At 46.6% G+C, this 57,671-nt stretch carries 60 protein-coding genes and 1 tRNA gene (2 of these 61 only partly in view); 43 read left to right on the plus strand and 18 right to left on the minus strand.

The window, feature by feature from the left end:
* Both L4D05_RS03475 and L4D05_RS03480 read right to left on the minus strand, forming a co-directional pair.
* A protein-coding gene (locus L4D05_RS03475) for an ion transporter (RefSeq protein WP_428752301.1) crosses the window boundary here: on the minus strand, window positions 1-835 show its 5' portion. 8 nt of this gene lie to the left of the window's left edge; only the first 835 of its 843 coding nucleotides appear in the window; it begins with the start codon at window positions 833-835; the stop codon falls past the left edge of the window.
* 102 nt (window positions 836-937) lie between these two features.
* Window positions 938-1,576, minus strand: a complete 639-nt coding sequence (locus tag L4D05_RS03480) for a YchE family NAAT transporter (protein WP_265675261.1) — start codon at window positions 1,574-1,576, stop codon at window positions 938-940.
* 664 nt (window positions 1,577-2,240) lie between these two features.
* On the opposite strand from L4D05_RS03480, the gene adhE reads away from it, so the two are divergent.
* Entirely contained in the window at window positions 2,241-4,943 is a 2,703-nt protein-coding gene (gene adhE, locus L4D05_RS03485; RefSeq protein ID WP_428752299.1) for a bifunctional acetaldehyde-CoA/alcohol dehydrogenase, read from the plus strand.
* Window positions 4,944-5,082: 139 nt separating this feature from the next.
* On the opposite strand, the gene L4D05_RS03490 is transcribed toward adhE, so the two are convergent.
* The 3 genes from L4D05_RS03490 to sodB form a co-directional block, all read right to left on the minus strand.
* Window positions 5,083-5,757 carry an SDR family oxidoreductase gene (locus tag L4D05_RS03490; protein WP_428752298.1) on the minus strand — a complete coding sequence of 225 codons (675 nt, stop codon included), beginning with the start codon at window positions 5,755-5,757 and terminating at the stop codon, window positions 5,083-5,085.
* A 204-nt stretch (window positions 5,758-5,961) separates the two neighbouring features.
* Window positions 5,962-6,465: a VC2046/SO_2500 family protein gene (locus L4D05_RS03495; protein WP_428752297.1), complete on the minus strand. Its 504-nt coding sequence runs from the start codon at window positions 6,463-6,465 to the stop codon at window positions 5,962-5,964.
* 141 nt (window positions 6,466-6,606) lie between these two features.
* Entirely contained in the window at window positions 6,607-7,191 is a 585-nt protein-coding gene (gene sodB / locus L4D05_RS03500) for a superoxide dismutase [Fe] (protein ID WP_428752296.1), read from the minus strand.
* Window positions 7,192-7,504: 313 nt separating this feature from the next.
* On the opposite strand from sodB, the gene L4D05_RS03505 reads away from it, so the two are divergent.
* Window positions 7,505-7,840 carry a Grx4 family monothiol glutaredoxin gene (locus L4D05_RS03505; protein ID WP_428752295.1) on the plus strand — a complete coding sequence of 112 codons (336 nt, stop codon included), beginning with the start codon at window positions 7,505-7,507 and terminating at the stop codon, window positions 7,838-7,840.
* A 152-nt stretch (window positions 7,841-7,992) separates the two neighbouring features.
* Window positions 7,993-10,959 (plus strand): polysaccharide lyase family 8 super-sandwich domain-containing protein, encoded by a 2,967-nt coding sequence (locus L4D05_RS03510; protein WP_428793032.1) that lies wholly within the window; start codon window positions 7,993-7,995, stop codon window positions 10,957-10,959.
* Between the two features lie 62 nt (window positions 10,960-11,021).
* Here the strand turns inward: L4D05_RS03510 and L4D05_RS03515 are convergent, their stop codons facing one another.
* Complete coding sequence (locus L4D05_RS03515) at window positions 11,022-12,347, minus strand: Na+/H+ antiporter family protein (protein ID WP_428752293.1); 1,326 nt, start codon at window positions 12,345-12,347, stop codon at window positions 11,022-11,024.
* A 26-nt stretch (window positions 12,348-12,373) separates the two neighbouring features.
* Window positions 12,374-13,027: a ribonuclease T gene (gene rnt, locus L4D05_RS03520; protein WP_428752292.1), complete on the minus strand. Its 654-nt coding sequence runs from the start codon at window positions 13,025-13,027 to the stop codon at window positions 12,374-12,376.
* Between the two features lie 342 nt (window positions 13,028-13,369).
* Between rnt and motY the strand changes: the two genes are divergently transcribed.
* Entirely contained in the window at window positions 13,370-14,254 is an 885-nt protein-coding gene (gene motY, locus L4D05_RS03525; RefSeq protein ID WP_428793033.1) for a flagellar protein MotY, read from the plus strand.
* Window positions 14,255-14,354: 100 nt separating this feature from the next.
* On the opposite strand, the gene proX is transcribed toward motY, so the two are convergent.
* The 11 genes from proX to L4D05_RS03580 all read right to left on the minus strand — a co-directional run bounded on the left by proX (window position 14,355) and on the right by L4D05_RS03580 (window position 24,097).
* Window positions 14,355-15,356 (minus strand): glycine betaine/L-proline ABC transporter substrate-binding protein ProX, encoded by a 1,002-nt coding sequence (proX, locus tag L4D05_RS03530; RefSeq protein WP_428793034.1) that lies wholly within the window; start codon window positions 15,354-15,356, stop codon window positions 14,355-14,357.
* Window positions 15,357-15,449: 93 nt separating this feature from the next.
* Window positions 15,450-15,866, minus strand: coding sequence for a lactoylglutathione lyase (gene gloA / locus L4D05_RS03535; RefSeq protein WP_428752290.1), 417 nt, complete (start codon window positions 15,864-15,866; stop codon window positions 15,450-15,452).
* 74 nt (window positions 15,867-15,940) lie between these two features.
* Entirely contained in the window at window positions 15,941-16,576 is a 636-nt protein-coding gene (gene nth / locus L4D05_RS03540; RefSeq protein ID WP_265675251.1) for an endonuclease III, read from the minus strand.
* A 148-nt stretch (window positions 16,577-16,724) separates the two neighbouring features.
* The gene (locus L4D05_RS03545; RefSeq protein WP_428793035.1) at window positions 16,725-17,414 is read right to left on the minus strand and encodes an electron transport complex subunit E; all 690 of its coding nucleotides are present in this window, start codon (window positions 17,412-17,414) and stop codon (window positions 16,725-16,727) included.
* Window positions 17,411-18,043, minus strand: a complete 633-nt coding sequence (gene rsxG, locus L4D05_RS03550) for an electron transport complex subunit RsxG (protein ID WP_428793124.1) — start codon at window positions 18,041-18,043, stop codon at window positions 17,411-17,413. Before rsxG ends, L4D05_RS03545 begins: the two co-directional genes overlap by 4 nt.
* A gap of 5 nt (window positions 18,044-18,048) precedes the next feature.
* The gene (gene rsxD / locus L4D05_RS03555; protein ID WP_428793036.1) at window positions 18,049-19,095 is read right to left on the minus strand and encodes an electron transport complex subunit RsxD; all 1,047 of its coding nucleotides are present in this window, start codon (window positions 19,093-19,095) and stop codon (window positions 18,049-18,051) included.
* Window positions 19,095-21,578 (minus strand): electron transport complex subunit RsxC, encoded by a 2,484-nt coding sequence (rsxC, locus tag L4D05_RS03560; protein WP_428793037.1) that lies wholly within the window; start codon window positions 21,576-21,578, stop codon window positions 19,095-19,097. The genes rsxD and rsxC overlap by 1 nt, the downstream gene beginning before the upstream one ends.
* Window positions 21,579-21,585: 7 nt before the next feature.
* A complete protein-coding gene (gene rsxB, locus L4D05_RS03565) occupies window positions 21,586-22,167 on the minus strand; it encodes an electron transport complex subunit RsxB (RefSeq protein WP_428752287.1) in 582 nt (193 codons plus the stop codon).
* Entirely contained in the window at window positions 22,167-22,748 is a 582-nt protein-coding gene (gene rsxA / locus L4D05_RS03570; protein ID WP_250616967.1) for an electron transport complex subunit RsxA, read from the minus strand. Before rsxA ends, rsxB begins: the two co-directional genes overlap by 1 nt.
* A 312-nt stretch (window positions 22,749-23,060) precedes the next feature.
* Window positions 23,061-23,136 (minus strand) — tRNA-Asn (locus L4D05_RS03575).
* 247 nt (window positions 23,137-23,383) lie between these two features.
* Window positions 23,384-24,097 carry an XRE family transcriptional regulator gene (locus tag L4D05_RS03580; protein ID WP_428793038.1) on the minus strand — a complete coding sequence of 238 codons (714 nt, stop codon included), beginning with the start codon at window positions 24,095-24,097 and terminating at the stop codon, window positions 23,384-23,386.
* Window positions 24,098-24,536: 439 nt separating this feature from the next.
* Between L4D05_RS03580 and L4D05_RS03585 the strand changes: the two genes are divergently transcribed.
* The 39 genes from L4D05_RS03585 to L4D05_RS03770 all read left to right on the plus strand — a co-directional run.
* Window positions 24,537-26,765, plus strand: coding sequence for a DNA-binding protein (locus L4D05_RS03585; protein ID WP_428793039.1), 2,229 nt, complete (start codon window positions 24,537-24,539; stop codon window positions 26,763-26,765).
* 49 nt (window positions 26,766-26,814) lie between these two features.
* Window positions 26,815-27,522, plus strand: a complete 708-nt coding sequence (locus tag L4D05_RS03590; RefSeq protein ID WP_428793040.1) for an AAA family ATPase — start codon at window positions 26,815-26,817, stop codon at window positions 27,520-27,522.
* 8 nt (window positions 27,523-27,530) lie between these two features.
* The gene (locus L4D05_RS03595; RefSeq protein WP_428793041.1) at window positions 27,531-28,052 is read left to right on the plus strand and encodes a hypothetical protein; all 522 of its coding nucleotides are present in this window, start codon (window positions 27,531-27,533) and stop codon (window positions 28,050-28,052) included.
* On the plus strand, window positions 28,049-28,576 hold the full coding sequence (locus L4D05_RS03600; RefSeq protein WP_428793042.1) for a hypothetical protein: 528 nt from the start codon (window positions 28,049-28,051) through the stop codon (window positions 28,574-28,576). The genes L4D05_RS03595 and L4D05_RS03600 overlap by 4 nt, the downstream gene beginning before the upstream one ends.
* A gap of 63 nt (window positions 28,577-28,639) precedes the next feature.
* Window positions 28,640-28,876: a hypothetical protein gene (locus L4D05_RS03605; protein WP_428793043.1), complete on the plus strand. Its 237-nt coding sequence runs from the start codon at window positions 28,640-28,642 to the stop codon at window positions 28,874-28,876.
* Window positions 28,873-29,487: a DUF3164 family protein gene (locus L4D05_RS03610; protein WP_428793044.1), complete on the plus strand. Its 615-nt coding sequence runs from the start codon at window positions 28,873-28,875 to the stop codon at window positions 29,485-29,487. Before L4D05_RS03605 ends, L4D05_RS03610 begins: the two co-directional genes overlap by 4 nt.
* Window positions 29,488-29,502: 15 nt before the next feature.
* A complete protein-coding gene (locus L4D05_RS03615) occupies window positions 29,503-29,718 on the plus strand; it encodes an ANR family transcriptional regulator (RefSeq protein WP_428793045.1) in 216 nt (71 codons plus the stop codon).
* A gap of 82 nt (window positions 29,719-29,800) precedes the next feature.
* On the plus strand, window positions 29,801-30,274 hold the full coding sequence (locus tag L4D05_RS03620) for a gp16 family protein (protein WP_428793046.1): 474 nt from the start codon (window positions 29,801-29,803) through the stop codon (window positions 30,272-30,274).
* A gap of 108 nt (window positions 30,275-30,382) precedes the next feature.
* The gene (locus L4D05_RS03625) at window positions 30,383-31,303 is read left to right on the plus strand and encodes a chromosome partitioning protein ParA (protein WP_428793047.1); all 921 of its coding nucleotides are present in this window, start codon (window positions 30,383-30,385) and stop codon (window positions 31,301-31,303) included.
* A 149-nt stretch (window positions 31,304-31,452) separates the two neighbouring features.
* The gene (locus L4D05_RS03630) at window positions 31,453-32,709 is read left to right on the plus strand and encodes a hypothetical protein (RefSeq protein ID WP_428793048.1); all 1,257 of its coding nucleotides are present in this window, start codon (window positions 31,453-31,455) and stop codon (window positions 32,707-32,709) included.
* Window positions 32,710-33,068: 359 nt separating this feature from the next.
* The gene (locus tag L4D05_RS03635) at window positions 33,069-33,341 is read left to right on the plus strand and encodes a hypothetical protein (RefSeq protein ID WP_428793049.1); all 273 of its coding nucleotides are present in this window, start codon (window positions 33,069-33,071) and stop codon (window positions 33,339-33,341) included.
* Window positions 33,342-33,512: 171 nt separating this feature from the next.
* Complete coding sequence (locus tag L4D05_RS03640; protein ID WP_428793050.1) at window positions 33,513-33,920, plus strand: Mor transcription activator family protein; 408 nt, start codon at window positions 33,513-33,515, stop codon at window positions 33,918-33,920.
* 114 nt (window positions 33,921-34,034) lie between these two features.
* Window positions 34,035-34,475 (plus strand): DUF5675 family protein, encoded by a 441-nt coding sequence (locus L4D05_RS03645; protein ID WP_428793051.1) that lies wholly within the window; start codon window positions 34,035-34,037, stop codon window positions 34,473-34,475.
* 2 nt (window positions 34,476-34,477) lie between these two features.
* On the plus strand, window positions 34,478-34,741 hold the full coding sequence (locus tag L4D05_RS24075; RefSeq protein ID WP_489686378.1) for a hypothetical protein: 264 nt from the start codon (window positions 34,478-34,480) through the stop codon (window positions 34,739-34,741).
* The gene (locus L4D05_RS03650; protein ID WP_428793052.1) at window positions 34,729-35,265 is read left to right on the plus strand and encodes a 3TM-type holin; all 537 of its coding nucleotides are present in this window, start codon (window positions 34,729-34,731) and stop codon (window positions 35,263-35,265) included. The genes L4D05_RS24075 and L4D05_RS03650 overlap by 13 nt, the downstream gene beginning before the upstream one ends.
* Window positions 35,262-35,498, plus strand: coding sequence for a TraR/DksA C4-type zinc finger protein (locus tag L4D05_RS03655; RefSeq protein ID WP_428793053.1), 237 nt, complete (start codon window positions 35,262-35,264; stop codon window positions 35,496-35,498). Before L4D05_RS03650 ends, L4D05_RS03655 begins: the two co-directional genes overlap by 4 nt.
* Window positions 35,480-35,815, plus strand: coding sequence for a DUF2730 family protein (locus L4D05_RS03660; protein WP_428793054.1), 336 nt, complete (start codon window positions 35,480-35,482; stop codon window positions 35,813-35,815). Before L4D05_RS03655 ends, L4D05_RS03660 begins: the two co-directional genes overlap by 19 nt.
* Complete coding sequence (locus tag L4D05_RS03665) at window positions 35,815-36,108, plus strand: VpaChn25_0724 family phage protein (protein ID WP_428793055.1); 294 nt, start codon at window positions 35,815-35,817, stop codon at window positions 36,106-36,108. The genes L4D05_RS03660 and L4D05_RS03665 overlap by 1 nt, the downstream gene beginning before the upstream one ends.
* Before the next feature lie 264 nt (window positions 36,109-36,372).
* Window positions 36,373-36,951, plus strand: coding sequence for a DUF3486 family protein (locus L4D05_RS03670; RefSeq protein ID WP_428793056.1), 579 nt, complete (start codon window positions 36,373-36,375; stop codon window positions 36,949-36,951).
* Entirely contained in the window at window positions 36,951-38,516 is a 1,566-nt protein-coding gene (locus tag L4D05_RS03675; protein ID WP_428793057.1) for a terminase large subunit domain-containing protein, read from the plus strand. Before L4D05_RS03670 ends, L4D05_RS03675 begins: the two co-directional genes overlap by 1 nt.
* 42 nt (window positions 38,517-38,558) lie before the next feature.
* Complete coding sequence (locus L4D05_RS03680) at window positions 38,559-40,178, plus strand: DUF935 domain-containing protein (protein ID WP_428793058.1); 1,620 nt, start codon at window positions 38,559-38,561, stop codon at window positions 40,176-40,178.
* Window positions 40,178-41,575: a phage minor head protein gene (locus L4D05_RS03685; protein WP_428793059.1), complete on the plus strand. Its 1,398-nt coding sequence runs from the start codon at window positions 40,178-40,180 to the stop codon at window positions 41,573-41,575. The genes L4D05_RS03680 and L4D05_RS03685 overlap by 1 nt, the downstream gene beginning before the upstream one ends.
* 9 nt (window positions 41,576-41,584) lie before the next feature.
* Window positions 41,585-41,788 carry a hypothetical protein gene (locus L4D05_RS03690; protein ID WP_428793060.1) on the plus strand — a complete coding sequence of 68 codons (204 nt, stop codon included), beginning with the start codon at window positions 41,585-41,587 and terminating at the stop codon, window positions 41,786-41,788.
* Window positions 41,788-42,240, plus strand: coding sequence for a phage virion morphogenesis protein (locus tag L4D05_RS03695; RefSeq protein WP_428793061.1), 453 nt, complete (start codon window positions 41,788-41,790; stop codon window positions 42,238-42,240). The genes L4D05_RS03690 and L4D05_RS03695 overlap by 1 nt, the downstream gene beginning before the upstream one ends.
* 714 nt (window positions 42,241-42,954) lie before the next feature.
* Window positions 42,955-44,466 carry an antiviral reverse transcriptase Drt5 gene (gene drt5, locus L4D05_RS03700; protein WP_428793062.1) on the plus strand — a complete coding sequence of 504 codons (1,512 nt, stop codon included), beginning with the start codon at window positions 42,955-42,957 and terminating at the stop codon, window positions 44,464-44,466.
* Between the two features lie 155 nt (window positions 44,467-44,621).
* On the plus strand, window positions 44,622-45,668 hold the full coding sequence (locus L4D05_RS03705; protein WP_428793063.1) for a phage protease: 1,047 nt from the start codon (window positions 44,622-44,624) through the stop codon (window positions 45,666-45,668).
* Window positions 45,669-46,064 (plus strand): hypothetical protein, encoded by a 396-nt coding sequence (locus tag L4D05_RS03710; protein WP_428793064.1) that lies wholly within the window; start codon window positions 45,669-45,671, stop codon window positions 46,062-46,064. It begins immediately after the preceding gene.
* A complete protein-coding gene (locus L4D05_RS03715; RefSeq protein WP_428793065.1) occupies window positions 46,065-46,958 on the plus strand; it encodes a Mu-like prophage major head subunit gpT family protein in 894 nt (297 codons plus the stop codon).
* A gap of 27 nt (window positions 46,959-46,985) precedes the next feature.
* A complete protein-coding gene (locus tag L4D05_RS03720; protein ID WP_428793066.1) occupies window positions 46,986-47,474 on the plus strand; it encodes an HI1506-related protein in 489 nt (162 codons plus the stop codon).
* The gene (locus L4D05_RS03725; RefSeq protein WP_428793067.1) at window positions 47,475-47,903 is read left to right on the plus strand and encodes a gp436 family protein; all 429 of its coding nucleotides are present in this window, start codon (window positions 47,475-47,477) and stop codon (window positions 47,901-47,903) included.
* A gap of 8 nt (window positions 47,904-47,911) precedes the next feature.
* Window positions 47,912-48,355, plus strand: a complete 444-nt coding sequence (locus L4D05_RS03730; RefSeq protein ID WP_428793068.1) for a phage tail terminator protein — start codon at window positions 47,912-47,914, stop codon at window positions 48,353-48,355.
* Window positions 48,345-49,253 carry a phage tail tube protein gene (locus L4D05_RS03735; protein WP_428793069.1) on the plus strand — a complete coding sequence of 303 codons (909 nt, stop codon included), beginning with the start codon at window positions 48,345-48,347 and terminating at the stop codon, window positions 49,251-49,253. The genes L4D05_RS03730 and L4D05_RS03735 overlap by 11 nt, the downstream gene beginning before the upstream one ends.
* A 35-nt stretch (window positions 49,254-49,288) precedes the next feature.
* Window positions 49,289-49,618: a hypothetical protein gene (locus L4D05_RS03740; RefSeq protein ID WP_428793070.1), complete on the plus strand. Its 330-nt coding sequence runs from the start codon at window positions 49,289-49,291 to the stop codon at window positions 49,616-49,618.
* A gap of 5 nt (window positions 49,619-49,623) precedes the next feature.
* A complete protein-coding gene (locus L4D05_RS03745; protein WP_428793071.1) occupies window positions 49,624-49,959 on the plus strand; it encodes a hypothetical protein in 336 nt (111 codons plus the stop codon).
* Window positions 49,956-52,772 carry a tape measure protein gene (locus L4D05_RS03750; RefSeq protein WP_428793072.1) on the plus strand — a complete coding sequence of 939 codons (2,817 nt, stop codon included), beginning with the start codon at window positions 49,956-49,958 and terminating at the stop codon, window positions 52,770-52,772. Before L4D05_RS03745 ends, L4D05_RS03750 begins: the two co-directional genes overlap by 4 nt.
* A complete protein-coding gene (locus tag L4D05_RS03755) occupies window positions 52,772-53,377 on the plus strand; it encodes a hypothetical protein (protein WP_428793073.1) in 606 nt (201 codons plus the stop codon). The genes L4D05_RS03750 and L4D05_RS03755 overlap by 1 nt, the downstream gene beginning before the upstream one ends.
* A gap of 9 nt (window positions 53,378-53,386) precedes the next feature.
* Complete coding sequence (locus tag L4D05_RS03760) at window positions 53,387-53,980, plus strand: hypothetical protein (RefSeq protein WP_428793074.1); 594 nt, start codon at window positions 53,387-53,389, stop codon at window positions 53,978-53,980.
* A complete protein-coding gene (locus tag L4D05_RS03765) occupies window positions 53,980-54,402 on the plus strand; it encodes a DUF6950 family protein (protein WP_428793075.1) in 423 nt (140 codons plus the stop codon). Before L4D05_RS03760 ends, L4D05_RS03765 begins: the two co-directional genes overlap by 1 nt.
* Window positions 54,392-57,671: the 5' portion of a phage tail tip protein J-related protein gene (locus L4D05_RS03770; RefSeq protein ID WP_428793076.1), read on the plus strand. Its footprint extends 185 nt past the window's final position; 3,280 of the gene's 3,465 nt are visible here — the first part of the coding sequence; its start codon is at window positions 54,392-54,394; its stop codon lies beyond the right edge, outside the window. The genes L4D05_RS03765 and L4D05_RS03770 overlap by 11 nt, the downstream gene beginning before the upstream one ends.

Here is a 57,671-nt window from a genome sequence, read left to right on the forward strand (position 1 = left end):
CAGGATTGATTATTCGTTTATCTGGCTCTGCGAGTTCACTGCCACAGTGTTTGCAATACAGCGCGTCGCTTTCATGGCCTGACTGTGAACAGTTAGGACATTTAACCAGATTTCGATGTGCATGCATTTCGTTATTGAGCTCAGCAGTAATAATACCTGTCGGGACAGCAAGGATGGAGTAACCAAGCAGCATAGTGAGCGATGCAATGGCTTTGCCCAATGGGGTTGCGGGTACTAAATCACCATAGCCAACAGTAGTAATGGTCACAATGGCCCAATAAATACTTTGCGGGATACTGGTAAAGCCGTTTTCAGGACCTTCAATAACAAAGATCAAAGAGCCGAAAATAGTTACAAGGATAGCGACACAGCTAAAAAAGACTAAGATCTTTCTTTTCGCCATTAAAAGAGAGCGCAATAAAATATTCGAGTCTTTGAGATAGCGGACCAGTTTCAGGACTCGGAAAATGCGCATCACACGAAGCAAACGCAATACGCCCATAAAGGAAGCACTAGGGAACAGTAGCGCGAGGTAAGTGGGCAAGATCGACAGTAGGTCAACGACACCATAGAAACTTTTGGCGTAGGCTTTAGGTTTCGGAGAGCAGTAGAGCCTTAGTAGGTATTCGATAGTAAAAAGCGCAGTGAAGGCATACTCTAATTTTTCTAGCGTTTCGCCCCATTCAACCGCCACGTTAGGAAGGGAGTGGACGACTAATACGGTAAGAGACATCAAAATCGCAATGATCAGGGCAACATCAAATGCCCAGCCAGCTTTAGTGTGAGTACCAAATATAATGATGTAAAGCTTGTGTTTGAATTTATGGTCGGTCATTAGCTGTGTAACAGGCTGAAAAGATTACTTACTATTATATACCGCTCTGACAGTAAAGGGTATTTGGCTCACTAATCGGGAGTAATTAGCGAGCCATTTTGATTAGGCTAACCCAGGGAAAAGAGCACGTAGTCCATTTGCCATAAACTCGATGCCAAGTGCGCCAAGGATCAAACCCATGATACGAGTGATGACGTTGATACCGGTTTGCCCTAGGAAGCGAACAATTAAAGGCGCTGAACGGAATAGTAGCCATGAGCAGAGAGCAAATAGTGCAATGGTGATAATGATGCCGACAGTTTCTAACATGTTTGGATAGCGAGAGCCGTAAACAATGGTGGAGCTGATTGCACCAGGACCGGCCATCAATGGCATGGCAAGTGGTACAACGCCAATCTGCTCTTTACTGACATACTCAGATTTTTCCTGCTTGTTCTGTTTATCTTCCCCTAATTTCCCCGACATCATCGAAAATGCAATGCTGAGTAATAGTAGGCCGCCAGCGACTCGAAATGAATCGAGTGAAATGCTGAACATATCCAGCAGCACTTGTCCCGCGAGTAGAGAAACAATGAGGATAATCGCCACGGCAATATTTGCTGTAGCCGCGGTTTTATTTTTGTCTTCTGGCGACATATGCCCTGAAAGAGAGACGAAAACAGGCATGATGCCAACAGGGTTAACCGCAGCGACAAGGCCAAGGAAAAACTGTAAGTAGATAGCAAGTTCGATGTTATTCATGTGGATGTTCTTCGACGAAAAGAGATTTAAACCTAGCGCTATATTAAGCGCCAATTCAGCACGCGCTAATGTACGCCAACATGGGCTTTTTGGCGAATGAAAAAAACTAACGGATCGCATAAAAAAAACACCAAGAATCGCTTTCATTTTTCTTGCGTAGAAGTTATGACCAGTTGTGAAGATTTATGTCTATCTATTGGTCTGGAAAGTCTGTCTTTGTATGGAAAGTGTTAACGGTGACTCAGTTTTTAATAAAATATCAATAACTGATGGATGGGTTGGCTTGCCTGTATATACTATCTGTAGCACGGATCGTGCGGTTTACTTGGAAAAATCGTACGAAAATGAAACTTTTTTACATTTTGCGTAAGATTTTTTAAAAAAATAATCTAAGTGTTACTTTTTTAATCACCTGTTACCTTGGGTTTTATATCTTTAAAAACAGTAGGTTATGCGATGTTACCCTTAGTGGTTACTACTAAGTAGGTAAATTACTTTTCAGAACTGATCTGAGTCAATTTTTTTCATGTCGTGAAATATTATACTCAGCCATGAAAGCAATTTACTAAGTAGAGTTGAACTGCCGATGGGTGATTCATTAGTTTAAACAGCTAACTTACTAAAAAGTTTTTAGTTTTTTATTTTTATTTTTAGGAGATTCATTATGCCTGTAACTAATTTGGCTGAACTAGATGCTCTAGTAGCACGTGTTGAAGCAGCACAAAAAGAGTTCGCAACTTACTCTCAAGAGAAAGTTGATGCGATCTTTCGTGCAGCATCATTAGCGGCGAACCAAGCACGTATCCCTCTAGCTCAGCAAGCTGTAGCAGAATCTGGCATGGGTATTGTTGAAGACAAAGTAATTAAAAACCACTTTGCTTCTGAGTTTATCTACAACAAATACAAAGATGAAAAGACGTGTGGCATTCTTGAAGAGAACGAAGAATTCGGCACAATGACTATCGCTGAACCTGTTGGCATCATCTGTGGTATCGTTCCAACAACGAACCCAACGTCAACGGCTATCTTCAAATCTCTTATCTCTTTGAAGACTCGTAACGGCATCATCTTCTCTCCACACCCACGCGCTAAAAACTCAACGAACGATGCTGCAAAACTTGTTCTTGACGCAGCGGTAGCAGCGGGTGCTCCAAAAGACATCATTGGTTGGATCGACCAACCTTCAGTAGAGCTTTCTAACGCGCTAATGAAGCACGATGGCATTGCACTTATCCTTGCAACTGGTGGTCCAGGCATGGTTAAAGCAGCATACTCTTCTGGTAAGCCAGCAATCGGTGTTGGTGCAGGTAACGTTCCTGTTGTTATCGACGAAACGGCTGACATCAAGCGTGCTGTTGCTTCTGTTCTTATGTCTAAGACATTTGATAACGGCGTAGTTTGTGCTTCTGAGCAAGCAGTTATCGTAATGGACGAAGTCTATGACGAAGTGAAAGAGCGTTTTGCTACTCACAAAGCTCACGTACTAAGTAAAGCTGATGCGGACAAAGTTCGTAAAGTATTGCTAATCGACGGCAACCTAAACGCGAAGATTGTAGGTCAACCTGCAACGGCTATTGCTGAAATGGCTGGTGTTAGCGTTCCGGCAGATACTAAGATTCTTGTTGGTGAAGGTATTGGCGAAGTTTCTTACGATGACGAATTCGCTCATGAAAAACTGTCTCCAACGCTAGGTATGTTCCGTGCGTCTTCTTTCGAGAACGCAGTTGAGCAAGCTGTAACAATGGTAGAAATTGGCGGTATCGGTCACACATCTGGTCTTTACACTAACCAAGACACTAACGCAGACCGTATTCGTTACTTCGGTGACAAGATGAAGACTGCACGTATCCTTGTAAACATCCCAACTACTCACGGTGGTATCGGTGACCTTTACAACTTTAACGTAGCACCTTCTCTTACTCTTGGTTGTGGTTCATGGGGTGGTAACTCTATCTCTGAGAACGTAGGTCCTAAGCACCTTATCAACAAGAAAACTGTAGCGAAGCGAGCTGAAAATATGTTGTGGCACAAACTACCTAAGTCAATCTACTTCCGTCGTGGTAGCCTTCCAATCGCAATGAGCGATCTAGAAGGTAAGAAACGTGCATTCCTAGTCACTGACCGTTTCCTATTCAATAACGGTTACGCAGACGAAATCGTTAAGCTACTTAAAGCTCAAGGCATTGAAGTTCAAACTTTCTTTGATGTAGAAGCGGATCCAACACTATCTGTAGTTGAGAAAGGTGCAGAAGCAATGAAGAGCTTCCAACCTGACGTTATCCTAGCACTAGGTGGCGGTTCTCCAATGGATGCTGCGAAGATCATGTGGGTAATGTACGAGCACCCAGAAACTCACTTCGAAGAACTAGCAATGCGCTTTATGGATATCCGTAAACGTATCTACAAGTTCCCTAAAATGGGTGAGAAAGCTGAACTAGTATGTATCACAACAACTTCTGGTACAGGTTCTGAAGTAACGCCATTTGCCGTTGTTACTGACGACAAAACAGGTGCTAAGTACCCACTAGCGGATTACGAGCTAACGCCTAACATGGCTATCGTTGATGCGAACCTAGTGATGAACATGCCTAAGTCTCTAACAGCATTTGGTGGTTACGATGCAGTGACTCACGCTCTAGAAGCTTACGTGTCTGTTCTAGCGAACGAATACTCAGATGGTCAAGCTCTTCAAGCACTTAAGATGCTTAAAGAATACCTACCATCAAGCTACGCAAACGGCGCAGCAGACCCAATCGCTCGCGAGAAAGTACATAACGCAGCAACTATCGCGGGTATCGCGTTTGCGAATGCTTTCCTAGGTGTATGTCACTCTATGGCTCACAAAGTGGGTGCAGAGTTCCACGTACCACACGGTCTTGCTAACGCACTGCTTATCTCTAACGTTGTACGTTACAACGCGAACGATAACCCAACTAAACAAACGGCATTCTCTCAGTACGCTAGCCCACAAGCTCGTCGTCGTTACGCTGAAGTAGCAGACCACCTAGGTCTAAGCCAAGTTGGTGACCGTACTGCTCAGAAGATTGAACGTCTACTAGCATGGTTGGAAGAACTGAAAATTGCTCTAGATATCCCGCTATCTATTCAAGCGGCTGGTGTACCAGAAGCTGATTTCCTAGCGAAACTAGACCAACTATCTGTTGAAGCGTTCGATGACCAATGTACAGGTGCTAACCCACGTTACCCACTAATCAGTGAGTTGAAAGAAGTACTAACGGCTTCTTACTACGGTAAAGCATTTGTTGAAGGTGAAACCTTCGAAGGTACGACTGTTATTAAAAAAACAGAAGACCAAGTTGCAGCTAAACCTGTAGCAAAGGCAAAGAAACAAAAAGCTGAAGCTTAATTTCGAACGTAGTTTTCGCTAGCACGGATACTGCATCAAAATAAGCAACATCGGGAAAAGATAAAGGCCCCTCTTCTTAGAAGAGGGGCCTTTTTTTCGCTTGTGAGGGGGCTGTTATACCGTTGTCGCTGACTAGACCTTAGGCCTCAGTGCTGACGACTCGGCCGCTAAAGTAGTCATTAGTGACAATGTATTCCGTAGTGCGAGTGAGCTCATCTTGTATTTCTGCCCAATGCCCGGAAATATTAAAATTATGGCTTTTCATGGGAATGACGCCACCAACACGTACATTGTGAGGTTCTAGCTCTTTCGCCCAACTCTTAGTAAACCCAGAGACCATCGACATGGTGTTATCTAAATCACTAAGATCTTGGTTAGGATCTTGTGCTACCACATTAACGATCACTCCGGACTGTCCCTGAGACATTCTTTCTGCTGCGACTTGCCCAAACATGAATAGACTAGATGCAAGCAACGAAAACTGAGTAATAAACTGCCGACCTGAAACAATATCGGTTAAAGATTGTCTTGGTAGCGAAAGCCAGTGATTGACGAGTACGTCAGGTGCTTTTCCCGATTTCTTCTCAACAGCATTAAATAGCTGTTCAATATTAGGGATAGAAAGGTCATCAATCAGGATCTTTTCAACGTGATGCGTCATATCTTTGCAGCGGGTATAGGTATTGTGCAGTTTGGATGCATTGGTGTCGCATAGAAAGACATGCGCTTCCAAACGGGCGAAATGAATCGCTAGCATGGCACCTAGCGTGGTACCGGCAGAGGTAATCAGCACTACCGAGTCTTTAATGATCATAGAATCTCCGAAAATTGGTTTCGGTTAGCCTAAATAGGCCACGTCAGTGATTTAATAACTTGGTATATAAACTGTGCATGAGTTGTGAATATCGTCAAGGTTTTGTATATGCGTACGGTTTAATTTGGTTAAATTTGCAGCAAATCACATTGCGCGTAGCATGAATGTTGATTGTTGCAGTAGTTATCCATATTTTTTAAGGGGTTATAAGCGAACGGAAATTTGATCTTTACGGTAAGCGGTGGAGAGTTGGTTGTACAACACATCAACCTGTTGCTGATGAGGAGTGCCATGTGTAAGTTGTCTGCGCGTGTGCCCGGACAGGTTTTGGTATACCTCTTCGGTTAAGCCTTGTGTATGCGTTGGTTGGAAGCTTAGTGGTTCAGGGGAACTATAATGGCGCAGTTTGGCGCTGGCGAGACCACCTTGATGAAATTGATGAGCAATGGCGGCCGAATTGTCGTAGTCATCTAGGCTCCCTTTTAGCTTTTGTGCCGTAGGGACATCAAATCTTTTTTTCAGTAGCGCTTCATCAGTGATGGAAGAGTCAACGTCTTCAATCACGGAAGTTTCTCGGGAGTCATTGCTGAGCATAGAAAGCAGCAAAGCAAAATCGGCACGTCGACCTTGTACAACAGCACGACTAAGTGATGTTCCACATTGTAATTCGTTGATTAAGTGTGCTTGGTCTAACGTATGAATTTGCATAGTATCCTCGATGGTCAATAGAGTTATCGGCGAGTCGAGGGGGCACTTTAGTATTTTCTTATCTAAGTTGATTTTTTCTTACTTAAAGACACAAAAAAGCCTGCGAAAGCAGGCTTAATATCACTAGTTGGAAATACTCGCTTATTGAGCTAGGTTTTTCTCAACGAATGACCAGTTAACAAGTGCCCAGAAACCGTTCATGTAGTCAGGACGAACATTGCGGTAGTCGATGTAGTAAGCGTGTTCCCACAAATCAACCGTCAATAGTGGCGTAACGCCTTCTTCAGTTAGCGGAGTAGCTGCATTTGACGTGTTTACGATGTCTAGCGTGCCATCTGCTTTTTTCACCAACCATGTCCATGAAGAACCGAAGTTGTTGATAGCTGAATCAGTGAACTTCGCTTTGAACTCTTCAAAAGAACCGAATGCAGCGTTGATTGCGTCTGCAACAGCACCCGTTGGTTCACCGCCTGCATTTGGAGCAAGACAGTGCCAGTAGAATGTGTGGTTCCAGATCTGTGCAGCGTTGTTGAAGATACCGCCAGTAGATGTCTTAACAACTTCTTCTAGTGTTTTGCCTTCAAACTCAGTACCAGGAACAAGGCCGTTAAGCTTCACAACATAAGTGTTGTGGTGTTTACCGTGGTGGAAATCCAGTGTCTCTGCTGAGATATGTGGTTCTAGTGCGTCTTTCGCGTACGGAAGTGCTGGTAATTCGAATGCCATTGCTCGCTTCTCCATTGAGTGTAGTAAGGGGCTAACCCTATGATTGCTTCCAATTTATTTTATATATGAGTCAAGGTATTGACTGACTGATTGTTATTTTAGCAAGTTTTTACTTTATTAAAAGAGTTATGTCTGATTTTCTTGCACTGAGTCTTTACTCATCAGTCTTTAAAGGGGCGTTTATAATTGAAATATGTTTAATAACATCGACAATTGTGAACACGACTATAACCTTATAATTATTGTGCTTTTTATTCTGCGCCGATTCGCTAGAATGTGAACACATCCGCAGTACTAGTATTTCGAGGAAGCAATGGAAACTATCGATAAAATCAAACAGCAAATTGAAGAAAACACGATCCTTCTTTATATGAAAGGCTCACCAAAACTACCAAGTTGTGGCTTTTCTTCACAGGCAGCGCAAGCTCTAATGGGTTGTGGTGAGAAGTTTGCTTATGTTGATATTCTGCAAAACCCGGATATCCGCGCAGAATTGCCAAGCTATGCACAATGGCCGACGTTCCCACAACTATGGGTTGAAGGTGAGTTAGTTGGTGGTTGTGACATCATCATGGAAATGTTCCAGAAAGGCGAGCTTCAACCTTTAATTAAAGAAGCAGCCGCGCGCAACGCTGGTGATGCTGAGTAGTTACCGTTTGTGACATTGACGGTAAGCTACATTATGTTAAAGGCCTGTCCATTTATTGGATGGGCCTTTTCTATTTTTGAGACATCATGGATTTACTTAGGATTAATTAGAATCCACTACTAGACTGATGAGTAGTAAAGTAAGGAGGTTCTATGTTGCAACTGACGGTGAGAAACATTGTAGTCGTACTAATCGCTGCATGTATGACTGCGGTGCCCGCACTACAGGCGTCGACACTTGAAACCATTGAAATAGAGGGGGATACCTTTGAAATTCAAGTGGGTAGTGCAGAGAATTCGGTAGTGATAGGGTCGATTGGGTTAAGCAAAAGTGCTGTAGCTAAAGATTACGATTATAAACTGCTTACCGTTGACCCCAATAATGAAGAACGCTACGAACTTAGAACCTATGTTGACTATAGTGGTGTCCCGAGAGGTGAATTCGTTGTTGCTAAGGGGCAAACGGTTAAAAGTGTGGGTGAAACGGAGTTAGCCGTGGGTGTGTTTGATGCCGATGGACAACTTGTTGCAAGCCGAGATGTAACAATAGATGAGGTGACTCAGACCCAATGGCAAACTTACTTTGATCGATTAAAGGAGTTCGTACTCTCTAGTAAGCGAATGTGGGGAGATCGTTATTACAGTCAATCTGAAGTGGACAGTTTGACAAAAATGCTGCGCGAAAATAATGGCTCATTTACCGACTTGAGTATTTATAAAGCGGATTTGTCAGCGAACAAGTCCACGGTAAATGGTAAAGAGTTCGAGGAAGCCGTTAATCGGATTGGTGGCCTAGGGTATGCTTATTACTCTGAATCCGATCGGGACAGAAAGGAATTGATTAGAGTCTCCATTGTTAAAGCGTTCAATCGTTTAGCCGTGATATTTCCTCATAAAGGGTTTGCTTCAAACAAAAATTTCACTCATGCCGATCGCACTCACCAATGGCGGTTTCTCGATGCTCTTTCCTTACCTTTAGTTTATATATTTGAAGAGACTTATCAAAAAAGCCAAGGTAGTGATACTGAAGCGACGACATTTTTAACCAACGTGAATGCGTACTATCAGATTGCGTTTGATATTCCAGAAAGCGACCGTGATCCAGAAAGACTCCGTTATTTTTTAACGGAAGATATGTCTAAATCACCAGGAACATGGGCCGACGCGAATAGGGGGCATCGATTACGTTCTTGGTCGGTGTTGGTCGGTTTGTGGAGAGACTATAATCGCCCGATAACTGATCTAGAGTGGTGGTACGAAGATTACGCACCGTTTAAAAAACTCAACACATCAATTTTTCCCGAATGGACACCGACAGGTAGCTTTAGCGATCTCAAAGTATGGGGAGATACTAATAGTCGGCGCCCGTACAAATATGGTCAATCAGGTTATCTGCCAGACGGGTCGTTATCGCATCATGTTAGTCACCGACAGGACATGGCGATGTTGGCGTATGGGTTTGAATGGTACGCTGAATCAGTGTTCGAGGTTGCTCATCTATTGCAAGGCACTCAATGGGCAATGAGCGCAACGACCTTTGAAGAAACCACGGAAGTCATGCTATATAGCTACGATCGCTTAATATATAAAGATGCCCTCGATTTTCAGGCAGCAGGTCGTACCTTCTTATCAAGCAACGCCAATATATTCGGCTCCAAGAACATCAACAAGGCGATTACGCATATCGAAGATGCGAGTGGTGATATGGAGTTTGGGCGCTCCGCTGAGCTCACGCAACTGCAAGAAGATTTAGTTGAGCAAACCCATAGCAACACTTCAACAACCGCATTTTGGAACTCGGATATGTTGGTACACCGAAACGACGCTGACCCGAAAGCTTCTTGGTACTCTTCATTTAAAATGCAATCTTCAAGAACCAGAGGTGCAGAGAGTTTTCACCAAGCTCCAGGTATGCACAACGGGTCGGGAGTGTTACAAATCAAAGTACTGGGAAACGAATATACCGATGCCCGTTATAACTGGGACTGGCACGCGATACCAGGTATAACCGAAGAGTTGAAGACAGACGTAATACCTATGCAATCTGAGCAAGATGCGTTTAATCCAAGCCCGTTTGCTGGGACACTAAGTGATGGCTTTACTGGATTGGCGAGCTTCCATTATGGCAGTGAGAACACCTATACCAGTGCAACGGCGAAGAAAAGTGTCTTTTACCTAAGCGAAGCGGTTGTTGCTCTAGGGAGCGATGTTGCTCGTGTTGAGCGAGATAATGATTCCAGTACATACCAATCGATTATAACCACGATTGATCAACCACGTTGGTTCGACACTATCACTTATTACACCAAAGAGCAGGGAACTGACACGATTGATTGTTGTATCGTAAAGGATAAAAAAGTTGGTAGTAGCGATCCGGCGTGGTTTCATCAAGGAAGGGTTGGTTATATTACTTTTCCTAACTCAGGGCAGAAGCAGCGCCATCTGTTAGTGACGGGATCGGGTGTTAAAGATACATTGCCGACAATAGGGGATGATCCTGTCTTTTTGCTAGCAGTAAATCATACTGCTGAACCAAAAGATGATGAGCAGTTCTATCATTATGTATTGGTGCCAAACGCTATAGCAACAGAGATGCCCGCTAAAATGGCGTATTTTGAAAAACATTTGACGGTTATAAACACCAGTAATGCGCAAGGCATTCGGTTTAATGATGATGAACAAGATATCTACCAGGTTGTATTTCACCAAGCTGGTACTGTAACGCTGGGGGAGAACACCATAACTGCCGCTCAACCGATGCTGTTGCAAATGACAAAGCTCCCACAAGGTTGGCGTATCACGGCACAAAATCCTACTGCGCATAATAAAGAAGTCGTGCATGATGAGGGGACAAAGCATAAATTTGGTGTGACGTTAAAAGCGGTTAAGAATGAGCTGCGAGTGACGACGTCCATCAACTTACATGAAGGCACCTATCGTTACGATACACAAGGACCTACGCAAAAGTTTGTTGAAGGACAAGAGGTATCTGTGGCGTCTATTTCTGAAGGGAGTGAGCTACTGTTCAACTTACCGGGAAATGAGGATGAGAAAGCTTATGATTACAGGCAGCAACTATATAGTGGTATGCCTGCGATTATTACCGTTGAAAATAGATAAAGCCTAGAAAGTAGAGTGCTGCTAGAGAAAAGCGGGAGATTTGGTTCTCCCGCTTTTTTTGTTTACAACGTCATTGCCGCAATCCAACCAAAGACAATCAATGGTAGGTTGTAGTGAACGAATGTAGGAACAACGGTTTCCCAGATATGCTCATGCTGACCATCGGCGTTTAGACCAGATGTTGGACCCAATGTGGAATCCGAGGCGGGAGAGCCTGCGTCACCAAGTGCTGCTGCGGTTCCAACTAGAGCAACGGTAGCCATTGGGGAAAAACCAAACGCAAGGGCAAGAGGGACATAAATGGTTGCTAGAATTGGAATGGTAGAGAAAGAAGAGCCAATGCCCATTGTAACTAGTAGTCCAACGATAAGCATGAGTAGTGCTGCAAGTGGCTTATTGTTGCCAATGCTGGTGGACAAAGCTTCAACTAATGACTCTACGCCACCAGTTTGCTTCATAACTGCCGCAAAACCTGCTGCCGCAATCATAATAAAGCCAATCATAGCCATCATGTGAACACCTTTGGTAAACACGTCTTGTGTTTCTTTCCACGCAATGACGCCACCAAATGTAAAGACCATGAAACCGGCTAGCGCACCTATGATCATTGACCCAGATGTTAGTTGTACTGCTAAGGCAACCACAATCCCAGTCAACGCAACATAGATGTTTTTCTTATTTATGTGCGTTGGCTCGGTATCGACATGCGTTAATTCTGTTTCTTGGTATTCACGAGGCTTGCGATAACTAAAGAACACAGCAGCGAGCAGTCCGGTAACCATACCAATCGCTGGGAGAATCATGGCCATAGGGACTTGTGCCGCAGTGATGCTCTCTAGGCCGTTATCGTGTAGATTCTTTAACAAGATGTTATTTAAGAAAATACCACCAAAACCAACCGGTAGGATCATATAGGGTGTCACTAGTCCGAATGTTAGAACACAGGCGACAAGGCGACGGTCAAGCTTCATCTTGGCAAAAACGCCCAATAGAGGTGGGATCAAAATTGGAATGAAGGCGATATGCACAGGAATGATATTTTGAGAAGAGACGGTAACGAGAATAAGGGCAATAAGCACGGCATACTTAAGTCCCGTTGCTGAAGCGGCATTCTCTTTGCCGTGAATGCGTTTAATAACATTTTGTGCAAGTAAGTCAGTCACGCCTGATTTCGAGATAGCAACGGCAAAGGTACCAAGCATGGCGTAGCTTAGTGCAATAGTTGCGCCTCCACCTAAGCCACCTTCAAAGGCACTAACAGCGTCAGTGAGTGACATACCAGAAACGACACCGCCAACGATGGCACTAAAAGTCAACGCAACGACAACGTTGACGCGCATTAGTGCTAGCAGCAGCATGATGCAAACGGAAATAACGACAGGGTTCATATTAAGCTCTAAAAGTTGTGTTTGTATTATTGTTGATCATCATCGTTAGTAAGCGGCCAGCCACCTAGTGCTTTCCACTTGTTAACGATTCGGCAAAATAGCTCAGCGGTTTTCTGAGTATCGTAGAGTGCCGAATGGGCTTCTTTATTATCAAATTCCATCCCTGCTGTTTTACAAGCTTTCGCCAAAACGGTTTGACCGAAAGCAAGACCACTTAAGGTAGCGGTATCAAATGTAGCGAAAGGATGGAAAGGGACACGTTTCAATTTTGAACGTTCATTCGCAGCACTGACAAAACTATGATCGAAGTTAGCATTATGCGCGACCATGATGGCGCGACTGCAATCATGCTGCTTCTGTTCTTTACGAATGACTTTGTAGATTTCTTTTAGCGCTTCTTGCTCAGAAACCGCCCCACGAAGTGGACTAAAAGGGTCACGAATACCTATAAACTCTAACGCTTCTTTTTCCAGGTTAGCGCCTTCGAATGGTTCAATGTGGTAGTGTAAAACACTCGCAGGGACAAGATCCCCGGCATCGTCCATTTTTAATGTGATGGCACAAATTTCGAGTAAAGCATCGGTCTTGGCGTTAAATCCAGCCGTCTCTACATCGACAACTACAGGAAAATAGCCACGGAATCGCTTTTTTAAGGTGAGAGCTTCGTTTTCTACAGTCATTTTAGATCTATCAATGGTGACGAAGGTTGCATTATTGCAGATTATTCACCTATAACATACCTGCTACTGCATTTAATTTAGCCAATATTTGTCGCTATTTATTGAATCTATTCGTTAACAGTAAAGCTAAAGCTCATTATGTATATTTAGTTGATGATAATGTGCGCATATCAACCCAGTTAAAATGCGATGGTTGTGCGTAAATTAATCAGCGTTTTTCACTTAAGCGTGGTGTCAGTGAAACTGGCTAGATTTTTGCAACGTAAAAAGGAGTTAGAATTAATAGGCAGCATAGCGGCAATCCAATGCCGCTATGCTGTAAGAGTCGAGTTATATATCTTTATGAAATTAAAAGCCTTATTCACCTTGCCATTGTTATCTTGCTTGCTGGCGCCTCAGGTTGAAGCGGCAATAGAAAAGCGCTATGTGGCCACGCCGACTCAATCTCAATGGGAAATGGTGATGAATACACCGCTGGAGTGTCAATTGGTGCACCCTATTCCTAATTTTGGAGACGCACAGTTTACCGCTAAAGCGGGTAAGAAAATGAATCTCGATTTTGAACTGAAAATGTTACGTTCAATGGGAGAAACCCGAAATGTGAGCTTGGTTTCTTTGCCACCACCCTGGCGCCCAGGAGACAGCGCAGACCGCATTTCTAACCTTCAGTTCTTTAGGCAGTTTAACGGTTATGTTGGTGGGCAAGCCGCATGGAGCTTACTCAGTGAGTTAGAGAAAGGGCGCTACCCGACGTTTAGTTATCAAGATTGGCAGAGCCGCGACGAACGTATCGAAGTATCCTTGTCCTCTGTGCTATTTCAGGCTAAATACAATGTATTTAGCGACTGTATCGCCAACTTATTGCCATATAGTTTTGAAGATATCTCGTTTACGATCCTGCATTATGATGCCAATAGTGAACAGCTAAATAAAACATCCCAACACCGGCTACAACAAATAGCCGAGTACGTTCGCTATAATCAAAATATTGATTTGGTTTTAGTGTCTACTTATACAGACGCATCAGAAACAAAGAGCGAGAGTCAACGGTTGTCCGAAAAACGTGCCACGATACTGCAAGATTATTTTCAATCGCTTGGCCTACCAAAAGATCGAATCCAAGTTCAAGGTTATGGAAAGCGTCGCCCTATTGCAGACAACTCATCTCCAATAGGTAAAGCAAAGAATCAGCGTGTTGTAATTTCATTTGGTCGGACTGAGGTATGATGCTGAGTTAGGCTAACGACAGAGTATCGCTAGACTATGCCGTTACAAACGCAACCTAATCAAGCACAGTCGTAGTGTGTGCTTGATTAGGCTTGGGGCTTTATTTTTTTACTTCTTTCGCGTTTTTTGCTTCCTCTATCCATGCAGAAAATGTTGGTTCGTTTTCCTCCATCCATTTTTTCGTATATTCAGCGGCACTGTAACTGTCAGTATTACTGTTGTTTTGATGCCAGTTCTCTTTACTAATATCGCTGGTTGCTAGGCGCATTACTTCAAATAATCGGTGAATGTCTGCGTTGTGCAACACTAGGGACTTATTTGCGACAATATGTTGTGTATTGACTTCGAATCCGAAGTTACGACCATGAGGTAATGTGGTATCTATCTCTTGTCTAGAGCCTGGAAGTGCAGAAAATGGTACTTCAAGCCATACGGTATCTTCATTGGGAATTAAGGCATTAGCGACCCAGTTTGGTGTCCATGTGTAGTAAAGAATAGGTTTGCCATCTTGATAGCGCTGTATTGTCTCAGCCATAAGGGTGTCATAGTCCCCTTGGTGGTGTGACACGGTTTTAATAATGCCAAAACGCTCGATTTGATGATTGATAACTTCAGCGCAGCCCCAGCCTTCTTTACAACCAACTAAATCTGCTATCCCGTCGTCAGTGTGATCAAATAGTTTGGCTATCTGAGGATCTTTAAGTTGGTCAATATGCGTTATATCGTATTTCAGGGCCGTTTTTTTGTCGATCATATAGCCCTGAGCGGATCGTGGAACATAGTTTCCCCCAAGATAAAGCGATTTACTGGCATTGGCAGCACGGTACTTGTCTTGATGAAGAGGTAGCCATCCTGCAGCGAAAAAAGCTTCTGGGTGTGCGCTGACATATTGATACGCTTCGTCATAACTCATAGTTTTTGTTGGGGCGATGTCATATCCCAACTGTTTTAAGCTTTCGATAACCAGCATGGTTTGAAAACTTTCTTCCGAAATATCTGATTGAATAGGTTGCAGGGTCGGTTGAGGGGCTGCTGGCAGTAGTGCGGAAAAAGTGAGAGTAATAAATAGCTTAGCCAACAGCATGATACGGGTAACTTTCATTCAAGCCATCCTTTACGTTAATGTGTTGACTAAACTATAGGTGCATAATTACGTGGTCGCGAATTTATATCGTAAGACGACCAAAGTGGTCTTTTATCCTTCTAGACCAGCAGTTGCCTGCTTGTTTTGAATAAGCTCAATCATGTAGCCATCAGGATCTTTTACAAATGCGATCTGAGTTGTGCCACCTTTGACAGGTCCCGGCTCACGAGTCACATTGCCACCTGCCGCTTTAATCGCATCACACGTTGAGTAGATATCATCAACACCAATGGCAATGTGTCCATAAGCAGAGCCTAGTTCATACTCCGTCACACCCCAGTTATAGGTGAGCTCAATAACGGAACCTTCAGACTCATCACCAAAACCTAAAAATGCGAGTGTGTATTTATACTCGGTATTTTCATTTTTACGCAGTAGGTTCATTCCAATCACATCGCTATAGAAAGAAATCGATTTATCCAGATCTCCTACGCGTAGCATGGTATGTAAAATACGACCGTTTGACATGCATTGCTCCTTAATTGTCTTTGTATAGCCAATACTTGTTGATGTAAACACGATGATTTGTCGCATCGTTTGGTCTATACGTCGGTTTTGTCTTTAAATTCGCATAAGTCTTCGATGATGCAGCTGCCACAGCGAGGCTTTCGAGCTACACAGGTATAGCGACCGTGTAGAATTAACCAGTGGTGAACATCTAGTTTGAATTCTTTCGGTACGACTTTTAATAGTTTGGTCTCGACGTCATCAACGGTTTTACCCATTGCTAACTTAGTGCGATTTGAAACGCGGTAAATATGGGTATCAACGGCGATAGTGGGCCAGCCGAAAGCGGTGTTGAGTACGACGTTTGCGGTTTTACGCCCTACACCTGGTAGCGCCTCTAAGGCTTCTCGGTTCTCAGGAACCACGCTGCCATGCTGCTCAATCAATATGCGGCAGGTTTTAATGACGTTTTCTGCTTTTGAATTAAATAAGCCAATCGTCTTTATGTACTCTTTTACTCCATCAACACCTAAAGCCAAGATCGCTTCTGGTGTGTTAGCGATAGGGTAGAGCTTATCTGTCGCTTTATTTACACTGACGTCGGTGGCTTGCGCTGACAGCAGTACTGCGATCAATAACTCAAATGGACTACTCCAGTTGAGCTCTGTTTCAGGTTTAGGGTTATTCTCTCGAAGCCTTTCTAGGATTTCTCTTCTTTTTATATTATTCATGACTTGCTAACTTTTTCTTCCGGTGAATAAACGCTCTGTGCCATACATATTTTGAATCATGCATATGTTTTGAATCATACATATACGCTGAATTATATCTATAGTCTTTACAATAATGCCCCAAAAATTGGGGCATTATTAGGCGTGATTAGTTGGTGACTCTTGCTCGCTCAATCGTTGGCTTTTCTTGTGTTGGTTGACGCATTGCTATTTTACGATCGATGACGTTTTTAAGGGCAATAAGAAAACCAACGCCAATGAACGCTCCCGGTGGCAGCAGGGCGAGCAAGAATTGGCTATCAAACTGGAACAGTTGAATTCTAAGCGCTAACGCCCAGTCACCCAGAAGTAAGTCTGCACCATCAAACAAGGTACCGTTACCTATGATTTCGCGCATTGCGCCTAAAACAACCAGAACCGCAGTCATGCCGAGCCCCATCCATAAACCGTCGAGCGCGGCTGGCAGAACTTCATTTTTCGAAGCAAAAGCTTCGGCGCGTCCAATGATGATGCAGTTGGTCACGATCAGCGGGATGAAGATGCCAAGTGACAAGTACAATCCATACGCGTAGGCATTCATGAGTAGCTGTACACAGGTTACGAGCGCCGCAATAATCATGACAAAAACCGGGATTCTAACTTCTTTTGGCACATAATCGCGTATGAGGGAGACGGTGATGTTAGAGCCGACTAATACCGCAAGAGTGGCTAGCCCTAAACCAAGCGCATTGGTTAAGGTCGAAGAGACCGCTAATAAGGGACATAGTCCTAGCAGCTGAACTAAAGCCGGGTTGTTATCCCACAAGCCGTTTTTTGCGAGTTGTTTTGACGTACTCATGATTCATCTCCACAGTTTAGTGGCTGCTTTAATAGATTAGCTTGGTTGGCATTGACAAAACTAACGGTGTTTTTTATCGCTTTGACCACAGCTCGTGGCGTAATCGTCGCACCAGTGAAGGAGTCAAATTGTCCGCCATCTTTACGTACTGCCCACTCGGACTCATTGTCTTGGGTGACTTGCTTTCCAGCGAAGCCCAATATCCAATCGGTGATCCTTAAATCGATTTTATCACCAAGCCCAGGGGTTTCTTGGTGCGCCAAGACTCGAGAACCTAAAATGATCCCGTCAGTATCAATACCAACAATAATACGAATTGCACCATTGTAACCATCCGGCGCGACACTTTCGATTGCCATTGCGGTAGGTATGCCCGCTTTGGTCGCGATATAAAGTGGCTGAGCAGCATCACTACCAAGTAAGGGATCACGGACTAGCGTACAAGAGGCATAGAGTTCGTTATCGTGTAGGTCATGTGGAATAACCTCATTTAACGTTGCCTGCAATTGAGCTCGTTCTTGCGCGAGAATTTGATCTTTTGTGAGATATTGAGTCAACGCGACCACACCAGTCGAGGCGCAAGCGAAGATTGCAAGTATAAGCCCATTTTTACGAATCGAATTTAACATAGCCATTAATGTCCGTAAGTTCTAGGTTTAGTGTAGTAATCAATAAGTGGTACGCACATGTTGGCAAGAAGTACCGCGAATGCGACGCCATCTGGAAATCCACCCCAGGTACGAATGACAAAGACCATTACCCCTATAAAGGCGCCGAATATTAGTCTGCCTTTGACCGTTGTCGATGCTGATACCGGATCAGTAGCAATGAAAAATGCCCCCAACATCGTTGCTCCAGATAGTAGATGTAACAATGGTGAGGCGGATTCGCCAGGGAAGACCAGAGCAAATAAACCACTGATTATCACCAACGCACCGAGGAAGGCAACAGGGATATGCCACTGAATAATGCGTAGTTTAAGCAACACGAGTCCGCCGGCTAAATACGCCAGGTTTACCCACTCCCAGCCGATACCCGCTAAACCAGAGAAGATTGGTTGCTGAAAAATTTCCGTCGCAGTGTAACTGTTTTTAAAGCCTGTTTTTAATGCATCCAGTGGCGTCGCCATCGTAATGCCATCAATTCCAGTTCTAATTTGCTGTAACGAGTAGCCATCTACGTCAAAGCCGGTAAAGATCAGCGAAAACGTATCTTGGAACGTGATGGACTCACCGCTCAGAGAGAGTGGGGTAATCCAGCTGGTCATTTCTACAGGGAATGAAATAAGGAGTACCACATACGCGACCATCGCGGGGTTAAATGGATTTTGCCCCAGTCCGCCGTAAAGATGTTTAGCGATAATAATCGCAAAAATTAAACCGATAACAACCACCCACCATGGCGACATTGGCGGGATAGCTATCGCTAATAACCACGCAGTAACTAGCGCGCTATAATCGCTAAGCGCCCGTTTTGGAGAGCGTTTGCGAAGCAGCATTACCAATGCTTCAAGCGTTAAGCCAACGATAAGAGCCAAACACAGTTGGATAATGGTGCCCCAGCCAAAGAAGTAGCTTTGGGTGAGTAAGCCCGGTAGTGCACACAGTGCCACGCCTTTCATGAGATCGGGGGTACGCTTGCGATTGTGCGCATGCGGAGAGCTAGCAATAAAGAACGCCACTAGTTGTTCTCCTTATCTTGTTGTTCATTTTTAATCTTACGTGCCTTTGCACGGGCAATTGCCGCCGCAACTGCGGCTTTTTTCGGGTCACTGCTAGCCGATGCTGCATCGTCTGAATCTGGCTGAGTCTCGCTTGGCGTGACAGGTTGCGCAGGCTTTTCTGCTTGCTGCGCTTTGCGTGCCTTTGCACGGGCAATTGCCGCAGCAACCGCAGCTTTTTTCGGGTCACTGCTAGCCGATGCTACATCGTCTGAATCTGGCTGGGCCTTGCTTGGCGCGACAGGTTGCGCAGGCTTTTCTGCTTGCTGTGCTTTACGCGCTTTTGCACGGGCAATTGCCGCAGCAACCGCAGCTTTTTTCGGGTCACTGCTAGCCGATGTTACATCGTCTGAATCTGGCTGAGCCTCGCTTGGCGTGACAGGTTGCGTAGGCTTTTCTGCTTGCTGTGCTTTACGCGCTTTTGTACGGGCAATTGCCGCAGCAACCGCGGCTTTTTTCGGGTCACTGCTGACCGATTCTGCGTCGTCTGAGTCTGGCTGAGCCTCGCTTGGCGTGGCAGGTTGCGCAGGCTTATCCGTTTGCTGCGCTTTACGCGCCTTCGCACGAGCAATTGCAGCAGATACAGCGGCTTTTTTCGGGTCTGAGTCGATGGTTTGTTCTGATTGCGATAGTGTTACTTCTGCTTCAGATGCTTGTTGTGCCTTACGGGCTTTTGCACGGGCAATAGCGTCGGCAACCGCTGATTTTTTATCATCGGATTGAGCGGCATTATCTGCAGCAGATTGGCTTGCTTTTCGCTCTCGAGCGAGGCGTTTACGCTCTTCCCTTAACTTCGCCATCTCACTGTTATCGGGCTCTGCGGAATCGGAGGCTTTTGCCGCTGCTTGCTTGGCTTTAGCACGAGCGATTGCCGCCGCTACGGCAGGTTTTACTTCGTCGTTTTTAGGTTCAGCTTTTTGTGCTTTCACTCTTGCAATTGCCGCGGCAACGGCATCATCACCATTTGAGGTCGCCATCTGTTTACGACGATCATCGGCGGCTTTTTTAAAGCGGTTTTCTCGTTCAGCCTTATCTCGTTCCAAGCGCGCTTTTCGCTCTTCAAACCGCACTCTTGCGCGTTCTGCTGCTTCGGCTTCTTTTGTCCGAGTTCGGATTTCAGCTTTTGCTTGGCGATAGTACTGAACCAGTGGGATTTCACTTGGGCAGACAAAAGCGCAGGCTCCGCACTCTATACAGTCTTTGAGGTTTAGTTCTTCACATTTATCGAATTCTTGTGATTTTGCGTACCATTGAAGTTGCTGTGGTAACAACGAGGCAGGGCAGGCTTCTGCGCATTGGCTACAACGTATACATGCCATCTCATCTTGGCGTGGGTCAATCTCACGAGAGGTTGGCGCCAAGATACAGTTAGACGTTTTGGTAATCGGCACATTTGCGTGCGGAAGAGTAAATCCCATCATGGGGCCACCCATAATTAAACGGGGGGCTTTTTTGTCCGCTTTATAACCAAACTCATCGAGCAGTGATTGCACCGGGGTACCGATTCTCGCCCAGACATTTTGCGGTTGTTTAAAGGCTTTTCCGGTTAGAGTGACCACACGCTCTAAGAGAGGCTCTGCATTGCAAATAGCACGCTTAATCGCGTACGCGGAGCCAATATTTTGCACTAAAAGGCCAATATCTGCAGGTATGCCACCAACTGGAACCTCTAGGTTAGTCAGTATTTTAATTAACTGTTTTTCGCCACCGGATGGGTATTTTGTTGGGATCACACGAATGACGATATCGTCATCTTTTGCGGCAACTTCCAAGGCTTTAATAGCGTCAGGTTTGTTATCTTCAATGCCAATAATGGTCAGTTTCGGCTGTAAAATATGCTTGAGGACTCGGATTCCTTCAATGACATCGTCAGCGTAGTCTTGCATGAGTCGGTCATCGGCGGTGATATAAGGCTCACACTCAGCAGCGTTTAAGATCAGGATGTCTGTTCTTTGTAAACCTGCTTGAATTTTCTTGGCGGTGGGAAAGCCTGCTCCACCCATCCCTGAGATACCCGCTTGACGAAGTGTTTCAATAAGTTGCTCAGGTTGCGATAAGTGATAGTCGTTTACAGGCTCTCGCTCGATCCACTTATCTTCGCCATCAGGTTTAATGATGATGCATAAATCAGTCAGTCCGGAAGGGTGAGCGACCGTTCTTGGCTCAATCGCTATGACTTGACCGGATGTCGGTGCGTGAACTGGTAGCATAAACGCCGCGTTCACTTCACTCAGTGGTTGGCCTTTTAATACCAGACTGCCCACTTCAACTAGCAAATCTCCGGGTTTACCGATGTGTTGCTTAATAGGGATCACCAACTCAGCAGGAATTGAAGCGCGAGAGATAGCTTTCTTGTTGGACTGCTTTTTATTTTCAGCTGGATGGACTCCACCTGGGAAATCCCATAATGAGCCAGATTGAATTTGTTCAATAAGTGACAACATACCCTACCTACTGCTTATTTGGCTGAGTGTTTGAATCGGTAATATTAACCACCGGAATGGTATTTAATTGCCATTTCCAAGTATCAACGGTGGCCTGGACTGGAATCATTTCAATACAATCGGTTGGGCAAGGCGCAACACACAGATCACATCCAGTACATTCATCCTTTATTACGGTATGTAATGCTTTAGTGCCGCCAACAATGGCGTCAACCGGACAGGCTTGAATGCATTTGGTGCAGCCAATACACATATCTTCATGGATAAACGCGACTTTTTTCAGCGATTTCTCATCATCATGGGCGGAGCTTTCGACTTCAACGCCCATTAAATCGGCGAGCTTCTCAATGGTAGCTTGACCGCCAGGAGGGCACTTATTGATAGCATCGCCATTTGCGATAGCTTCCGCGTAAGGTTTACATCCTGGGTAGCCACATTGACCACATTGCGTTTGCGGCAAAATAGCATCAATTTGTTCGACAATAGGATCGGCTTCCACTTTGAATTTAATGGAGGCGAAGCCAAGTATTGCGCCAAAAAAGGCGGCGAGGACGACAATCGCCGTTACTGCAATAATTATCGCGCTCATTACAGTTTCACCAAGCCAGTAAAGCCCATAAAGGCAAGAGACATTAGCCCTGCTGTGATCATTGCAATGGACGCACCTTTAAACGGAGCTGGCACATCAGCAGCCGTGATACGTTCACGCATAGAAGCAAATAGAATTAACACCAATGAAAAACCGACAGCCGCACCAAAACCATAAATTATGGACTCCATGAAATTATGATTTTCATTAATGTTGAGCAATGCAACACCTAGTACGGCACAGTTGGTCGTAATAAGTGGCAGGAAAATACCCAGAAGGCGATACAAGGTAGGACTGGTTTTGTGAACGACCATTTCAGTAAATTGCACAACAACGGCAATAACTAGGATAAAACTCATGGTTCTTAGGTACTGAATACCAAGAGGAATGAGAATATAAGTTTCAACAAGGTACGCACACACTGAGGCCAAGGTAAGGACGAACGTCGTCGCCAACCCCATGCCGATTGCGGTTTCTAATTTTTTTGATACACCCATGAAAGGGCATAAGCCAAGAAATTTTACCAGTACAAAGTTATTGACGAGGACTGTGCCCACAAGCAATAGGAAATATTCGGTCATAATAGTAAGTGTAAAGAGCTCCGATCTGGTTATTATCGTGCTTTGTGTGGCTAATAACAACCAATGAAACATAAGGTTTTATTGGTTTGTCGTAAATTTATTGGTTTCTAGCAAATTTGTCGGACTTCTGGTCAATATTGTTCGCTTCTTGTGAACAGTCTGGGTTCTATCTGAAATGGTTAGCGCTTAGAGATATTGATTCGTCTTACGAGAGTTTGTCCACTTTGGGTGTGATGGCCAGTGTCAAAGACTTTAGAATTGATGACATCTAGAACGAAAAAAGCCGCATCAGATGATGCGGCTTTTCGAATTTGGCTCCCCCTGCAAGACTTGAACTTGCGACATACGGATTAACAGTCCGCCGTTCTACCAACTGAACTAAGGGGGAATTGCTTTAGCGCGGCGAATATTAGCGATATGTAACCTACCATCCAGAATGAAAAACATAAGGAATAAATAGGATGCTATCGGAATAGACCGGAACGCTGCGTCTTTCAACGGGGCAGGATATTATCACCGTACTTTTTTAAAATCCACTAGAAATGAAAAAAAGTGGGAAATTTTTTAAGTCGAAACGGAGAGAATGAAAAACCGCTTAAAATGCCAACAATGATCCGATTCTCCGTTTAATACTTTTATAAGTCGGTTGCCCGTTGCACGACTTTACCAACGATGCAAAGTTCACCAAGTTGTTCTTTTGGTACATGAATCGGTGGGTATTCTTTATTGTCACTAATTAGATTCAATGAGCCGTCAAAGCTTTTTTGTACTCGCTTGGCATATAGTTCGTCACCTAAGCGAATCACATAAATATGACCATCGATTGGCTTGGTTGAGTCTCTATCTATGAGCAGTGAATCATTGTCGATAATGGTATCAGCCATAGAGTCGCCTTTTACAAAGACAACAGCGCAGCGCTCTGGATTCAAGCGCTTGTATTGCAGGTACTTCTTACGAAATGCTAGCCAGCGTTTCGGCTTCTCATCAAAAGCCTGACAACCATTACCAGCAGACACTTGAATGTGAAAGCCAGGTACAAGGCAGAACTCTTCATCAAACGCCATTACGTTTTCGGGCGTAGTGATAGCCGCCGTTGGGTTAACGCTGTCTTTACGCTCATTCTCACCAATAGCTAGCCATTCCAGGCTAACACCACAGGCATTGGCGATCTTCATTGCCGACTCAAGGTTGGGCACCGAGCCTTTGAGCATTTTTCTTAGTGCGCCTTCCGAAAGCTCGACCTTAAGAGCGAACTGCCTAAGGCTGTCAGACCCAATCAAAGTTTCCAAGCGCGCAGGTAATGATCCGATTCCTTCTTGAAGAATCGGATCGCTGATCCGTTTTTCCATGTTTGATCCGTTACTAATTATTTTTCTTATTATTCAAGTGGTTAGTATTTTTGATGTGCGTCAGATCGCACAACCTAAAACGGATGCGTACTGCGGTGTTGATAATTTCTGCGGTACGCACTATGATCGTCCTGTAGTTCGCAGTGCGTACTACGGTACTCAATTTTATATATTCGTTCGCAATGCGAACATCAACAGAGTGTAACTGAAAGCATGGATATAGTCACTGAAAGAGACATCAGAGCCGCGCTCCTCAGAAGAGGCTACAGCTGTCGAAGCTGGGCCAAAGAGCACGGTTTTAATGCTAGGACTGTTCAAAAATGCATCCAGCGTCATGCGCCAAACCAGAACAAAAAAGTTCAAGGAAAGAAATACTTAGCAATCATGAAACAACTATCTAAGTCGCTGGAGGTCAACGAACAAGACTTAATAGGAGGTCATGATGAATAAGGAATGGTTTACGGCGTCGGAGCTAGCTGGGCTACCTGGCTTACCCAATACAGATCGAAATGTGAGACTCAAAGCACAAAAGGAGGGCTGGAAGTTTCAAAAGCGTACTGTAGGAAAGGGATATGAATTCCATATCTCAGCATTGCCTACTCAAGCACGCACTGAAATACAAAAACAAACCGTGTCAAAACTGGCGCAAACAGACCAAGCCACGCAGCAAGGTTTGGCAGATGCCGCCGCGATGGTGCAATCAGAAAAAGCCAGTAACGCACTAAAGCAAAAGAGCCGCCAAAACTCATTGCAGGTACTTAATAGCCTGTCAGATAAACAGCAACTTAAAGCCACCGCAAGAGCAAGAATCTTGCAACTGCAAGCCCTGTATCTCGCCCCATATAAAGACGTAGGTCATTTAGTGGCAGGTGAGCACGAGTTTATCGACTCTTACAACTCAGGCGAGCTTAACGTTGAAGATTGGGTGAGAGGGGCAGTAGCAAAAGTCAGCTTTAGCACGTTGCGCCGTTGGCAAAAGCAACTTGATGAAGAAGGTATGGGACGCCTTGCAGGTAACTATGACAGTAACCAGCGAGAAGGGCTGATTGAGCAGCAACCCGAGCTACAAAACTATCTTGTTGCATTGGTTACAGGCAAGCCTCATCTAGCTAAGCGCCCTCACGTACTCAAGCGCATGATAGAGCAAAAAATCGCCGACTATCCTCATTGGCAAATACCGTCCGCAAGCTCAGTGAGTCGTTGGCGTGATAAGTGGATGAGCAACAATATTGCCAAGTTCACCAACCTAACTAACCCCGATAGCTACAACAGCAAACACAGGCCGCTATTTGCCAAAATGTACCCTTGGGTGAACGCGCCAAATGACTGTTGGGAGTTTGATAGTACCCCAACCGATGTACAGCTCAGTGTTAATGGCAAACTCGTCCGCTACAGCATCATAGCGGTTATCGATGTCTATACGCGCCGTGTAAAACTGCTGCTTGCGCCAACCTCGTCGTCAGAAGGGATTTGCCTGTTACTTCGCAAATGCTTACTAGAGTGGGGGATGCTCAATCCAGATGGCGTAGCAAGAACAGATAACGGGTCGGACTACGTTTCAAAGCGCGTCAGTACCGTGTTCCAAATGCTAGACATTGACCAATCACGAGCCAATCCATTCTCTGGTTGGGAGAAGCCGTATATTGAACGTTTCTTTAGAACGCTCAGTAGCGCCCTGTTTGAATTGTTGCCTGGTTACATCGGTCACAGCGTCACCGATAGACAACAGATAGAAGCGGCAAAAGCCTTTGCTCAACGTATTGGAGAAGGAAAAAAGAAAGCGCAGCAAGAAGCGCTGGAACTAGCCCTCTCACCGGAAGAGCTAGAAACCATCATGAATGATTGGGTCGAGCATCGCTATAACCATACTGCTCATCAAGGGCTAAATGGCGAAACACCTTTCACTAAATACACCAGTAGTGGTTACAGGCCAAGCACTATCGGCGCGCCGCATAGCTTAGATGTTCTGCTGAATTTCGTATCAGAATCCTACGTAATTCGAGGAGGCGTGAAAGCAGGCTCCGTTCGCTATACCGCGCCAGAGCTAATGAATCCAGTTTGGGATAGAAAAAGAGTTCGAGTCTTTAATGACCCAACCGATATTGGCTCAGCAACCCTTTATTCACTGGATAAACCTGGCGTATATGTCGAAGCCATTAACGATGAGCTGGTGGGTAAAGGCATTTCACCTGAACAGTTCCGCCATGCGCGTAAACAGCACAACAAAGCCCTTTCTCAATTCCGAAAAACGGCGAAAAAGCTGCAAGACGAATTCGGTATCGATACCCAATATGCACAAGCACTGGCCGCCGACAAAGCCAAGAACAACTTGGCGGGTTTGAACTTGCCAGGCTTACCAACCGATAACCCAATGTTAGGGGCGTTATCCAAATCCAATCGACCAAAACAACAAGCTTTGCGTAGCGACGCTGAATTAGAACAGCTAGAAAACACCAAGCAAAAAATCATTCAACAAGAAAGGGAGCTAAGCCAACAGCGTGGGCTTGTGATACGCAATATTCACGAAAAGGCCAGAGTGCTCGCAACAGACTCACTCACTAGACAACTTAACGAACAAGAAGAGAGGTTCCTCACCAAATACAAGAAAGACAACCCGATAAGCAAGAAACAGATAGAAGAGATTATGGCGCAACGCCGCCAAGCATAACGCGCCATAACAGCAACACTCAAATTTGTGCTACGAAAAGGAGTTTAGAATGAAACCAGTAGTTGCACCAGTGAAAAATCTGCTATCTACGCAGATTGCACTCGAAAACTTGCGTCAAAGCGCCTATGGCGTTCCCTTAGTTGGATTAGTACATGGTCTTAGTGGCTACGGTAAAACCACCGCCATCACCTACCTTTACAACCAAGTGAACGGTATTTACGTCAGCGCTCGCGCACACGACTCAACCAGCAGCTTACTTCACCGCATTGTTGAAGAGCTAGGCTCGCAGCCTATGCACCGCATCAACAAAAACGTCGATTTTATCATCGAGAAAATGAGCATGGACGAACGCCCATTGTTTATCGATGAAGCCGATTACCTCATGCAAGACAAACGCATGCTAGAGACCATTCGTGATCTCTATGACGGTACAGAAGTGCCCATCATCTTGATAGGTATGGACCAAATAGCTCGCCGAATTAGCACCCATAAACAGTTTTACAACCGAATCTCAGAATGGGTCGAATTCAAACCCGCAGACAGCGACGACGTACACACCATGGCCGAATACCTACTTGAAGATGGCATCAAAATCGACGACGAATTACTTGATCATCTTCGTGTAGCCACAGGAGGGGAGCTGCGCCGAATTACCATCGGTTTGCAGAAGATTGAATCGTTAGCCATCGCCAACGACCTCGATCTCATCACCCTTGATCATTGGGGTGACCAACCATTTCACGGAATGCGCTCATAGAGGTGAATATGACAAAACGACAGCTTGCTTGGTCGTACATAGCGCAATTCGGACAGGATGAATTCACCGGAGTGCAAATAATGCAGGCAGTTGAACTCAACAATCAGCGAACCCGATATCTGCTCAAGTCGCTTTGCGATTTGGGCAAGATACAAATGGTCGACGAACGAGACACCATGCTGACCAGCCGTTATAAGCTGGTCGCCAAAAGCTCAGTCGTCAATCCAAATCGGCTCGCCAGAAAGAAGGGTGCAAAACGCTTAAAGGTCAAACAGCGCCTGTGGAATTCGTGCCGAGTATTAAAAGTGTTTTCCTTACACGACTTATGCTCCACCGCATCAGCCGCACTCTCTACAGGCAATAACTTCTTAAGACCTCTGATAAAGGCAAAGATAGTTCGTCGCTGCGAAACACCACACGGCTTGGTCTACAGGTTGAACGGAACGTATCGCGTGGAATGCCCAGAAGTCATAGAAGATGGAGTGATGATCAAAGAGCGTTTCTACCCCTTTAGGGAGGAACAACAATGACTGAAGCATCATGGCTACAAGCACTAAAGGCAGAAATAGACAAGCCAGGTAACTCACAAAGCAAAGTGGCGAAGCAGTTGGGGATTAGCACCTCAAAGCTCAGCCAAACGCTGCGAGGGGTTTACCCAGGCTCCGTCGATGATATTCGGGTCAAGGTGGAAGGCATGTACATGACCAAAACCGTTATGTGTCCGGTGAAAGGGCAGCTACTGGTCAACGAATGTGCTGAAAACCAACAAAGACCTTTTTCATCCTCGAACCGAGAGCGAGTCAGGCTATACAAAGCTTGTCGTGCGGGATGTCCCCATTCGAGCCTAGAGCAGACTACCAGAGCAAAGGCCATCAATGTGGTTTCTGATGAAGCAGAAATCTACAACATCGATAAGCAATTGGCGTTTCTGATACGAGAAGCCAAAGGCAACGAACCGCGCCTAAACGAGTTGCTTCAAAGTGAGCTAGTTAAGCTCGCGGCGAAGTACAACCAATTGCTTTGGAAGTCGAGATATCAAGCCAACAAACAATGATCGCCTTCAATCGGGATAGTCCCACTAAAGGTGGGACACTGAAAGAAGACAAAAGGGTGAACCATGAAGTCATTAGAACAACGCGCATCAAACGTAATGAAAAAGCTTCGCCAGCTTGGATGCAATGTCGTCACCGCAACCAAAACACCGCGAGGCGTATTAATTAACATAGAACAACCCACGCTAGAAATGGCGGGCAGCGCCATTGAAATTAAACAGAATGTTCAAGGGATAAGCTCGACGGTATACAGCCTGCAAGTGGATGGCTGCACCGTTAACTGGAAGGAGCAAACACAATGACAGATATCGCAGTCCCCCCAGGTTACTTGCTCGACCGTAAAGGTCGCATGGTGCCAGAAAGCCAAGTATCCGCCCACGATTTAGAAATGCATGAATTTGTCCTTGGCACCGTTGCCAAAGCTAAAACCGTGCAAGAGCAATTACGTGATTTTAAAGCCGCAGCATTTGGTGATTGCCACGCCTTTTTAGACTTACTGGCTGAAAAGTATCAGCGCAAGCTCGGCGGCGAAAAAGGCAACGTGACCTTTTCAAGTTACGACGGGACGCAGCAAGTACAAATCAGCGTGCAAAGCTCAATTGTCTTTGGCCCAGAATTGCAGGTAGCAAAAGACATCATTGATGAATGCCTGCATGAATGGTCAGAAGGGGCCAACGCCAACCTGAAAGCGGTCGTCACCGACGCCTTTGAAATAGACAAAGAGGGCAACCTCAATACAGGGCGTATTTTGTCTTTGCGCCGCATCAACATCGCCGATAGCCGTTGGCAAGAAGCGATGAAAGCTATTGCCGACTCCATTTTAGTCGCATCCACCAAGCCTTACATTCGTTTTAAAGAGCGAGGCGACGCGAAAAAGATGGTCAACATTTCACTTGATATTGCTGCACTCTAAGGATGGAGAATCACAATGAAAAAACAAAAGGAAAACGCGCGTTATGTAGAACAAGCTCAGGCCGCCGCCATACTAGAGCAGCAAGGTCATTACACCAATGCCGCCTTTGTATGGGCTGCTGCCGCGCAGTTTGCCACAACTAGCCACAATGAGAATTGGGCGCAAGCGCGCAGCGAGTTCTGCGATAGATGGGCGCTGTGCTACGAGCATGAAAGGCAACACGCCGCCTAAGCAAACAGCCCACGACTTAGCCCACGTTCGTGGGCTTTTTTACACCAAACTAACGTGCACCAAACCCACGCGAGGTATAGCCATGAAATCACGTCAATCGTTAATTCAACTTATTCATATCGCCAAAAATCAACTGGCAATGGATGAGGATATCTACCGTTTACTGCTACAAACCACCACAGGTAAAACCTCCTGCAAAGCGATGAATCTAACAGAATTAGACACCACGCTAAAAGCGATGGAAGCCAAAGGGTTTAAGCGCCAATTTAAAGCCAAACAATCAGGTGTTAAACGGCGTTTAAGTCCTAAATCGGGCAAATCAAAAAACCGTATGATTGATAAGTGCCGAGCGATTTGGATCACCATGTATCAGCAAGGGATTGTGCGGGACGGCTCAGAAGCGGCGCTGGATAAGTACACGCAGCGGGTGCTGTCTAAGCGGGAAGATAAGGTGGACTGCATTGCTTGGTGTGATGTGGGTCAGGCTTATGTTGTGTTGGAGTCGTTAAAGTGTTGGTATAAGCGGGTGATGAATCGTGAGGTGAATTTAAGTTGATAATGCATATTGTACTTATACGAGTAGCATAGGTAATATTAACAAGAGTTTACGTTATAGTGGTATCTGCTATTTTTAGATGTACAGTTCTGAGTTTTAGGAGCCTTGATGTCAGAATATGAGTCAATTGTTAGTATGTTTTTACGATATAGTTTTGAGGCTGTTGTTGCTGGCATAATAGTATTTTTATTAATCAAGTATTTTCTTCCCGGTTACCTTTCTCAAAAAGGCAAAAATTTGGCAACGAAGGAAGATATTGAGGGTATCACAGAAACAATAGAGTCTGTTAAGGCTGGATATGCTGAAGTATTAGAAGGAATTAAAAGTAATAATCAGATAAAAATTGCAGCAATAGAAAGAGAAAAAGCACTAAAAAAAGAAGTGTATATGGAGGCTGTTGAGGCCATAACACACAGTCAAAATATGATAAGCGGTTTTGCTAATCTTAATGTTAGTGAAGAACAACTTTCTTCTTCATTCTCTGGTAACGCAGGAAAAATTGCGAAGGTACAGTTAGTCGGCGAAAAAGAGACAGTCCGGGCCGTATCATTATTTATGGGGGAGATTGGAACTGCAGTTCTCTACTTGATGTTGGAGCGCAACCCTTTGATGCTGCGCAAGCAGCATATTCAACGCTTAGAAGGCACTAGGGATAAGCATCAAATTGAAATCGATAGGTACCTATCAATAATTAATAAGCTAAAGCTAGATAGCAGTACAGAGCAAGGTATATGGCAACATGTAAATCAGAGCTTGAGTTTTGAGTGTACGCGAAGAGACGAGTTAAATGACGAGATACAGTCTCTTTTGACGATACAGAGTAAAGAGCACTTAGCCTTTACTCGCAAGTGTATGGATACGTATTTTACGGTATCAAAACTCTTGCCACAAACTGTTCTATCTGTACGACGAGAACTAGAGCTTGATATTGATGAGAGTGATTACGTTGAAATCTTTAACTCTAACCTTGTAAAAGGTAAGCAGGTTTTTGAAGCGTTTCTTTCTGAGATCGAGGTTAACGTAGTGTAGTAAGTTGGATGGTAGTTTTACTTGGCTATATGGATTTAGTTCTAAAAGATAGGACCCTGTCACATATAAGCTAATAGAGTTATATGATGAGTTTTTTTTAAATTAGGAAATGATGATAATATATGCCTATCAATAAGATAGGTGATGGTATGAGTAACGTTTCAGAAGATAAATTAATCGTTCATTACGATCGAGCTTTTAAAGCTAAGTTTATAGAATCACTGGAAGAAGTCATTGATAAAATTGATGGTTTTGAGATACGATTTGAAATTGAAGAGCTGAAAGATAGTGTTTTTGATGATCCTACGGATTCTATTGATGGTGGTTATGTTGTTTTAAGCATAGACCCTGATGATGAGATTGATGTGTACTACTCACCTTTAGAGTTTGGTAGTGACTTAGTACTTAAGCAAAGTGATGTCATTACTTTGCTGCATGATTTAAACAATGCTGAGTTAATTGACTATAAAGAATATTTCAGTAAGACAATGTATCTTCATCGGGTGTCCATAACTTCGAAACATGATGAGAGCTACTTAAAGCTATTAATGCTCGTTACTCAGGTAGATGATGTTGAAGTGTACCTATCTCCGGAACCTTCTTTCCATTTTAGTTATCTCCTTTCTCAACAAGGGCATAGAGAGCCAGTTGATCATGATAGTTTTGTCGTAATCAAAGGTAGTGAACTGACCTTAGATAGATGTAGGCAGATATATAAATCTTTTATATTTGAAGCAAACTCAGTATCAAACGCTCAAATAGAGTCCTTCCCAAACGAACCTTTTGATATTGATGATTATTTGGTCGCTGCGCCAGAGAGACCAGCTGAAGCAACAACGATTAAAAGAAAGTTGATACTTTGCGATGATACAGAAAAAGTAATAGATCTCTACAACAAGGCAATGTGCTGTGATGACGATGAAGTAGCGGTATTATTTTACTCAAAAATTCTAGAGTTCGTATCTGAAACAGTCGTAAGAGTTAAAGTTACGGATGAAGCTAGGAAAGCACTATCTAGCAACAGAGCTATGGATCCCGATGCCAATTTCATTAAAGAGTTACAGAACTTATTCAAGGACCATTCATATCAAAAAGATGCCGATTCTATTAAGTTAACGGTACAGACGTGCGGCTATTTTAAAGATTTAGAAGATAAAGTACCTAGTTATATTAAAAAGAAAATAGTGACTGAAAGTAAGAAAAAGGAATGGGACGCTTTAGGTTATATTGCCGATTCGATTACTGCAACGAGGAACAGTATCGCCCACGCTAAAGCAAACTACAGGCCTTCCGGAAAGGAAATTCCTGAAGCTCAGTACAACGAGCTTGCTGAGCTTCTTAGAATATTAGCACAGCAGTGTATTAGGTGGTATGCAGCTCAAAGTCCACTTATTAGAGTTAAGTGATAAGGTCTTCTGGCCTCAAGCCCCTAAGTAAGCTAAGGATAATGAGGTCATGTCACAGCGAGAATTTATCGCATTCGTCAATATCCATTCAGAAGATATAAGCCGTATTGTGGGGTTGTAAGATCACAGCACCATTTAGGCTACTTTCGGTAGTTGTATACGCCACTTGCTTTAACGGGTGTCCCTTCTGGTACATTTGAGAAATCAAAATAATTGCTCACTCCATCAGGTTTGACTACAAATGCGAAATCACCTCCAGAGGTGCCACCCCAACCCCAACGATGATTTAGCCCCCCAAGTCACAATTTTTCAGTCGAACATCATACTTGATAACATGTATTAGTCGATATCATAGTGGTATGGACACTAAAGCTATTATCCTAACACTTATTCATCGTGCAAAATCGGATTGTGATACTTCTTTAAACGAGCTGTTTGGAATGATGAATCAAGCTGTGATGAGAACCGATGAAGAAGAGATAGATTGGCATTTGATGAATGATTTGACCAAAGCCGATATACTTTTATTAATTGTATTAACTGATATCTATTTAACGATTAACTTTGACGAATTAGTGCTTAATGAAGCTGTAAATTATGTTGTGATGTTCGATCATAACTTAGTGCACTGATTGAGACCTGTGATGCTGTGTCCTTTTGAGTTCACTACAGGATCACTATTGTTCCTCAATATTGTTAGACTAGACGGTGAAAAAGGATCGCCTAACCCCAAAACTTCCCCTTGAGGATCATTCCCCCTGACATACCCTTATTCCTACACCAAGCAGGAATAAGGGGCGACCATGTCACAGCAAGAACTCATCGCATTCGACAACATCAATTTAGAAGACATAGACCGCATTGTGGAGCTGCAAGGTGACAGTACCAAATGGCCAGTGGTGTTGGCAGAATTGCACACTCTGGTGGTGCACAACCTCGCGCAAAGCGGCTTAAAAGCCGAGCAAGCAAAAAGCTTAGGCTTCACCTTAACCTTATCCATTGCCGACCACCTTGGCGGCGCGCAAGAATATCTGCCTCGTGGTGATGCACTGCGCCGTCAAATTCGTAACATGCGTATGTACGACGAATTCAACGGTCGCAACCATCTAGAGCTATCCAAGCGATACGGTATTACCGAACGCGCCGCCTATGAAATTCTTGCCAAGCAACGAGCGATTGAAATCAGGCAGCGTCAACCATCTTTGTTCTAACTTCCTGCATTCAACGCCCCCATTAATTGATCGCCTTCAATTCAGCTTAGCCTCGTCTCTCCGTCACAATCGAATCTCTACCAGCATCATGTGACGGAAGACAAGGAGGCGGCCATGCCCCAAAAACCAAAACGTTTAATTCTGCACCGCAACTATTTTGACCACGGCGTGTTTAGCACCTTGTGCGATGAGTTTGGCAACAAGCTTTGCCACACCATTGAACGCCCTTGGCAACACAACCAAAAAGGTGTGTCTTGCATACCAGAAGGGGAGTATCACCTTACGCCCCATCAAAGCCCAAAGTTTGGCCAATGCTATGCACTGGATGGTGAAGAGCATGGCGTCACCGTTTTTGGCCCTAGTCAGCGTACCCACATTCTTATTCATAAAGCCAACAAAGCCTCACAGCTACAAGGTTGTATTGCGCCAGGCATGACCTTTGGTGTGCTCGATGGTGAGTGGGCAGTACTAAATTCAGGCCACGCCTTCAATGCCGTCATGAAGTATTTAAACGGCCAACCAGCGCTACTCGATATTCGCCAAGCGCAGAGGTAGCCATGGGAAGCAATTGGAAATGGTCATATCAATGTGGGCGTAAACGGCGTTTAAGCGCGGAATTAAACGCCGCAAATAATGAAAAAGCCATGCCCAACGTTGCCCCACTTCATAGCCATGACGCCACGATGCAAAGTTACTTTAACCGTGGTTGGCACAGCGTGTCACTGTGTGAAATTAACGCCCACACAGGGAAAACACCACCGCCCGTTGCCATGGCCAAACGCTTAGCCAAATTAAGGAGCATCAAATCATGTCACTTTTAGCCATCGCAGGCTTAGCCCTTAAAGCTGGCCCTGCATTGATTCGCGGCGTGTCGTCCATGTTTGGCGGCAATGAGACCGCCGAAAAAGTTGCCAAGGCGGTAGAAACCGTCGAGAGCATGACAGGCTCAAGCCTAGAACAGAAAAAAGCCGCCTTAGAAAGTGAGCTTAATACGCTCTCGCCCGATGAACGAATCGCCCTAAATCAACTTAAGGTCGAGTTGGAAAAAGAAGTCACCAAGCGAGCTGAAATTGCCGCGCAAGACAGACAAGCCGAGCATCACGAAACCCAAAGCACCGTTCGTCATAGTGACGATGCAAAAGACCCGTGGGTAAGGCGAGCTCGCCCCATCATGGCGCTAACCAGTACCTATGCCACTTTTGTTTACGTCATCGCCATGTCGGTGCTCAATGCGCTAGGTAAAGGCACGGGCCCAGAGCTAGGGGTGACGGCCACGTTACTCGGTTTAGCGGTAACTTTTATGGGCCTTCGTTGGGATGAGAAAAAGCGAGGTATCGCCTCATGAGCGACATTATCGATAAAGCTTCAGCGCTTGAGCAGCTGCAACGTACTCGCGCCATTCAAGCCGCTCGCCAGCCTGTTCATGAACCCGATAGAGAACAAGAAGGTGACACCATTATCTGCGCATGTTGTGGGGTGGCGATAAATCCCAAACGTTTACTAGCACTGCCTAGCACTACGGTGTGCGCGCCGTGCAAACAACAACTGGAGGGCAATCAGTGGCCTCGAATTACCTAGAAGTCATTCGAACCTATTGGCCGATTCTAGCCACCATCATGAACCTGGTCTTTTTGCTGGTGGGGTTTGTGATGACCAAAACCTTTGCGTCAAAAAAAGAGCTCGGTGAACTGAAGGAGCAGCAAAGCAAACTAGATGGCCGCCAAGTCTTACTCGAAAACAAGGTCGAAGGCATGCCCACGTCCAAAGAAGTGTCAGAGCTGAAAGTCAGTATGGAAACCTTACATGGCGACATCAAAGAAATACGGCCTCAGCTTAAATCACTACAGCGTATGAGTGACTTGCTGCTAGAAAATGAACTCAAGGAGAAGCCTTAATGGCATTAAAAGAGCTACTGCAACAAGACCGACGCCTAGTGATATTACGGGTGTTGTCTGAGTCAGCAGGGTACACCGCCAATGAATCGATTCTTGATTCCGCGCTCGATGCTTACGGTCATAAAGTCAGCCGTGACACCGTGAATGCAGAAATAACCTGGTTGGCTGAGCAAAACCTCATTATCACTCAAGAGCTGGCGGCCACACAGGTGGCGACGCTGACCCAACGCGGTCTCGACGTCTGTGAAGGGCAAGCCAAACATCCAGGCGTGAAAGCGCCACTGCCGAAGTAACACCCATTAACGCCATGAGCCAAGGAGTTGCGATGCAAGACTTTATCCCCAGCCTTTTTATTGTGAAGTGCTATCTAGCCTGGGTGGCCGTTTGCTTAACCTATTACTGGGTTCGTTTGCGCTTTATCGATAAAAAGTCGCCGTATGTTAGGCCACGTATCCAGCGTGGGCGAGTGCGATTTATGGCGTGGCTAAAACGCAACCGTACCCATACCTGTATCAATACAAGCACCAGCACTAACACCTGTAATAGGGACCACCCGAATGGCCGATAGCACGCACACCAAACATCGCCCAAGCAAAATCGACCAGCTACCGGATGACATAAAATCTCAGCTCAACGTGCTGCTGCGTGAAGGTCGAATGACTCAGCAGAAAATTCGCGATGAAGTGAATCAAATCATTGTCGATAGCGGGGTAGATTCTGAACCAGAGTACATCAAACGCAATGCCTTAAGCCGCTATTCACAAGCGCAACGCAAGGCGATGGAGCGCTATCAAGAGGCGCAAGATTTCACCAAGTATTGGGTGGGGCAATACGGCGAGCTGCCGCAAACGGACATCTCCCGTGGTTTAATTGAAATGCTCAAAGAGCAAGCTTTTCGCGTGCACATGGACAGCGTGGAAAAAGACAAAACCCTCGATCCAAAAACGCTCAACAATCTTGCGCTCACCATTAAACGCCTAAACGAAGCGCAAGCAGGCAGCGTTAAACTGGAAAAAGAAATCCGTAAACAAGCCCTAGAAGATGCCGCCAATAAAGCCGAATCCGTAGCGAAAAAGGCGGGGCTCACGTCCGATACAGTGAAACTACTCAAAGCCGAATTACTGGGGATACAGTAATGAGCGCCACCGCTGAGCTCGATGCGCTAAGCGTCACCTCCATTCCTCCAGAGCTATTGGTCGAGTTTGACGAAAACGAGTTACTGCTGGGCTATCAAAAGCGTTGGATTGCCGACGAGTCGGTATTGAAAATTGCCGAGAAGTCTCGCCGAACCGGTTTAACCTTTGCCGAAGCCGCCGATTCATCATTAACCGCTGGCGCAGCAAAAGGTGAGGGCGGCAGTCATGTGTTTTATGTCGGTTCAAATAAAGAGATGGCCAGAGAGTTTATTGATGCCGTGGCACTTTGGGCGCGTATCTTCGACAAAGCCGCAGGTGAGGTGCAAGAAGAGCTGCTTAACGATGAAGACAAAGATATCTTAACCTTTGTGATCTACTTTGAATCAGGCTTTAAAGTACAAGCGCTATCCAGTAACCCGTCGAACCTGCGTGGTATGCAAGGCACGGTCATTATCGATGAAGCCGCTTTCCATGACAGACTGGCAGAAGTCCTTAAAGCCGCACTCGCACTCACTATGTGGGGTTCGAAAGTGCGTCTTATCTCCACGCATAACGGCGTGGACAATCTATTCAATCAATTAATTCAAGACAGCCGAGCAGGCAAAAAGCGCTACAGCGTACATACCATCACGTTAGATGACGCCTGTGCAGAAGGCTTGTATCAACGTATTTGCCAAATTCAAAAAAAGCCCTGGAGCCAAGAAGATGAAGAGGAGTGGAAAGCCAATCTACTCAACGACACCGCCACCAAAGATGACGCATTAGAAGAATACTACTGCGTGCCCAAAGCATCGAGCGGCCAGTACATACCATTGGTACTCATTGATGCCGCCATGCAATCTGGCGCGAAGTGTTTGGAGATAGAAGCCCCAGACGAGTTTATGAACTGGCCAGAAAGCGCCCGTAAGTTGTTGGTTGAGCACTGGTGTGAATCTGTGTTGTTGCCAGAGCTAGAAAACCTCAATGTCGACCATCACCACTCGTTTGGCGAAGACTTTGCCCGTAAAGGAGACTTGTCTATTTTCGTGCCCCTTGCCGAGCGCCGCGACTTATCGAAGTTCGTCCCATTCTATGTCGAGCTACGCAATATGACCTATGACGCCCAGCGTGAAGTGATGTTCTATCTGTGTGACCGACTACCGCGTCGGCGCGGCATGGCCTTTGATGCCACTGGTAATGGTGGCTACTTAGCCGAGGCCGCAGCACTTCGCTATGGCACCGATATGGTGGAGCAAGTGGCGCTGAATGACCCGTGGTATCGAGAATGGATGCCAAAGCTTAAAGCCCAATTTGAAAGCCAGAATCTTACCCTTCCTCGTAATGAAAATGTCAAAGGCGATTTGTGTCAAATCCAAGTGATTAATGGCATTCCAAAAATAGACAAAGGCAAAACCAAAGGTGAAGACGGCAAGCAGCGTCACGGCGATGTTGCGGTCGCGCTCGCCATGGCAGAGCGTGCCAGCTGGATGGATGGCTCAAGCATTGAATACACGCCACTTCCCGATAAACACGCCGAATCCGATGAGGATGATGACTACCACCGCTTTGAGCGCGGCAGTTGGTAAATATGGGTAAGTATTAGACAAGCCGTGGCTAAAGGAGCCGTAATGAAACAGCAATCAATCATCGTTGATAAATGGGGGCGTCCCATTGAAAAAGGCGCATTAGACGTCATTCAAACCCAAGGTGACGCGCGTATTTCTCAGCTCTATAAACACTATGCCAATCATCCATCCAATGGGTTAACCCCTTCTAAGCTGGCCAACTTACTTAAAGAAGCCGAGCAAGGAAACTTGGTGGCGCAGTGTGAATTGGCAGAGGACATGGAAGAAAAAGACGCTCACATTCAAAGTGAACTGGGCAAGCGCCGCATGGCGTTGCAAGGGGTAGAGTGGAGCATTAAGCCGCCGCGTAATGCCAGTGCGCAAGAGCAACAAGACACCGAGATGATTCAAGAGCTATTGGAAGATGCGACTTGGCTTGATGATGCGATATTTGATCTCTCGGACGCAACGCTTAAATCCTTCGCCCACCTAGAGCTTGAATGGGGCTTTGAAGAAAACACCCATTATTTAGCCGATGTCTATTATCGCGATCCATCTTGGTTTCAAACTAACCCAGACAATCGCAGTGAGCTGCGGTTAAGAGATGGCAGCCATAACGGCGCAGAGCTGCAACCCTTTGGTTGGGTCCAGCATACAGCAAAAGCAAAGTCTGGTTACATCGACCGCCGTGGTTTGGTTCGCGTACTCGCGTGGCCGTTTCTGTTTAAAAACTATTCCGTTCGAGACTTGGCCGAGTTTCTAGAAATCTATGGGCTGCCTATTCGTTTAGGCAAATACCCAGAAGGCGCAACCCAAAATGAGAAAATGACCCTTATGCGTGCGGTTATGGGGATTGGCCATAACGCAGGGGGCATTATCCCCAAAGGGATGGACATCGATTTTCAAAACGCCGCGAACGGGCAGAGCGATCCGTTTATCGCCATGATGGAGTGGTGCGAGAAGTCGCAATCCAAAGCCATTTTAGGTGGAACGCTCACCAGCCAAGCCGACGGAAAAACAAGCACCAACGCGCTAGGTAACGTGCATAACGAAGTGCGAGAAGAAATCCGCGACTTTGACCTAAAGCGCTTGGCCGCCACGCTCACTCGTGATGTGGTCTATCCGCTTTATACCCTTAATGGCAAAAGCTACCGCAACCCGCGCCGTATGCCACGTTTTGAATTTGAAACCACCGAAGCAGAAGACTGGAAAGCCTTCAGTGAGGCCATGCCGGGCATGGTGGAAATGGGCATGCGTATTCCTCTGCAATGGGCGCACGATAGAACGCAAATCCCGATTGCCCAGAAAAATGAAGAAATATTGAGTAAATCGACGTCTAGCCAAGTGAATACACCTAATCCTAATAAGCCGGATTCGGATAACCCAAGCACTGCGGCGCTTAAAGCTCGGCAGCAAAATAATAGTTCAGATAACGGTAGCTTGAATAAAGATAGCGTGGATGATCAGCTGGAAGTGTTAAACGCCCAAACCCAAGGTTTATTAAGTGAGCTGCTTACCCCAGTTCAACACATGGTCATGAGTGCAACCAGCTTAACCGCGCTACGTGATGACATTCTGACGCTAACAGGCCAAATCGGTATTGATGATTTGGCAGAAGAAATGACCAAGGCATTAGCGGCGGCGGAACTTGCAGGCATCAGCGATGTGCAGGATGGCAAATAATGCCCGTTAACTATGGTTCGCTGCCGTTTGATGAGCAAATTAGCTACTTTCGCAGTAAAACCAATATCAGCACTGAGCGCTGGGCCGATGTCTGGCAAGGGGCCCATGACCGCAGCTTTATGGTGGCAGGGGCGATGAAAACCGATTTACTGGCAGATTTTCGCGGCGCGGTGGATAAAGCCATCAGTGAAGGTAAGTCGCTAGGATGGTTTAAAAGCCAGTTTAATTCTATCGTCGCCAAGCATGGCTGGCAGCATAAGGGGGAGGCGAATTGGCGCAGCCAAGTCATTTACGAAACCAACTTACGCCAAAGTTACACCGCAGGCCGTGAGCAGCAGATAGAACAAATTAAAGGGCGTCGACCTTATGGGATATACAAGCATTCAGGCAGTGAGCATCCTCGTCATGACCATTTAACGTGGAATAACCTAGTGGTGCCATTAGATGACCCGTGGTGGCAAACCCATACCCCAACTAATGGCTATGGCTGTAAATGCAAAAAGCTCACCGCTAGTCAGCGCACGTTAGACCGTTTAGGGTTAACAGTGACAGGCCCGCCCAAAGTGGACTACTACGAGTGGGTCGACAAAGTCACGGGTGAAGTCCATAAATTGCCACAAGGCATTGACCCAGGCTTTGACTACACGCCCAAATCCAGCGCGCAATTAACGAATAAAACGAAAGCCATTCTTAATAGTAAACCTGCCTTAGAACAACGGCTCACCCCTCGTAGTGTTGACCACGCCTATTCCAGCGTTAAAGGCGTGAGCGCGCAGCGAATCAGCCAGGTGTTGGATGAACTCGACAGCCCAGAGCTGGCGTTATTTAGTCAGGCATTACACAAGCACAATCTAAAAACGTTGGTACTTAAACAAACCGAGCTCAGTGGTGGGGCGAAAGCCAGAGCCATCGCCACAGACGTGGAAGCGTATTTACAATCAGGGAGGCCACACCCTGTAGCGCTTTATATGACCAGACGACCGACCAGAACCAACGGCTTTACCAGTGCGCGTTGGCAACATGTGGTGGTAAAGGCCAAAGCAACGGCGAATCTTAGTAAGGTGAGCGCGCAGCATATTACCCAAGGGATAGAGCTGGCGTTAAAACAAAAACACCTTAAACCTGTTTGGTCGATGTCGTCAGCAGCAGAAGCGTTACACGGTCATTCAGCCCGAGTACTCACCACCTGGGCGCATGAAATGGGGCATCAAATACACATGAAAGGTGGACGCCCATCGCCCCCTGTTTCCACCGCACTTACGCAATACGCGGCCACCAATGATAACGAATGGTTTGCCGAGCACTTTGTCGCCTGGTTATTTGCGCCAGCGCAATTAAAGGCCGAGTACCCAGAAATTTTTAACTTTATTACGGACACCGCGAAAAAAGCGGCATAGACTAACAATATGAAACGACTAGACCAAGCCATTGCCCTAACCAAAGCACCCGTGACACTCGACAGCATGAAAGAGTGGGAACGATTGTGCAGTGAAGCCCGTGGCGCTGAAGCCCAGCAAATCGGTGACCTTTACGAAACACTACTCGATCTCGCCTCAGATGATGTCTACGAGCAGTACCTAGAGCAACTTGCCCAACAAGCGGAGGCATAATGGCAGGCGTCAGCTACTCGATGAGTGTGCAAGACGCGCTCATCACCAAAACGTTGAATCAACTCATTCAACGTGGCACCAACCTAGAGCCCGCCTTAAGAGACATCGGCGAAATGCTGCTAGTGACTCATGACCAACGCTTTCGCGACCAAACCACCCCAGACGGCACACCATGGCAAGCTTTATCGCCAAACTATTACGCTAAGAAGAAAAAGCGAAAGGACGACATCCTCACGTTAAATAGCATTCTTAGCGCAACGCTGGCCTATCAAGTCAGTGGTAATGGTTTAGAGTTTGGTACACCGCAAGAGTATGGGGCCATTCATCATTACGGTGGCTCCGCCGACATGCGCCCACAAAATGCCGCGATTCCCGCTCGTGAATGGCTAGGGTTAGATCCCGAAGACCCCGCCGAGATATTCGATATCCTCACTGACTTTCTGGTTCAGTAACTCAGCTAGCGATAACGCTCTCAAATCGATTCTAAGCCGCCTTTTTGCAAAAGAGCTAATATGCCTCACGTTTTTATGCACATAAGGCAAAGAAGCGATTTTAAACGGGGTTTAAACGGGGTGTATCCTCTTCGTAGTGTCACACGTAAAGGGTAGCAAACATGACTCGCCCATTTTCTAATGATTTATGTTCGTTTATCCACTCTAGTAGCGAATATCTATAGTCATCACGATCTGTCAGTCAAAGTTCATACTCTACTTGTGGGAAAAGGTCATATTCTTAATAGATGAATACTAAACTGCATTTATTAATACAGATTCAGCAAGCCAAAAGAAGCGGTGATAATTGTCTAAATCACTTGTTTACATTGATGCTTAGAGCGGTGATGCGGAACGAAGCTGAAATAATAGATTGGCACCTGATGAATGATCTGTCTGAAAATGACGCTCTATTATTAATAGTATTAGCCGATATGGATCTGACGATCCAATATGATGAGACCATACTTAGGTATGCTGTTAACTATGTGATGGTTTTTGATCGTTACGTACTTCACTAGATAAAGGAATGAATTGATAATCATGTCGCTTTAGGCGCGGATGTCTTTGTTTGTGGGGGATAAATCTTAGTCACATTAGCAAAATAATGCTGTTGATTGAAGCCTGGAGTAGCTGATAGATTGGCTGGAACATAGTATTGATGGTGAGAGTAATATGGCTAATGGCCAAGGTGTAAAACAAAGAGTGATATCATTTTATTTAGATGATTTTGAAAAGGCTTTGTTCCCTTTGGAAACATGTAAATTCATGATTGAGAACTCTTATGATTTGTTAGATAAATACGTACAAAAAATTGCCGATGACACTAGCTTGAAATGTTGTTTTCTTCCTCAGCAAGTTGTTCATGCGAGTAAGCCTAAGCATCATTTGAGGCGTACTAAAAAGCTAGATCCTGTTGCCGAATTCTATATATATCATTTTTGTTATAAATTCAGACATGAACTGAAATCGCCCAAATTACCTAATCGAAAGGTACATGGTTACCACTTCAAGGGCGGTTCTCCGGTTTCTATTAGTGATGCTTTTCAGAGTTACAATGAAGAAATTGAAGAACTAAAAGGTGAATACAATTATCACATACACTTTGATATAGCATCTTATTTTAACTCTATCTATCATCATGACTTGGTGAATTGTGTAGCTAGTCGTATTGACTCAGTAAAAGAAGTGGAACTTTTTGGTAAGTTCATGCGAGAAATTAACGCGGGGTTTTCTATAGACTTTTTACCACATGGGATATACCCGACGAAAATGTTGGGAAGTTCATTTTTGTCATACATTGATAATTCTGCATTTGTAAAATCAGAAGTAATGACAAGGTTTATGGATGATTTTTTTATAGCTTCGAACTCACTAGAGTCGGTAATGGAAGATTTTCATTCTATCCAGAAGTTGCTAGGGCAAAAATCTCTAAATATAAATGCTAATAAAACAAAGATACAAAGTGATGGCCCCATTGGCATAGAAAATCAAGCTCGCTCTCTAGTTTCTGAACTATTGAATTTAGACGTAGGACAAAATGCCTTTGGTTCTGGTATTGGTGATTTAAGTGAACTAGAGGTAATTGAAAGTGAGAAAATTGATGAGCTAATAAAGTTAGCGGATGGGCATGATGTTACAGACCAGGATGCTAATTATATACTTGAAGCCCTCAAGCACTTAACTGATGACCTACACATTTACTTAATTCAATTTGCAAATAAAAATCCCTCATTAATGAAGAAAGTATTCCTTTTCTGCGCTAAGTGTGAAGATATGGATGAACTAGCAAATGGCTTTTTGGATCTTGTGCAAAGTACAGCGTATCTGAGCGAGTATCAATTGTTTTGGATTGCAAAAATAACCGAAACCTATCTTTTAGATGCTAAAAATGCAAATTCATTAGTTCGGGAGTTGTATAGTCACAGGAATTCAACGCCAATTTCAAAAGCTAAAATACTTGAGATACCAACCAATAAGTTCGGTTTGCAAGAGCTTAGAGAGGCCAACCTTAAGAATGGCACTAGCAGTTGGCTTTCATGGGCTTCCGCAGTAGGGAGCCGAAACGAATCAAAAATCATCAAAGATTATCTGATGAAATACTTTATGAATGTAAGTGATATCAATAACTTGATTGGTAGTGCGGTTAAATCATATTCTGGAGGCAATGCGAACCTCAACCAATGATCTCCTTCAATTCACTCTAACTCCCATCGCCCCGCATTATGTGGGGCATGAAATCAAAAAACGTCACACCTCATCCACTGGCAATTTTAGCCGCCCAGCCTGCAAAGGGCATGGCGGTACTCAATGCCAACCTAACTACTGACAGTGACGGCTGGGTGCAGCTGCTCCCAGCTGGCAAGTTTAAAGCCGTGGATGGCCGACCTCACGACACCCCCGATGGCTACTGGCACCTTGATGCCAGCTCAGCGGCGGCGCTAATTGCTGCCACCAAATCGACGTTCCCCAAAGTGCTTATCGACTATGAGCACCAAACCCTGCGTACCGAAGAGAACGGCCAGAAGGCCATCGCGTCTGGTTGGCTCACCAGTAACACCGATATTGAATGGCGTGAAGGCCAAGGCTTATACATTAAGCCCGACTGGACGGCCCCAGCCAAACAACACATCGACGCCAAAGAGTACGCCTTTCTTTCGGCGGTTTTCCCCTACGACAAGAAAACAGGCACGCCGCTTTTACTTCGCATGGCAGCGCTGACGAATGACCCTGGCCTTGTTGGCTTAGAGTCGGTCGCGGCGCTGGCAGCGGACATCGACATTCGCATCTCTAAACCCGGTGCGAGTATCAACCTTTATGGAACCACAGAGGAAGCGTTTATGAACGAAGCACTCAAGAAACTGCTTGAGCGGCTTGGCATTGTGGTGGATGGCGAACTGACCGACGAGTTAGCCACCGCCGCAACAGCAGCATTAACCGCGCTGCAAGACAAAGCCAATAAAACCGACGGGTTAACCACCGAGCTGGCCACGCTAAAAGCCAACCTTAGCACGGGCATTGACCTGTCTAAGTATGTGCCCATCGACACCTATAACGGCGTGGTCGGGGAACTGGCGGTGCTTAAAGCAGGCAGCGACCAAACCAGTATTGAGAGCGCCATTAAAGAGGCCCGTGAAGCAGGCAAGGTGGTGGAATCTGAGCTGGATTACCTGAAAAGCTTTGGTGAGCAACAAGGCGTGGCCGCGCTGAGCGCCATGCTGGATAAGCGCGCGCCTATTGCCGCCTTAACCGCTAAGCAAACAGGGCAAACCACGGTTAACGATGGCAAAGATAAACACGATAAGGGCTTAACCGAATCCGACCTCGCCGTACTTAAAGCGACGGGATTAGATAAGGCCGAGTACTTAAAAGCCAAGGAGACAATCTAAATGAGCTCGGTATTAGCAAGACGTACAGGCCGCAAACGGGGCTACCCCATGAAAGCGGCGGTGGTGATTAGCGCCTGCACCTTGGTGTGCCTAGATAGCGCTGGCCTCGCCATTTCCGCCTCGGCAGCAGGTGGTACAGACAAGTTAGTGGGCCTGGCCCCAATGCAGGCCGATAACACCGACGGCATCGATAAAGCGCTCACCATTGAAGTAGAGCACGACGAATTATTGCTGTTAAACGCGGGTGATGTCTCCGACGCCGATGTGGGCAGTAAAGCCTACCTATCGGCAAGTAACACGGTGTCTATCAGCCATGCCACAAACACACGTCCCATCGCTGGCACCATCACCCAAATGGATGGTGGTAAGGTGTGGGTTAAGCCAGAGGTAGTATAAATGATTGCAACAGGCGCAAACCTCACCGCGCTTTATACGGCGGTGAAAACCAACTTTAATCAAGGGCGCAGTACCTATAACGCGCTATGGCCTCAACTGGCTACGTTAGTGCCATCCACCACCATGACGGAGAATTACGCATGGATTGGTGAGTTCACCACGCTGCGTGAGTGGATTGGCGAACGTCAAATCAACCGCATGAAGCAGTATGGCTATACGCTACAGAACAAAAAGTTCGAAGGCACCGAAGCCATTCCTAGTGAGTATGTGGAAGACGATAACTACGGCTTGCTGATGCCTAAGTTCGCCGACATGGGCTACGCCGCCGCAACGCACCCAGACCAAAAGCTGTTTGAGCTGATTCAAACTGGCTTTAGTGAAGCATGTTACGACGGCCAGTACTTCTTTGATACCGACCACCCTGTTGGGCGTGAAGGCGAAACCACCTCCGTGTCTAACTTCCAAACGGGTGCTGGCAGTGCTTGGTATTTGTTTGATACCAGCCGACCACTTAAGCCGTTTATTTTCCAGCGTCGTAAAGACTACAACCTGGTCAGTAAAACCAATCACGATACATCTGATCATGTGTTTATGTTTGATGAGTACGTTTATGGCGTAGACGCGCGCGGTAATTGGGGCTTTGGCTTTTGGCAACAAGCGTTTGCCTCAAAAGCAACCCTCAATGATGCCAATTTCGATTCTGGCTTTAAGTCGATGATGGAGTTCAAATCAGACCAAGGTCGCCCACTTGGCATCATGCCCAACCTACTGGTGGTGGGGGCATCCAATCGAGCCGCTGCGAAGAAAGTGATTGAAGCGGAAAACAAAGCACAGGGCGAAACCAACACCAACTACAAAGCAGTGCAAGTGCTGGTGGTCCCTTGGTTGCCTTAAACGCTGTTTAAACCTGGTTTAATGCAGGTGGCAGCGTGGCTGTCGCTTGCATGGTTTCCCATCCTTTTTACTGGAGAGCTGCATGTCATGGCGAAAATCAATCTCATCACTCAAGCAATTACTGTTAAAAATCTGGCACATGGCGGTTACCGCCGTGCGGGTATCGCGTTTGAAAAAGGCGACAACCGTATCGAGCCAGAAACGATTACGACCACCCAGCTGGAAATGCTCAAACAAGATCCACGCCTTAAAGTTTGCGACGTTCAAGCAAGTCCGAGCGGTGAGCAATCGGGGGCCGTGGATGCGGGTGCGTTATCTCACCTTGTAACCGAGCCACTAGCTGCGCTTATTGAGGCGATTAAGCAACTCGACCCATCTAACAACCAGCACTTTACCAGCAGTGGAAAGCCCCAAGTGGACGCACTGGCTGAGCGAGTGGGGCAGAAGGTATCGGCAAGTGAGCGCGATGCCGCGTGGGAAGCGATGCAAAGCCAAACCCATCACGAGGGCGAATAAATGTATTGCACGGTCACTCAGCTACAAGGGCGCTTTAGTGAGCAAGAGCTCATTGCCTTAACCGACAAAGACGGTTCGACGGGTGCGCTGGTGCTGGATGTGGCCGAGCAAGCCATTAAAGACGCCAGCTCAACCATTGATGGTTATTTAGGTGGGCGCTACGCCTTACCACTGCGTAATGTGCCCACCATTTTAGAGCGCATTTGTTGCGACTTAAGCCGCTATTACCTCTATGACGATACCTTGGGCGAAGAGCATCAAGCCGCCAAGCGTTATGTGGACGCGGTGAAGTACCTAGAGCAAGTAGGGCGCGGTCAGGTACAGCTTGGTTTAAGTGATACCCAAACCAAGCCAGAGCAAACCAACAGCGCTGAAATGATGTCCGCAGGCAGTGTGTTTGGTCGCGATAGCGCGAAGGGTTTCATCTAGGGGACGCGATGCAAAATGATTTGATAGCGCTCACCATTCACCACTTAAAACAAGCCATGGCCAGTGTGCCTTGGGTCGATGTGAAGGAAATCGACTCACTGACGCAAGTCAATGACAAGCAAGTGTCCACCACAAGAACGCCAACCTTATACGTGTTTTTGGTGGATGACGCGCCAAAGCCCGACGTACGTGGCACAGGGGCGTACTTACAAAGCTGTATCGCGACCGTGGGCGTGGTGATAGAGGCAAAAAGCATTAACGGCAAGCCCATAGATTTTATGCCCATTCGACAAGCGCTACGCCAACGGTTGTTTGGTTGGAGTGGTAACAGCGAGTACGAACCCTATTGGCTGGGGCGTGGGCGAATGTTAGGCGTGAGTGCGGGTCGAGCAACATGGCTAGACCAGTTTGTCACTGAATATACAGAGGATCAGTTAAGTTATGGCTCGTAAGTATAAGAAAAAGGTGCTCGCCTTTGCCGTTGAATCTACCTATGGCGTGGATGCGATAGCGGCAGGCTCACCCATTTACTGTTTGGGGCGTGAGTTCACTATTACGCCAATGGCCGGGGAGTCTCAGTCGCTTGATTATGATGACGGCCAGCTGGGCAATAAACCGCAAATCCACACGGAAAAATACGTCACCGTCGAGTTCACTGTCGATATGGCCGCATCGAGCGCAGCTGGCACGCCAGCGCCTTGGGCGGACTTAATGAAAGCGTGCTTACGCAAAGTGACCTCGGATGCATCCACGTCTACCTGCGCGCTGCATGAAGAGGCCACCGACAGTCTGACGCTCTATTTCTATATGGATGGAGCGCTGCATAAGTTAACGGGTGCTCGTGGCTCGCTTAAGTTCAGTGCGCCAGCCAAAAACTTTGGCGGTATCACCTTTAGCTTTACCGGACTGTTTGCGCCAGCTCAAGCCGCCGCTTTGCCAACGCCCAACTTTAGCGCGTGGGTGAAACCACTAAAAATAGGGGTAGAAAACAGCGCCTTCACCATTGATGGCACCGCCCTTAAATTGATCTCTTTAGAGTATGACCAGGCGAACGCGGTTGAGCACACCGAGTACGTTGGCCATGAAGAGGTGCAAATTACCGATTACGCCCCAACCAGCACCATTGTGATTGAAGCACCGCCACAAGGGACGTGGGATGCGTTTGCTCTCTCGTCGGCGGAATCGGAAAGAACCTTGGTGTTTACCAATGGCCCTGTTGGTAATCAGTTCGAATGGTCCAGCAGCAAAGTGCAGCTCGGTCGCCCAACGTACGGTGACCAAAGTGGCACGACGACGTTATCTATCCCACTCAATATTATCGGTAATAGCGACACCTTCATTACTCGATAAACCCTGTTTAAACCACATGAAATAAGGAATTAACCATGTTTAAAGTCACCGATGAACGCATTGTAAAAAACTGGCCAGTAGATGTTGTTGTCCCTATCGATGGCGGTGACACCCAGCGCCACCCCATCAAAGTGGATTTGAAAATCACTGATACCGTGGATGCGAATAAAGTCCTGATGGGTCAAGAGCCAGAGCTGAAAATGTGTTTAGTGGGGTGGGAGGGCATTGCCAACGAAATCGGTGAACCGATTGAGTTTAGTGAATCGGCGCGCGACACCTTGTTAAAGAACCCTCACTTTACCCAATCTGTAGTGCGCGCCTATCAAGATTGCGTCGCGGGGAGGCCAGCAGAAAAAAACTCATAGCGGTAGTGAAGGCGATCGTATCCGGTCGTCCCACTACCCAGCAAGATAAGGAAGATTGGCAGCAAGAGCTTGAGTTGTGGGGCATGGATGAGGCCGAGCAAGAAAGTGAAAGCGTGCCTGAATTGTGGCAAGAGAACGTGAATGTCGTGATGTGGTGGCTCTCCATCCCTAACTTTTTACAGTTTACCCCAAACCTGCAATCAGGCCGTACCGTGTGCACAGGAATGGATGTGCTCGCGGTTCAGGCCGATAGTCAACTGTCTGGCCGAGCGGTCAATACTCACGATTATGACAAGCTCAAAGTGATCGCCCGAACCCTAACGGAGACGTATAACCTGTGACCCAAGATCTCAAATTCACGCTACGATTTGACGCGAAGACCCAGCAGTTTGTGGGGCAGGTGCGTGATGTCGATACCAGGATAGAGCAGCTGGGCGTTACGTCTCACCATACCACTCGCCGTCTTAAAACCATGGCGCGTCAATCGGATTCTCTCATAGGTGAATTTAGCGGTTTGCAATCTCAGCTCCTTGGTTTAGCTGGCGGATTTGCTGCGCTCTATAGCGCCCAAGACGCGGTTCATCGTTTAGGGCAATATCAAGATATTCGCACCCAAATCTCAGCCTTAATCGGCAGTCAGCAAACGTGGGCTGAGACCGAGCAATACTTGATGGCCGTGTCGTCTGAGCACAGCAAAGTGCTGACCGATATGTCGGGGAATTACGCCCGCTTAATGTCGCTCTATGATGCAGGCTTGCTCACTATGGGGGAGTCTCGCGACATATTTGAAGGCATGAGTAACGTTCAGTCGCAAACGGGCGCGAGTACCGTGCAGCTTGAACAATCCATGTATGGCCTCTCTCAGGCTCTGGCGTCTCCCATCGTACGAGCAGAAGAGTTAAACCAAGTCGTTGAGCCAATGCCTGGGCTACTTAATAAACTCGATAAAGCGGCGGGGTTATCTGCTGGCGGATTTCGTCGCATGATGCTTGATGGCCAAGTGACCAGCCGTTTTTTCAAAGAAACCTTAATCAGCGCCCTTGAAGACTATCAAGGCGCAGCCGCAAGAACCTCTGGCAATATCAACGCTATGCTGCGCGATAACACTAATGCTTATAGCAACATGGTGTTGGCGTATGAGCAGCCCATTACGGACAGCTTAACGCCCGTGTTAAAGACAACGGGCGACGCATTCAACGTGATTGCTGACAATGCCGATTTGGTTTCCACCGCGATTGGCGTCACGCTATTTACCACCATGGGACGCGGCGCGGCCGCCGCCACCAATTATACCGCCGTCAAACTTCGTTTGGTGGTCGCAGATTATGCGCAAGTACGCGCCATTGCCACTAAGAACGCGGCGATAGCGGCAGAAACACTGGCTGAAATTAGACGCCTTGAAGTCATGAAGCTAACAGGTTCAAAGCTGTTTCTACTGCGAAATGGCGAAGCGCAGCTCACCGCGTTAAAAACCAAACATACCGCCGCAACCAATACGTTAGCTGCCGCGCAATCGCGTTTAAATGTTGTATCACGCGCAGGCGCTGGGTTAATGGCCGCGTTAGGGGGACCAGCAGGTATTGCCTTTATGGCCGCTGGGGCGCTCAGCTATTTTGCGTTGTCGGCGGAGACGGCCAAAGACGCAACGGAAAAACTCAAAGGTGAAGTGCTAAATCTGACCGAAGAGTTTGAAGGGCTCAATGACCAAGGTAAAAATGTACTCATGTATCAACTGGGTACGGAAGCCAGCCAAGCTCGGCAACAGCTTGTTTTGGTGCAGGGTCGTATTCGTGATCTGAAAGAAGAAATGGCCTTTACTCCGCCGCAGCTTCTACCCAATAAAGAATCTGAGTTGGTTGCGCTTGAACGCGATGCCAAAAACTTTCAACAGGCCGTGGAAGGAGCAAACCAGAAGTTTGCTGCGCTGCTGGCCAACACCACGGACGATAAATGGACCAGTCCAGAAAAGCCTAAAGGTGATCTTCCCCCTTCCAGTGATGAAGCGACCAAACAAGCAGACCGACTGCTTGCTAATCTCACTCGCCAAGTCAGCCTATACGGTGAAACCTCAGAAGCGGCAAAAGTACGCTACGACATTGAAAAAGGGGCGTTACAGGGCATCAATGCCACATTGGCAGAGCAGTTGCTGCTGCAAGCTCAGTTGCTTGATAGTAAAAAAGCAGACAAAAAGAAAACCGATAAGATAACGGACTTTTACAGTGAATCGGATGAGTTGCAAAGCGCGTGGTTGATGCGTCTTGCCATGGAAGCCGACATGGAAAACCAAGCGAAGATCCAAGAGCAATATGCGTATGAAGAACGCCTAGGCAATCTGAGTCAGTCATTCCAAGCCGCGTATAATCAAGCCATTGGCGACCAACAGCTGATGGATGCCTTAGAGCAAGAGTACTTTGCTAATCGCGAGGTGTTGCGTGCTCAACACGAATTAAATCTCACCCAAATTGATCGCGATGCCGCCAGCGAGCGAGCCGAGAATCAGCGCGCGGTGGCCATGCAAGCGCTGAGCTTTATTGAACAGCAATCCTCCATTACCACCAATTTTTTACGCAGCGCAGGCAAAGAGCAAACAGGCGTGTATCGCGCCTTGTTTGCGGTTCAAAAAGCCGCCGCTATTCCGTCCATGATTATTGCCACCCAAGAGGCGTACACCAAAACCTTGGGCGCATTCCCTGCGCCTTACGGGCAGATTTTGGCGGAAAGTGTTCGCGCCGCAGGTTACGCCTCCGTGGGCATTGCAGCAGGAACCGCCATCACAGGCATGGCGCACGATGGCATAGACAGAATACCCAAAGAGAACGAGGGCACGTGGTTACTTAAGGCTAATGAAATGGTGCTCAACCCTGCTCAAGCGGACAACTTTCGCTGGATGGTAAACATGATGCAGCAAATGAAATCCATGCAAATCGCCGCTACTGGAGCGGCGGCCATGAGTGCTCGTTCGGGAGGCACGCCTGTCACAGTGAATGTAACAGGCGTGAATAAAGAGCAAGTCAGTGCGACGGCCAAAATGAACAACGGGCAATTGGAAATCGACATGGTGATTACAGAGGCGGTAACACGTACCCAACAAGCGTTGTTAAAAGATGCTGACAATGGCGGTGACTATGTCACCAAACTCAGAGAGGTATTGTGATGCCAGAGCGACTAACCCAGCTTATCCCCGTAGAGAGTGAGTTTACTCTGACACGCAATGAGCGCTTGTTTACCAGCAAGTTTACCAGTGCTTCTCAGTCGGTGAGCTCGCCCACAGGGCTTTGGGAAGCGCGATTGGAGTTTGCCAACTTACGTCGCAGTGATGCCCAAGTCTTGATTGCTAAGTTGTGGTCACTGCAAGGCAGTGCAGGCGGCTTTACTTTGTATGACTGGCGCAGCCCCAAGGCGTCGGGTCTGGGGGGCGCTTATAGCGTGACGGATTACCAGCAAGCCTTGCCTGGCAAAGTGGCCATTCAAACAGGTAAAACATTAGGAACGGTTATCGCTAAAGCAGGCGATTACGTCAGCATCGATGGCGAGCTGAAGGGGTTAACCGAAACGGTCACGGTTGATGGGCTAGGCAAAGCGACGCTGTTCTTTGAGCCCTTTATGAGAAAGCCTGTTGGCCTCACATCCACAGCGACGTTTGATTATCCAACGGGGGTGTTTCGACTTGCCCCAGGTTTTAAGGTGCCTTCGAAGGCGAGTAAAAAACTGGTGCTCAGTCAGCTCGTGATTGATTGCATCGAGCGCGTGACGGTGTAAGGAGACAAGATGAATATTTTCACCCCTGAAATGATAGCCGCGCTTAATCAGCCGGATGTACGTTTGCTCTATGCGGTTCGTCTTGATTGGCATGATGGCTGGGTGCGCTTGCACAGTGATATTGGCACCTTTACTCATTTTCCTTTTGATTTTGGTGAGCCGTTTTTAGGCATTGGTGACTTGGGTGGCATTGGCGATATCCAGTATGGCAGTGGGGACGACACCACGCCTTCGGTCACGCTTGAATTGTCGGTTCGTGATGAGACTATTCGAGCCAATGTCTTAGCGGGTGGCTATCAAGGCCGCACTGGTGAGCTTTATTTAGTGGTGCTTGGCCAATATGGTGATGTGCTGGCGTCGTCGATGCAATTTGATGGCGTGATGGACAGTGCGACCTTAAAACAAGGCTCATCAAACGTGATTCAATTGCCACTCACCGCGCCAGATGATGCCTTTAATCAGGGGCTCAATTGGCGTTGCACGCTCGACTCTCACCTTGCTCACCAATCCGGTGACCACTTTTATAAGTACGCCGTTCATATGGAAGATTTTAAAACCTATTGGGCGTTTAAAGAAGATGGCATTCCGGTGAGGGAGTTGTGATGGAGTCGTTGCATGAATTTCTTAATCGGTATCAGTGCACGCGCTTTAAAACGGGTGAGAACGACTGCGCCTTGTTTGTCGCCGCTTGGGTAAGGTTACTCACAGGTAAGGATTTGGCCAAACGCTTTCAAGGTCACTATTGCAATGACATTGGCTCGCACCGGCTAATTCGTAAATTGGGCTTTAACGATTTAGAAGACATGGTGCATGTGTTGGGGGATGCGGTTGGTGTTCGACGCAGTACCCCTTTATTAGCGCAGCGTGGTGATGTGGCCTGGCTTAAAGGTTCACATGAGCATATTTGCGGCATCGTTTGTGCCAATGGTGTTGCGGTGCTAGGGCCTGAAGGGCTGATTATTGTGCCATTGTCGACCATTGAAACCGCTTGGCAGATCAGTTGTGAGGTGAGCGATGGGTGTTGAGATTGCGGTCGCGGGCTGGATTATTGCTGCTGCCAGTGCAGGCTATGCGGTGTATACCGCGATTGATGCCAAGCGTCAGGCAGAAGCCGCCGCGAACGCCGCAAAGGGCAAGCGCACCGCTCAAAAGCAGATGTACAAATCTGCCACCGCGCCCAAGCAAATTATACTGGGTCACCCTGTTACCTCTGGCCCGATGGTATTTGGCGCGGAAGAGGGCACACCCAATGATGAAGGCGTCGGCGAGTGGTTACATCTTGTCGTGCACTTGGCGGGGCACCCTTGTGACGATGTCACCGATGCTTGGCTCGATGACATCGTCTTAACGCGTCATGGTGGCAGTGGCAATTACGACATTGAGTATCGTCACCCTAACGGTGAAGGCTTTGTATATCTCTATTTGGGCAACCATACCACGGCCCCTTCAACACTGTTATCACTGCCAGATTGGGATGCGTCTATGATTGGCGCAGGTGACTGTTTTGCTCATGTGAAGCTTCGTTCGAATCCAGATAAATGGGCAGGTGGTGTACCTAATCCCAAATTTGCCGTGAAGGGACTTGCGGTTTTAGATCCTCGAACGGGGCAAACGACTTGGACGGACAATCCCGCGCTGCTTTATCGCTGGTATCGTAATGTGCTTAAGCATGGCGTTGCCGATGAAGCGACGTATATTGCGTCGGCAAACCTTTGTAATGAAGCCATTTCTACCCCTGAAGGTGTGGAAAAGCGCTACCGTTGTAACTACGCCTTTTTAGCTAATGAAAACCCTCGCACAGTGATGAGTACGCTTCGTTCAACTTGTGCAGGGTTGGGTTTGCGAGTTGCTGGGCGACATGGTCTACAGGTTGGCGCGTATTACGGACCAGGGACAGTGGTATTAGATGATAACGACATTATTAGCGATATCACTACCCAAGCGGATGTCAGGCGCCGCGACCGAATTAATACCGTTACGGCCAAATATACCGACCCAAAATCGAACTGGAACGAGCTGGATATGCCTCGTATCCAAAGCTCAACCTTTGTCGCAGAAGACAACGGCTTTGAAGTCATTGATGACTTGGATTTAGCGGCGGTGCCGAGTCCTTTTCAAGCTCAGCGTTTGAGTTGGATACACCTCAATACCAAGCGCTCAGCGCTGAACATCGAGTTTACCTGTAACTTAAAAGCCGTTCAGTTGTTGCCTGGCACGGTCTTTCGACTCAATCTCAAAGACAACCAGTGGAACGGCGTTGAATTCATTGTCACCAAATGGATAAGCAGCAATGAAAACGGCATTAAGCTCAGAGCATCGCAGCACTTTTCCAGTCAATACGCCTGGGATGGTTCGCAAGCGGTTGCCCCTATTCGTCCTGGCTTACCGTCGCAGATTGATCGTACTTTGGTTGAGCCTGTTAGTCATTTAACGTACGCGACCTCGGTTGAGAGCCATACCCTTCAAGCCATCATTAGTTGGCAGCATCGCAGTTTTGGCCGTACCACGTTTGAGTTGAGCTTTTATCAAAACGGCTCTTTTCTTTACCGTGACGAGACCACGGACAAGCAATATCGATTACGGGATGGCTTCACCGTTGGTACGTATGAGGTGCGAGTACTGGCGCGAAATGCTGGCGGCGCATCGAGTACTGTGGCGAGTTTGGCTTTTATCGCTCGTGCGCCACAAACTCCTCAAAGCATTGATGTGGATGCAGGTAACTGGACGCTGTTCTTGTCGCCCGTTTCGTCTGGTTTGGTGACCTTTGATACCTTTTATGACATTGCGCTTGGTTTTGACGTGGGGACTTCAGATAGTGAGCTGGCGTCGTTCATTATGGGGCGTGCGAAGGTATTAACGGTCAGTAACCTTAAGGCCAATACGGAGTATCACATTGCAGCGCGGGAGGTCTCTCGTTGGGGCGAATCGGGTTGGGTTCGAACCACGGCAACCACCACCTTTAGTAGCGACGATATTCTAGAAGTGATTAAAGATCGCGTGTCGGTCGACATGCTGGATAGCGCCCTTAAAGAGAGCATCGCCCAAAATGAAAAACGCGCCATCGATTTGGGTAATCTGTTAGCGGATAAATCCCGTTTAAACGATGATTTAAAAGCCGCTTACCAAGCGTTTAAAGATAAAGAGCAAACCGCGAAAACTGACGTGGGGTTTGTTTATGCTGAGCGCAAAATCCAAACTCATAACGACCAACTGAGCACCCAAGCCGAAGAAATCGCACAACTTGTTGTAGCGGATAAAGATAACTTGGCCGCTGCGTTGTCCTACACGCGAAGCGCTGTCGGCTATTGCGTGGATAAAAACGGCAATATCACCGACCACAATAACGCGGTGCTGTGTGTTCAAGCAGGGCATAGCTGGATAGATGGCCCACTTGCTGAATTCATTCGTAACCTTCAAGTACAAACGGCCAGCGGCAGTAAAGCCAGTATTGGCAATATGATGCAGGTCTTTGAAAAAGAGGGTGACACCTTGGTGGCTCGCGGCTCAATGCTGTCGAACGTGGATGGGCAGATTACGGGCTTTGTGAGTAATAACGATGGCACATCGACTCAGCTTGATTTTATTGCTCAGCACACACGCATGGGGGTGCTTGATGAACAAGGCCAGTTCGTCCCTCTGTTCTACCTCAATAGTCAGACCAACACGTTAACACTGAAAGCTCAGTTGATCCTCACGGATGGCCACACGGTTGAAAGTCTTGATGATATTAAGGCGCAAGATGGCGCACCAGGTAAAGATGGGGCCGACGGCATTAATGGCAAGGATGGCGTATCGGGTAATGATGGTGCGCCTGGTCGAGATGGGGTTGATGGAACCCAAGGCAACGACGGTGCACCTGGCCGAGACGGTGTTGATGGAGCCAAAGGCAATGACGGCGCGCCAGGCCAAGATGGGGCCGACGGCGCTAAAGGCGATGATGGCGCACCAGGTAAAGATGGGATTAATGGCACAGACGGGAAAGACGGGGCACCGGGACAGCCTGGGTCACGTTGGTATACGTTGACGCTCAGAAACGGAGTGTTCCCAATTAGCTCTACGGCAACAGGGGATTTCACTCAGCATTTTGGCCGAGCGCCAATACAAGACGATCTTTTAACGTATCGAAATAGTGCAGGGACCACCGTATCAACGAAAAGCTTTGATGGCGCGTTGTGGGTCACACCTAATTTATTGTTCTCTGGCAGCCTAATAGCCAAAGGTACGCTATATGGTGATCGCTTTGTTGCAGGCTCGGAAATTGCTTCACCTGTGATTAAAGGGGGTCATGGTTACT

It is taken from the genome of Vibrio nomapromontoriensis (genome assembly GCF_050337205.1).
Lineage (GTDB): Bacteria > Pseudomonadota > Gammaproteobacteria > Enterobacterales > Vibrionaceae > Vibrio > Vibrio nomapromontoriensis.

Coding starts and splice junctions, on each gene's coding strand:
- L4D05_RS03480 (WP_265675261.1), bottom strand. CDS start 1,576: ATGAATAACATCGAACTTGCTATCTACTTACAGTTTTTCCTTGGCCTT.
- adhE (WP_428752299.1), top strand. CDS start 2,241: ATGCCTGTAACTAATTTGGCTGAACTAGATGCTCTAGTAGCACGTGTT.
- L4D05_RS03490 (WP_428752298.1), bottom strand. CDS start 5,757: ATGATCATTAAAGACTCGGTAGTGCTGATTACCTCTGCCGGTACCACG.
- L4D05_RS03495 (WP_428752297.1), bottom strand. CDS start 6,465: ATGCAAATTCATACGTTAGACCAAGCACACTTAATCAACGAATTACAA.
- sodB (WP_428752296.1), bottom strand. CDS start 7,191: ATGGCATTCGAATTACCAGCACTTCCGTACGCGAAAGACGCACTAGAA.
- L4D05_RS03505 (WP_428752295.1), top strand. CDS start 7,505: ATGGAAACTATCGATAAAATCAAACAGCAAATTGAAGAAAACACGATC.
- L4D05_RS03510 (WP_428793032.1), top strand. CDS start 7,993: ATGTTGCAACTGACGGTGAGAAACATTGTAGTCGTACTAATCGCTGCA.
- L4D05_RS03515 (WP_428752293.1), bottom strand. CDS start 12,347: ATGAACCCTGTCGTTATTTCCGTTTGCATCATGCTGCTGCTAGCACTA.
- rnt (WP_428752292.1), bottom strand. CDS start 13,027: ATGACTGTAGAAAACGAAGCTCTCACCTTAAAAAAGCGATTCCGTGGC.
- motY (WP_428793033.1), top strand. CDS start 13,370: ATGAAATTAAAAGCCTTATTCACCTTGCCATTGTTATCTTGCTTGCTG.
- proX (WP_428793034.1), bottom strand. CDS start 15,356: ATGAAAGTTACCCGTATCATGCTGTTGGCTAAGCTATTTATTACTCTC.
- gloA (WP_428752290.1), bottom strand. CDS start 15,866: ATGTCAAACGGTCGTATTTTACATACCATGCTACGCGTAGGAGATCTG.
- nth (WP_265675251.1), bottom strand. CDS start 16,576: ATGAATAATATAAAAAGAAGAGAAATCCTAGAAAGGCTTCGAGAGAAT.
- L4D05_RS03545 (WP_428793035.1), bottom strand. CDS start 17,414: ATGAGTACGTCAAAACAACTCGCAAAAAACGGCTTGTGGGATAACAAC.
- rsxG (WP_428793124.1), bottom strand. CDS start 18,043: ATGTTAAATTCGATTCGTAAAAATGGGCTTATACTTGCAATCTTCGCT.
- rsxC (WP_428793037.1), bottom strand. CDS start 21,578: ATGTTGTCACTTATTGAACAAATTCAATCTGGCTCATTATGGGATTTC.
- rsxB (WP_428752287.1), bottom strand. CDS start 22,167: ATGAGCGCGATAATTATTGCAGTAACGGCGATTGTCGTCCTCGCCGCC.
- rsxA (WP_250616967.1), bottom strand. CDS start 22,748: ATGACCGAATATTTCCTATTGCTTGTGGGCACAGTCCTCGTCAATAAC.
- L4D05_RS03580 (WP_428793038.1), bottom strand. CDS start 24,097: ATGGAAAAACGGATCAGCGATCCGATTCTTCAAGAAGGAATCGGATCA.
- L4D05_RS03585 (WP_428793039.1), top strand. CDS start 24,537: ATGATGAATAAGGAATGGTTTACGGCGTCGGAGCTAGCTGGGCTACCT.
- L4D05_RS03590 (WP_428793040.1), top strand. CDS start 26,815: ATGAAACCAGTAGTTGCACCAGTGAAAAATCTGCTATCTACGCAGATT.
- L4D05_RS03595 (WP_428793041.1), top strand. CDS start 27,531: ATGACAAAACGACAGCTTGCTTGGTCGTACATAGCGCAATTCGGACAG.
- L4D05_RS03600 (WP_428793042.1), top strand. CDS start 28,049: ATGACTGAAGCATCATGGCTACAAGCACTAAAGGCAGAAATAGACAAG.
- L4D05_RS03605 (WP_428793043.1), top strand. CDS start 28,640: ATGAAGTCATTAGAACAACGCGCATCAAACGTAATGAAAAAGCTTCGC.
- L4D05_RS03610 (WP_428793044.1), top strand. CDS start 28,873: ATGACAGATATCGCAGTCCCCCCAGGTTACTTGCTCGACCGTAAAGGT.
- L4D05_RS03615 (WP_428793045.1), top strand. CDS start 29,503: ATGAAAAAACAAAAGGAAAACGCGCGTTATGTAGAACAAGCTCAGGCC.
- L4D05_RS03620 (WP_428793046.1), top strand. CDS start 29,801: ATGAAATCACGTCAATCGTTAATTCAACTTATTCATATCGCCAAAAAT.
- L4D05_RS03625 (WP_428793047.1), top strand. CDS start 30,383: ATGTCAGAATATGAGTCAATTGTTAGTATGTTTTTACGATATAGTTTT.
- L4D05_RS03630 (WP_428793048.1), top strand. CDS start 31,453: ATGAGTAACGTTTCAGAAGATAAATTAATCGTTCATTACGATCGAGCT.
- L4D05_RS03635 (WP_428793049.1), top strand. CDS start 33,069: ATGGACACTAAAGCTATTATCCTAACACTTATTCATCGTGCAAAATCG.
- L4D05_RS03640 (WP_428793050.1), top strand. CDS start 33,513: ATGTCACAGCAAGAACTCATCGCATTCGACAACATCAATTTAGAAGAC.
- L4D05_RS03645 (WP_428793051.1), top strand. CDS start 34,035: ATGCCCCAAAAACCAAAACGTTTAATTCTGCACCGCAACTATTTTGAC.
- L4D05_RS24075 (WP_489686378.1), top strand. CDS start 34,478: ATGGGAAGCAATTGGAAATGGTCATATCAATGTGGGCGTAAACGGCGT.
- L4D05_RS03650 (WP_428793052.1), top strand. CDS start 34,729: ATGTCACTTTTAGCCATCGCAGGCTTAGCCCTTAAAGCTGGCCCTGCA.
- L4D05_RS03655 (WP_428793053.1), top strand. CDS start 35,262: ATGAGCGACATTATCGATAAAGCTTCAGCGCTTGAGCAGCTGCAACGT.
- L4D05_RS03665 (WP_428793055.1), top strand. CDS start 35,815: ATGGCATTAAAAGAGCTACTGCAACAAGACCGACGCCTAGTGATATTA.
- L4D05_RS03670 (WP_428793056.1), top strand. CDS start 36,373: ATGGCCGATAGCACGCACACCAAACATCGCCCAAGCAAAATCGACCAG.
- L4D05_RS03675 (WP_428793057.1), top strand. CDS start 36,951: ATGAGCGCCACCGCTGAGCTCGATGCGCTAAGCGTCACCTCCATTCCT.
- L4D05_RS03680 (WP_428793058.1), top strand. CDS start 38,559: ATGAAACAGCAATCAATCATCGTTGATAAATGGGGGCGTCCCATTGAA.
- L4D05_RS03685 (WP_428793059.1), top strand. CDS start 40,178: ATGCCCGTTAACTATGGTTCGCTGCCGTTTGATGAGCAAATTAGCTAC.
- L4D05_RS03690 (WP_428793060.1), top strand. CDS start 41,585: ATGAAACGACTAGACCAAGCCATTGCCCTAACCAAAGCACCCGTGACA.
- L4D05_RS03695 (WP_428793061.1), top strand. CDS start 41,788: ATGGCAGGCGTCAGCTACTCGATGAGTGTGCAAGACGCGCTCATCACC.
- drt5 (WP_428793062.1), top strand. CDS start 42,955: ATGGCTAATGGCCAAGGTGTAAAACAAAGAGTGATATCATTTTATTTA.
- L4D05_RS03710 (WP_428793064.1), top strand. CDS start 45,669: ATGAGCTCGGTATTAGCAAGACGTACAGGCCGCAAACGGGGCTACCCC.
- L4D05_RS03715 (WP_428793065.1), top strand. CDS start 46,065: ATGATTGCAACAGGCGCAAACCTCACCGCGCTTTATACGGCGGTGAAA.
- L4D05_RS03725 (WP_428793067.1), top strand. CDS start 47,475: ATGTATTGCACGGTCACTCAGCTACAAGGGCGCTTTAGTGAGCAAGAG.
- L4D05_RS03730 (WP_428793068.1), top strand. CDS start 47,912: ATGCAAAATGATTTGATAGCGCTCACCATTCACCACTTAAAACAAGCC.
- L4D05_RS03735 (WP_428793069.1), top strand. CDS start 48,345: ATGGCTCGTAAGTATAAGAAAAAGGTGCTCGCCTTTGCCGTTGAATCT.
- L4D05_RS03740 (WP_428793070.1), top strand. CDS start 49,289: ATGTTTAAAGTCACCGATGAACGCATTGTAAAAAACTGGCCAGTAGAT.
- L4D05_RS03755 (WP_428793073.1), top strand. CDS start 52,772: ATGCCAGAGCGACTAACCCAGCTTATCCCCGTAGAGAGTGAGTTTACT.
- L4D05_RS03760 (WP_428793074.1), top strand. CDS start 53,387: ATGAATATTTTCACCCCTGAAATGATAGCCGCGCTTAATCAGCCGGAT.
- L4D05_RS03765 (WP_428793075.1), top strand. CDS start 53,980: ATGGAGTCGTTGCATGAATTTCTTAATCGGTATCAGTGCACGCGCTTT.